Origin of the sequence: Streptomyces sp. NBC_01244, from assembly GCF_035987325.1 — a bacterium.
In the GTDB taxonomy this organism is placed as follows: Bacteria; Actinomycetota; Actinomycetes; order Streptomycetales; family Streptomycetaceae; genus Streptomyces.
In genome coordinates this window covers 1,604,402-1,660,792 of the sequence record NZ_CP108488.1, presented here as the reverse complement: position 1 = coordinate 1,660,792, position 56,391 = coordinate 1,604,402, and the positions used below count along the sequence as shown (strand labels likewise).

Sequence of the window (56,391 nt, the reverse complement as noted above, 5' to 3'; positions counted from 1 at the left end):
TTCAGCGCTCCGACGACCTCGTCCCGCAGGCGCATCGGCAGGGCTTGGACCGCTGAGTAACCGCTGTGGCGGGCCTGCGCGGTGAAGCGCGGCCAGCGGGCGGCTTCCGTGCTCAGGTCCGGGATGGTGACGGGTACTCCGGTGTGGAAGCACTCCAGGCACGGGCCTTCGTCGTTCTGGAGCTGGAACAGTTCGAGCAAGCGCACCCGCTCGTCGGAGGCGGCCATCACGCGGAGTTCACCGTTGCGGTCCGCGAGGAGTACACCGGCCGCGTTCACATCGAGCATGCCGACGCATCTGTCGGTCAGCATGCGCAGGAAGTCGATCAGGTCGAAGTCCGCGACCAGGTTGTCCGCCAGTTCGACGAATGCCTTGGCAAGGAGCTGCTCATTCATCGTGTACACCTTCTGTTGTCAGGCATCGTCGGGGGCGCTCCGGTCCTCGTCCTTGTCCTCGTCTACGTCCTCGTGCTCGTCCGGCCCGAACCGCAGCCGGCGGGCCACCAGGTCGGCCGCCACCTCGGCGAGCCGCCGCTCGTGGGCGTAGGCGTAGGCGCGCAGGCGGACGAACGCTTCCTCGATGCGCACGCCGAGCTGGACGGCGAGCATGCCGGTGGCCTGGTCGATCTCGGCCCGGTAGCCGCCGAGGTTCTCGAGCGATCCGTCGGCCCGGTCGATCCGGGCTCCGAGGAGCACGAGCGTGGCGGTGTCGGCGAACACCTTGGCATCGGCCAGTTCCGCGGGGTCCAGCTCCACCGGCACGTCGGAGTAGAGGTCCAGGACTCCGGGACTGATCGCACCGATCCGCAAGGGGAACGCGAACACCGCCACCGCACCGGCGGTGACGGCTTCCACGGCGAACACGGGCCATCGCAGCCGTTCCCCGGCGGCCCGCAGATCGGGCGCCAGGACGGCCGACCCGAGGGTGAAGGCATCCACACAGGGGCCCTCGCCCAGCGTGATCTGGAGTTCCTCGACCCGCTCGCTCAACGGGCCGGTGGAGTACAGCGGATGGCCGGCCGCGGCCTTGTACATGGCCGAAACTCCCGCGCCGTCTATCGGGAGCGCGGCCACCGCGGCCGTGCACACGTCCGCCACCGCGATCCGTGCGCCGCGCCGGGCCGCCTGCTCGGCCACCAGTACCCGGATCCTGGCCGCCCGGCCACCCGTCACAACTCCGGCCGCCGGTTGCCGGCGGGGAGCCCCGGGCCGGACGCGGCGGCTGACGTCCTCCCGAGGGGCAGCACCAGCGCCCGGAGCAGCGCCGTGCCAGGCGGCCGGTGGACTTCGCCGACCTCCTGCCAGCCCCAGGACCGGAAGGCCGCCAGGCTCCTGACGTCCGACCGGGGCACCAGGGTGGCGCCGAGCGAGGCGCGCTGGTCGTCCAGCAGCCGCTCCTGCAGCCGCCGGCCGAGCCCAAGGCCCTGTTCGTGTGGGGCGACCACGACTTCGGTGACGGCGAAAACGTGCCCGGAGGCGGTGAGTTGTTCGATGTCACGGGGAAGGGGCCCGAGCAGCCCTCGCCACCAGGAGCCGTCCCGCCGCAGCGGGAAGCCGAAGACGCACCCGAACAGGGTGGTCCGCTCCGCGACCAGCATGGCGAATCCGGGCCGCCGGACATCGCCCGTGAGGCGGTGCAGGAAGGCTTCCCGGCTGCTGTGGGCCGTACCCGCCGGCGGGTGGGAGGACTCCACGTACAGGTCCGCCACGTCTTCCTTCAGCCCCTCGGCCTGCCACCGGTTCAGCCGGCGCAGCCGGATCGCGGTCATGTCCTCCGGGCCGAACGACCCCCCGCGGCGGCCGCTCTGCGCGCGCCCCAGTGGCGAGGTGTCCGTCACAGCACACCGCCCAGGGCGGCGGGGAGGGTGGGAGCGGGACGGTCACGGAGCAGGAAACCGGAACGGGTGATGTCGATCATCCGGACCAGTACGGGCGGCGGATGGTGCAGGTGCAGGGTTCCTCCGGCCGCCGTGATGCGCCACCACGAGGCCAGGAGGACGCCCAGGCACCGGCCGTCGCAGAAGGTGACGGCGGACAGGTCGACGTCGACGGTACGGACGCCGTCGTGCAGGCATTGTGCCAGGGCGGTGCGCAGCGAGTGGACGGTGGCCACGTCGATCTCTCCGGTCGGAGAGATCAGCACCCGGCCGCTCTCGTGGTGCAGGTGGGCGTTCGGATCGGGGACACGCATGATGGGGTGCCTCGGTTCGGACCAGCCGGGCAGCACCCTTCGGCGCCGAATTCCCGGCCCCTCCGGGCACGTCCCGGTGCGGACGTACGCGCGCGGTGGGCGGGGCCGGTCCGGCAGCCTGCGTTCCAGGATGGGGGAGGGGCCACGTCCTCGGACGCGCCGGGGCGGACGGACCGCGGTCCGTGCCGCGACGCGGAAATCTGTGGCAGACAACGCGCCGTCGGGGTCTGGAACGGGGACGCTCTGTCCGCAGCATAGCCCGGCACCCATGCCCGAGCAGAGGTAGAAGCAGGCCCCTTCTGGCTGGTTGCCGACCGGCGTGTGGGTCGCACCGACGTGCGCCCCACTGCGAGGCGCAGGCGCAGAAACGATCGCACCTGCTGGCTTTGACGTATCCGTGGAGTGCCGACTATCGTCCTGCGCCTGAGATCCGTCGGTACCTCGACAGCCCAGAGGAAGCGGAACCAGCGCAGCATGTCCATCCCGCAGGAACGGGCCGTAGCCACCCAACGGCCGGCTCCCTGCAGGTCCCGTAGGAAGGCGCGAGTTCCCTCGACCGGTTCTCTGACCGGGCGATGAGCCGGTAAGGCTCCCACGGACCATCCATGGCCACCAGTTCCCCGACCAGGGGACGCACAGGGTCGCCAGGTCGCGAGATGCCTCCATGGCCGACTCGACGACGCCCAGGCTGATCTGCGTCGCGGAGGACTTCACGCGCTACGACGTCCTTGCCGTGCGCGAGATCCGGCGCAGCATCGACCTGGTCCGCTACGGCTGCTTCGGCAGCGATCTGATGGCTCTTGACGGTGGCGTCCGTCGTCGCTGGCGGAGCGGTGCGAAGCGACCGCCGGCAGGGGGGCGGCGTCGGTGGACAGCGCGCCGCCAGCCCGTCGAGTGCCTGGTGCCGGAGCCGGCAGTGGTGGATCTCGGAGGTGCGCGATGAGTGGTTCGGAGCCTCATCTCGAAGCACCTCCCGCTGCCATGCAGTTGATGGCGAGCGGCATCAACAAGGAGCATGGCGAGCTGAAGGACCTCGGCATGATCGGCGCGGCATCCACCGGCGCGGATTCTCGGATCTGTCGCTGACGGGGGTGCAGCTGGGCCACGAGGGGTTGGCGGCGGGGTTCAAGGCGTTCTGCGCGGACCTGCGCGGCGGGTCATGTCGGGTGGTGTAGCGACCAGGGTCTGCTGGTAGCCGGGTAGTCCGGAGGTCGCCCTGGCCCGTGTATGGCCCGGATCTTGTCTCTGAACTAGGTCATGGGAGAGAAGCGACTCTGGAATCGACCGGGTTCGATTGCTTCCCCGAGGCCAGAGGACGGTGCCCGGCCGTGCCGTTTGTACAGGTCAGGCGCCGTCCTTGACTTCTTAGAAGAAGCCGAGCTTCTTGGGGGAGTAACTTACCAACAAGTTCTTCGTCTGCTGGTAGTGCTCCAGCATCATCTTGTGGGTCTCGCGGCCGATGCCCGACTGCTTGTAGCCGCCGAAGGCGGCGTGGGCCGGGTAGGCGTGGTAGCAGTTCGTCCAGACCCGGCCCGCCTGGATCGCGCGGCCCGCGCGGTACGCCGTGTTGATGTCGCGGGTCCAGACGCCGGCGCCCAGGCCGTACGCCGTGTCGTTCGCGATGCGCACGGCGTCGTCGAAGTCCTGGAACGAGGTCACCGACACCACCGGGCCGAAGATCTCCTCCTGGAAGATCCGCATGCGGTTGTCGCCCTCGAAGATGGTCGGCTGGACGTAGAACCCGCCGGCCAGTTCCCCGCCGTGCTCCACGCGCTGCCCGCCGGTCAGGATCTTCGCGCCCTCCTGCTGGCCGATCTCCACGTACGACAGCACCTTCTTCAGCTGCTCCGCCGAGGCCTGCGCACCGATCATGGTGTCCGTGTCCAACGGGTGCCCCGGCACGATCAGTTCGGTGCGGGCCACGGCCGCGTCGAGGAAGTCGCCGTAGCGGCCGCGCTCGATCAGGGCGCGGGAGGGGCTGGTGCACACCTCGCCCTGGTTGAGGGCGAACATCGTGAAGCCTTCGAGGGCCTTGTCCCGCAGGTCGTCGTCGGCGGTCCAGATGTCGTCGAAGAAGAGGTTGGGGCTCTTGCCGCCCAACTCCAGTGTGACCGGCTTGAGATGCTCCGCCGCGTACTGCATGATCAGCCGCCCGGTGGAGGTCTCCCCGGTGAAGGCCACTTTCGCCACGCGCGGGCTGGACGCGAGCGGCTTGCCCGCCTCCTCGCCGAAGCCGTTGACGATGTTCACCACGCCCGGCGGCAGCAGGTCGCCGATCAGGCTCATCAGGTAGTGCACCGACACCGGGGTCTGCTCGGCCGGTTTCAGCACCACCGTGTTGCCCGCGGCCAGGGCCGGCGCCAGTTTCCACACGGCCATCAGGATGGGGAAGTTCCACGGGATGATCTGGGCGACCACGCCCAGCGGCTCGTGGAAGTGATAGGCCACCGTGTCTTCGTCGATCTGGCTGAGAGCCCCCTCCTGGGCGCGCAACGCGCCCGCGAAGTAGCGGAACTGGTCGACGGCCAGCGGCATGTCGGCGGCCAGGGTCTCGCGGATCGGCTTGCCGTTCTCCCAGGTCTCCGCGACCGCGAGCGCCTCCAGGTGCTGTTCCATCCGGTCCGCGATGCGCAGCAGGATCGTGGAACGCTCGGTGATCGAGGTGCGTCCCCACGCGGGCGCGGCGGCGTGCGCCGCGTCCAGGGCGCGCTCGATGTCCTCGGCCGTGCCGCGCGCGACCTCGGAGAAGGTCTCGCCGGTCACGGGGGAGGGGTTGGCGAAGTACCGTCCGAGGGCGGGCTCGACGTACTCGCCCCCGATGAAGTGGTCGTAGCGCGACGCGTACGACATGAGCGCGCCTTCGGTACCGGGCGCAGCGTAGCGGGCCATGGACGGTCCTCCCCTTGCCGGGCGCCGGCCGCCGTTGGCCGGTGCTCGCCGTGAGGCTAGGGGCGGGCAGGTTGCCGGTACGTTGCACGGCCGCGCGGTGAAGGGGCCGCGGGAGGTGGCGTGGTGCTCCTCTCCGGGGTGCTCCTCTCCGGGGTGCTCCTCTCCGAAGTGCTCCTCTCCGAAGTGGTGCGATCCCGCCGGTCGCCCGGGGCGTCCCGCGGCTGAACGCCGAGTTCCGCGTCGAGGGCCCGTACGCGGGCCAGCGCGGCCGTCCGGGCGGCAGCCGGGAGTACGGCGGCCAGGGCCCGCCAGACTTCGGCGTCCTCCGCGCCCCACGGGCTGCACACCCAGTCGGTCAGCAGCCCCGGGTCGGCCCGTGCGATCACGGCCGCCCGGGCCTGCTCCTCGATGCGGCGCCGGAGCCGGACGATGCCGGGTGCCGTGGAAGCGGGCAGCAGCGGGCCCGGGTACCGGGCCAGCGCCGCCGAGACGGCGCCCGAGGCCAGGTGGCGGGTGACGGCGGTGAAATCGGCCTCCAGGGGCGCGGCCGTGCGGTAGGGGCGGGAGAGCGGGGCCCGGGGACCCAACAGGCCGCGCAGCCGTGACATTTCGGCGCGCAGGGTCACCGGTGACACCGACTCGTCCTCGTACAGGGCGATCGCCAGTTCCTCTCCCGCCAGTCCCTCCGGGTGGTGCGCGAGCAGCGCCATGATCTCGCTGTGCCGCCGCCCGAGCCGGACCTCACGGCCACCACCGGTCAGCAGGGCCTCGTCGCGGCCGAGCGCGGTGAGGCAGTCCCCGGGAGCCCGCGGCGCCGGATCCAGCAACGCGAGCCGGGCCTCCGCCGCGTACGCCACCGCCCGTACGAAGGCCAGGGAGTGCGGATGGGCCAGCCAGTCGCCCCCGGTGACGTCGACGGCGCCGAGCAGCCTTCCGGTGTGCGGATCGCGGACCGGAGCCGCCGCGCAGGTCCACGGGTGCACCCGGCGGCTGAAGTGCTCGGCGCCGAAGACCTGGACCGGCTCCCCGACCGCCACCGCCGTGCCGGGGGCGTTGGTGCCCATCGCCGTCTCCGCCCAGCGGGCACCCGGCACGAAACCGAGGCCCTCCGCGCGCCGCATCGTGGCGGGTTCGCCCTCCACCCAGAGCAGGTTGCCCCGCGCGTCGCACACCGCCAGCAGATGGGCCCCGTCCGAGGCGAAGGCCCCCACGAGGTCCCGGAACAGCGGGAGCACCCGGGCCAGCGGGTGCTGCTCTCTGTACGACCGCAGTTCCGCCCCGGCCAGCTCCATCCGGGGCGTGCACTCCGGGCTGACCCGGGCCCGGGCGCAGCGGCGCCAGGACCTCGCGATGACCGCCCGCACCGGGGCCTCGACCCGCCCGTCCCGGGTGAACGCGGCGTGGGCCCGCCGTAGTTCCCGCGTCCGCTCGGCGGGGTCGGCCCCGCCCGGCAGAGCCACCGAAGGATCGTCCATGTCGCCCTCTCGCGGTGCCTTGGTACCCGGAGCGCCCCATCGTCGTACCGGCCCGCCGCCCCGACAAGCGGTACGTCGGCCAGTGCGGGCCACGGGGCGGCCGGTCCGCGCCGGTACGCCCCGGTCCGGCGGCCTAGTAGTGCTTGGTCAGGTTGGTGTGAGGGTGGGTATGTCGCGGTGACAGGTGGGGCAGGCGCCGGCCCAGGTGGCGAGGAGGGTCTGCAGTTCGCGGACGATTCGGTAGAGGCTCAGGCCGGCGCCGTTTCTTTTGGGGCTCTGGCCAGTCGCTGGAGGGTGCAGAAGGCGTGGGCTGCGGAGACGAGGGTGACGTGGTGGTGCCAGCCGTTCCAGGTGCGGCCCTCGAAGTGGGCAAGTCCCAGGGCCTGTTTCATCTCGCGGTAGTCGTGCTCGATGCGCCAGCGGAGCTTCGCCAGCCGCACGAGTGTGGTTAGCGGTGTCTCCGCGGGCAGGTTCGAGAACCAGAACTGGACCGGCTCTGCCTGATCGGCAGGCCATTCGGCCAGCAGCCAGCACGCGGGCAGTTCCGGCCCGTCGATGGCTTTGCGGACCTCGCGGCCGGCGGGCCGGACCCGAAGGGCAACGAATCGCGAGTACATCCGCTTGAAGCCGCTGCGGCCCGTGCCGGGACGAGATCCCTCGCGCCATTGCACTGGTCTGGCCGCCTGTTTCCCGGCCTCGATGACGAGGTTCTTCACGCTCCGGGCCGGTTCGGGATACCTTGCCACCGGCTTGCGTCCGGTGCCGCGGTAGGGCGGAGTGCAGGGCAGCGCGTCGCCGGGCTGGGCGGTCACGGTGGTGGAGATGCCCACCACGTAGTGCAGCCCGCGTTCCTCCAGGCCGAGACGGAAAGCGGCGGTGTCCCCGTATCCGCCGTCGGCGATCGCGAGGGGGACGTCCAGGCCCCACGACCGTGTCTCGTCGACCATGTCCAGGGCCAGCTGCCACTTCTCGACGTGGCCCAGGCCTTCGGGGATGCCGCACTTCGCCCGGCGGGCCGCCTTGACGGGATCGGCCTTCGGCGAGGCGGGGTCCCAGGTCTCCGGGAGGAACAGCCGCCAGTCGACCGCCGCCGAGGCATGGTCGCCGGCCAGGTGGAGCGAGACCCCTGCCTGGCAGTTGGTGACCTTGCCCGCGGTGCCGGTGTATTGCCGCGTCACACAAGCCGAGGCATCGCCGTCTTTGAGGAACCCGGTGTCGTCGATGATCAGTGCGGTCGGTTTGATCGCCGTCTGCATCATCCACGCGAGTCGGGCCCGCACGTGGGCCGGGTTCCATGGGCTGGAGGTGATGAAGTGTGCCAGGGCCTGCCGGTTCCCGTCCTCCCCGAGCCGGGCGGCCATGGGCTCGACGGACTTGCGTCCGCCATCTGTCAGCAGCCCGCGCAGGTAGACCGACCCCCACCGACGCTGATCCGCCCTCGCGAACGGTTCGAACACCTCCGCCGCGAAATCCTCCAGATCACACCGGACCGCAGCCAACTCCTCGGGCATCACACCCGATCAACGGAACAACCGATCATCCGGACACGCCACCAACGACTGAACCTGACCAAGCCCTACTAGTGCTGTGACCGGAAAGGTTCACCGGGTCGCGACGCCCGGCACGGCACCTCGCCGCGTTGTCGGACCACGCCGGTACGTCCAGGACGAGGCGCGGTCCTCCGCCTTGCGATGCACCGCACCGAACGCCGCGACCCGGCAAACCTTTCCGGCCACAGCGCTAGCCCGCCGCATCCTCCGGCTCCTCCGGGTCCAGCGCGGCCAGCGCCGCCGCCGGGTCCGTGGACGAGGGGCCCGCCGGGAGCCAGTGGTCCGCCGCCCGGCGGTACGGCCACCAGCGGCCCTCGCGGCCCAGGCGGAGCTGGCGGTCGCCGCCCGGCTCCGTCCAGCGGGCGCGGATCCGGCGCAGCACCGGGGCCGGGGTGCCGGTGTCGCTCTCGGTGCCGGCGTCCGCCCCGTCGGGCCAGGCCGCCGCCAGCGCGGCCCGGGCCCGGGCGAGCGACGCCCGGTCGGGGGCCCAGTCCTCCTCCAGTACCGCGACGGCCTGCGCCCCGCCGAAGCCCCAGGCGAGTACGGCCCGGTCCATGGCCGCCCGGTCCCTGTCGGAAGCCGCCGACAGGCGGGAGCGGACCCGAAGGTCATGAGCCTGCGCCGTGAGCCGTACGGCGTCCTGCGCCATCGTGGGCCCGGGCTGCGGGGCGCGCTCCGCGTGGCCCGCGGCGAGCGCTTCCGCCAGCAGCCGGTACGCCTGCGTCGCGGCCGCCTGCGCCAGGAACTCCACCCCGTCCACGTCCAGGCCCGGCGGCTCCGTCGCCGTCTCCGTGTCCAGGGTCGGAGGCTGGCCCGGCGCGTCCGGCAGCCGCGCGGGCGGGGGCAGCGGGGGCAGGTCGGCAGCCGCCGCGTAAACCTCCGACGCGTAGACCTCGGACGCGGGGACGACCGCGTCGGCGGCGGATTGCGGAGCCTCCGCTTCCGCCGTGCTGCGCTCCTCCAGCTCGGCCACCAGACCGGCCTCCGCACGCCCGCGCAGCAGCAGCAGCACGAAGGGGTCCTGGTCCAGCAGCCGCGCCACCTGGTAGCAGAGCGCCGCCGTGTGCGGGCAGTGGTCCCACTCGTCGCAGTCGCAGCGCGGGTCGAGGTCGCCGATCCCCGGCAGCAGCTCCACCCCGGCCGCCGCCGCGTCCTCCACGAGCTCCGGCGGCACCTCCCGGTCGAGCAGCGCCGCGATGTGACCCGACTCGGCGGCCGCCAGCCCGAGCAGCCGGTCCCACTGCGCTTCCGTGAACTCCTGCACCAGCACGTCGGTCCGGTGCGCCGTCCCGTCCGGGTCGCGCACCACGGCCGTCAGCCCGCCCGGCCGCACGGACACGGCCCCGACCGCGCCCGAACGCGCGTACCGGCGGCCCTGCTTGACCTGCTGCCCGTCCAGCGCACTGTCCTCCAGGGCGCGCAGCCAGGCATGGCCCCACCAGGTGCGGGCGAAGCCGCGGCCGGGGGCGGGCGGGAACGGCGGGAAGGTCTTCTCGTACGGGTCCTTGGCGTACGGGTCCTTCGCGTACGGGTCCTTCGCGTACGGGTCCTTGGCGTTCATCCGTGTCACTCCCCGGAGGCGGTCGGGCGGAGCGCGACGAGTTCGGCCAGCTCCGCGTCGCTCAATTCGGTCAGTGCGGCCTCGCCGCCCGCGAGCACGGCATCGGCCAGGGCCCTTTTGCGTTGCAGGAGTTCGGCGATCCGGTCCTCGACGGTGCCCTCCGCGATGATGCGGTGCACCTGGACGGGCTGGGTCTGGCCGATCCGGTAGGCGCGGTCGGTGGCCTGTTCCTCGACGGCCGGGTTCCACCAGCGGTCGTAGTGGATGACGTGCCCGGCCCGGGTGAGGTTGAGGCCGGTGCCGGCCGCCTTGAGGGAGAGCAGGAACACGGGCGCCTCTCCCGCCTGGAACCGGTCCACGAGCTCTTCCCGGCGCGGAACGGGCGTGCCCCCGTGCAGGAGTTGGGACGCGATGCCGCGCGCCGTCAGGTGGCGCTCGAGGAGCCGGGCCATCGTCACGTACTGCGTGAAGACCAGCACCGAGCCGCCCTCGGCCAGGATCGTGTCGAGCAGCTCGTCGAGGAGCTCCAGCTTGCCGGAGGCCGCCCCGGCGGCTTCCTTCGAGCCGGGCTGCTCCTTCGTGTACTGCGCGGGGTGGTTGCAGATCTGCTTCAGCGAGGTCAACAGCTTCACGACGAGCCCGCGGCGCTCCATTCCGTCCGCCCCGGCGATCGCGGCGAGGGTCTCGCGCACGACCGCCTCGTACAGCCCGGCCTGTTCGCGGGTCAGGGACACGGCGTGGTCGGTCTCGGTCTTGGGCGGCAGTTCGGGTGCGATTCCGGGGTCGGACTTCTTGCGGCGGAGCAGGAACGGCCTGACGAGCGCCCCCAGTCGGGCCGCCGCCCGCGGGTCGCGGCCGCTTTCGACCGGCTCGGCGTAGCGCGTGCGGAAGGTGCCGAGGCGGCCGAGGAGGCCGGGAGTGGTCCAGTCGAGGATGGCCCAGAGCTCGGACAGGTTGTTCTCGACCGGGGTGCCGGTGAGGGCCACGCGGGCGGCCGAGGGGATGGTGCGCAGGGCCTTGGCGGTCGAGGAACGCGGGTTCTTGACGTGCTGGGCCTCGTCCGCCACGACCATGCCCCAGCGCACGGCGGCGAGCCGGGGCGCGTCCAGGCGCATCGTGCCGTAGGTGGTGAGGACGAACCCGCCGGCCGCCCCTTCCAGGCCGCGGCCCGAGCCGTGGAAGCGGCGCACCGGCGTTCCGGGGGCGAACTTCTCGATCTCCCGCTGCCAGTTGCCCAGCAGCGAGGCCGGGCAGACCACCAGGGTCGGCCCTTCGTGCCCGTGCTCCTGGCGGTGCAGGTGGAGCGCGATCAGTGTGACGGTCTTGCCCAGACCCATGTCGTCGGCGAGGCAGGCTCCGAAGCCGAGCCCGGTCAGGCGGGCGAGCCAGCGCAGGCCGCGGAGCTGGTAGTCGCGCAGGGTGGCGCGGAGGGCGGCCGGGACCTGCACGTCGGCCCGCGCGTCGGCCGGCGCGGCGGCGTGCTCCGGGGCGGCGCGCTCCGGGGCGGCGTGCCCGGGATCCGGGTGCCCGGGGCCAGGGTGCCCGGGATCTGCCGGCTCCGGGTCCGCACCCTCGGGGTCGGTGGTGAGGAGCGTGCGGAGCCGTTCCAGCGCGCCGGTGGCCTCTACGTCGTACCGCGTGCCGTCGAGCTCCGCCGAGCCGGTCAGTACGGCGGCCAGCGCGTCGGCGGCCGTCACCTCGCGGTCCTGGCGGGCGAGGGCCCGGGCCCGCCGGGCCGCGGCCGGATCGATCAGGACCCACTGGTCGCGCAGCCGGACCAGGGGCCGCTTCGCCTCGGCGAGCCGGTCCAGCTCGTCGGCGGTCAGATCGCCCTGGCCGCCCAGTGCGTAAAGCCAGCCGACGGGGTGTGCCGCGGTGGCGGAGAGCAGGCCGGGCAGGTCGGAGCCGGATGAGGCCCGGCCCACGACGGCCCGCGCGGTGAGCGTCGTACGGGCGAGCCCGCGCGGCCAGTGCACCTGCACTCCGTCGGCCGCCAGGGCGCCGGAGGCCTCCCCGAGCAGCTCCGCGACCTCCTCGTCGGCGAGGTCCACCGCGTCGGGGACGGCCGCGCCGAGCAACGGCGCGAGGGGCGGCCACAAGCGGGCGGCACGGCGCAGGGCGCGCAGCGCGTCCAGACGGGCGCGGGGCGGGAAGGCGGCCGCGGCGGGCCCGGAGCCGGCCCAGACGTCGGCGGCGTCCGCGACGAGGGTGGCGTCCGCGAGGCCGTGCATCTGCAGGACGGCGCGGAAGGCGGGGGGTTCGGCGTCCGGGTCCACCTCGATGCGGAGCGAGACCCGCACCCCGGCGTCGTGCCCGGCCGCCACCTCCGCGGCCCAGTCGCGCAGCTCGGGGTGGAGCCGGGCCGGGCGCGCGGCGAAGGCGGGGCCGCCGGCGGCGGCGGGTGCGGCGGGGGAGCGGGGCAGGGTGTCGGCGACGGCGTCGAGGAAGGCGCGCAGCAGCGGCTCCGGGGCGGGCAGCCGGGGCGGGGCGCCGGGGTCGCCGTCCCCGCGGGGGCCGGCCGGTACGCAGTGCGCTTCGGGCGGCATGGCCGCCGCCAGCTCCCGGACCTCCTCCAGGTCGGCGGCGTCCAGCGGCCCGAGCCGCCAGGCGTCGTACCCGGCGGGGCTCAGGCCGGGCAGCAGCAGCCCGCGGGCGGCGAAGCGCAGGGCCAGCAGGGCGGCGGCGCCCCAGAAGGGCGCGGCGCCGGCCGAGGCGACGGCCCGGACCCGGGTGAGCAGGGGCAGGGCTTCGGCGAGGGGCAGGACGAGGGCCGTCACCGTGGTGCGCCGCAGATCGGGCGTGACGATGGTGAGCTGCTCGGAGGCGCCCCGGCCGTCCAGGTGCAGGTCCTGCGCCGGGTCCGTACGCCAGAAGGCGATCCGGCCTTCGCGGGCCGGTTCGGCGGGGAGGAAGGCGGCGGAGCAGGGGATGAGGCCGGAAATCGTCGGGAGCACGCATTCCTCAAACTTGACTACCGAGTACAGGGTGGCCGAGAGTAACCCACCCGCGGCCGCCCCGGCCCGTGGCGACACCGTGACCCGGGTCACTTCCCCGGCCGTTCGCGCGAGCGGGAACGGCCGGGCGCGAACGCGCGTTGTGTGGGGTAGTGGCCGACGGAGAAAGAGGGTGCCGCAGATGTCCACGAGCGGAAAGATCGCGGTTGCCGGTGTGGTGGCAGCCATCGTGCTGTTCTGGGCGGTCGGGTTCTGGGCCGGACTGCTGGTCCTGATCGGAGTTCCTGCGGCCGCCTACCTGCTGTTGGACTCCTCCCAGCGCCGTAGGCTGCGGGGCATATCCAGGAAGCAGATCGGCCGCTGACGGCGGCAGGGGGGTCAACCATATGAGCACGGCGCAGGTCGCGGCGGTCAGCAGCAACGGGGTCTACTCGTTCACCAAGCCCACGCGCGCGAGCATCACGCTCCTCGAAGGGCTCGGCGTCGAGGGGGACGTCCACGCGGGGGTCACGGTCAAGCACCGTTCCCGTGTGGCCCAGGACCCCACGCAGCCGAACCTCCGGCAGGTGCACCTGATTCACCGGGAGCTCTTCGAGGAGGTGGCCGAGGCCGGCCACGAGGTCGAGCCGGGCCAGCTCGGGGAGAACGTCACCACCGAAGGCATAGACCTGCTCGCCCTGCCGACCGGCACGTTGCTGCGTCTCGGTGCGGATGCGGTGGTGGAGGTGACCGGGCTGCGCAACCCGTGCCTGCAGATCGACACCTTCCAGCACGGTCTGCTCAAGCGGGTGGTGAGCCGGGACGAGGAGGGCAACCTGCTCCGCAAGGCCGGAATCATGGGCGTGGTCCACCGGGGCGGCACCATCCACCCCGGCGACACCATCGAGGTCACTCTGCCCCCGACCCCGCACGTCCCCCTCGACCGCGTCTGAGCCACATCCCCCGCGCCCCGCACTGCAGGCGCGGGGGAGCCCCGGCTCGAACACCGGGTGCCGATCAGTGCGCTGACCGGCTGGCGCCGACAGACCCGGCGCCGACCGACCCGGCGCTGACCGATGGGCGCTGACCGACCGGTGCCCGTTCTCTCAGCCGGTCCCTCAGCTGATCCACGCGCGAAGGCGTTCGCTGAGCACCACGTCATGGGGCAGTAGCTCCAGCTCGTGTGCGGGCACGTCCACCCCGTGCCGCCCGAGGACCCCGGCCAGGTGGCCCCAGTGCCCGGCCGCCATCTGCTCCTGCGTCATGCCGTCGAAGGGCTCGTCCGGCCCGACCACCGTCCGGGCCGTCTCCTCGATGTCCTCGGTGGAGGTCAGCGCGGGGATGCCCGCCGGGCCCGAGGTGCTCCAGCCGCGATCGTCGAGCAACACCACACTGCGCCCGTCCGCGAGTACGGCCTCCAGCCGTGCCGACACCGACAACTGCTGAGCGCTCGTGGTGCCGACGTCCAGATCGGTGTAAGTGACCAAACGGGTCACCGCAGTCATGCCGCACTCCTGTCGGCTCGCCCAACGCCCGGCCCTGTTCCCCGAGCTCCCCGGTGCGGCCCGTCGCCCGGGCGCTCACGGAATCCCGGAGCCTACACTCGGCGACGCCCCGCCCCGCCCCACCCGGCCCGGCCCCACCCCACCCCACCCCACCCGTCCGCCCCCGCGCGACTCAGTAGTAGTCGTGCATCAGCTCCGTCGCCCACTCCGGCTGGCGGTGCTCGCCGCGCGGGCCGAATTCCGTCATGTACGGCTTGAGGTCGAGCACGGGAGTCCCACCCACCGCGTCCAGCCCCTCCACGTGCAACTCCGGGCCGTCCGCCGCCAGGACGTCCACCTTCACGACGCGACAGCGCGAGAGGCCCAGCCGGTTGGGGCGGTTCTTGCCGCGCTGGGCGAAGATGCCGACGAGCGGCCAGTCCGGATTCCCCCGGGGGCGCCGCGCCCCCGTCTCGATCTTGGCCTCCGGCACCCGGTCGAAGTGGAAGACCACCTCGACGTGCGAGAAGTCCTCCATTCCGTACAGGGCTTGCGGACCGAACCGCTCCGGGTCCAGGCGGATCACCGCCGTCTCCCGCCCCCAGTCGTCGTCGACGACCGCCGAGCGGCCGCCCACCACCACACCCACCGGGACCACTTCCACCGGATCCATCAGCGCATCCTCCCCCTCACACCCGCCTCGGACACCACGCGTGCCTCGCCCGCGCACTCATGCCACCCGGTCCCACCCCGTCCCACCCCGTCCCCGCTCAGGCCGGCCGCACGGCGACCCGGTCCAGTGCCGTGAGCAGCTCCGACAGCTCCGGAAGCTTCCCGTGCGCCTCGTGCGGTACGGCCAGCACCTCGCTCGGCTCCTCGTCCAGCAGGACGAAGGCGGCCCCGCCGGTGCGGGCCACCAGCGACCACCCCGGCCCGTCGACGCGCAGCGTCCGCGCCTCGTCGCCCGCGAAGGACGACCGCACCCTGCCGGGCGGCGGCGGGCTCTGGGTGTACCCCAGGGCCTCCTCCAGGGCCCGGGCCAGCCCCGGGTGCGCGGCAGCGGCGGCCCCGCCGTCCGTGGCCACGCGCTCGCTCCAGGCGGCCCACTCCCGGGCTATCTGGTCGGCGCCCATCCGCCGCTGCACCGGACCCCAGGCCTCGGCCGACGGCGGGGCCAGCGGGACCCGCCCGGTGCCGTCGGCGCCCTGCTCGGGGTCGTGCGGATCGGGGATTCCCGCCGTGGCCACCGCGAGGTCCAGCGGCCAGCCCGCCAGGGATACCACGATGGACCGTTCGTCGGGGGACAGGTCGTATTCCATCCCGCAGTCCCACGAGGCGATGGCCATGGCCACGAGCGAGACGTCGTCGACCACGACCGTCCAGCGCGCGCCCTCCTCGTCCTGTCCCAGCACCAGGCCGTACCCGGCGGCCGCCGGCGGCACGCCCAGCAGCGAGCAGGCCTCGGGGTAGTCGTCACCCAGGATGCTCGGGAACTGCGCGGGGGTCAGCAGCACGGCGGTCAGCACGTACAGCGACCCGCCGTCCTCCTCTTCGGACACGTGGCCTCCCGGTCGTTCTCTCGTCGGCGCACCCTAACCAGCGAGTAACCACCGCGTCGAGAGCTGGCGGGAGTCGATTTCCAAGCCCGCCACCTGCACGGAGGCCCGGACACCCGCCACGGAAGCCCGCCGCAGGCGTCGGCGCGCCCAGGGCGACCGCGGCGCGCGTCGGCACGGACCGCGCACCCCGCCGCCGTCGGCGGGCCGACCGTCCTGTGCCGGCCGGCCGCGGGCCGCGGCGGGCCGTGCCGCACCGGTCCGGCACCGGGCACGTGGCCGACGTAGAGCATTCGTCGGTCAGGGGGTGCGGACCGCCAGTGCGAGGAAGCGGGTGTCCTCGTCCGCGTACGAGGTCAGCCGCCAGCCCGAACCGGCCAGGAGCGGGCCGAGGTTGTGCTCGGCGCGCATGTCGTCCGGGGTCAGCTCGCGGCCGTGGCGCGCGGCGAGGGCCGCCCTGCCGATCGGGTGGAACAGCGCGAGCCGGCCGCCCGGGCGGACCACGCGGGCGAGCTCGCGCAAGTTGGCCCCCGGGTCGGGCAGATGGGCGATGAGACCGGCGGCGAACACGGCGTCCAGCACCCCGTCGCGCAGCGGCAGCAGGGCCACGTCCGCCAGGAGCAGGGTGCCCTCGGCGTCCCGGCCGGCCGCGTGCGCGGCGATCAGCATCTGCGGAGTGACATCGGCGCCGAGCACCGTTCCCGACGGGCCGACGGCCGCGCGGAGCGCGGTCAGTGCCCGCCCGGTGCCGCAGCCCGCGTCGAGCACCCGGTCCCCGGGACGCAGTCCGAACTCGCCCACGGCGGTGGCGAAGGCGGGCTCGTCCCCGGGGAACTTGCGGTCCCAGCCGGCCGCGCGCGCCCCGAAGAACTCCTGGACGTGGCCGCGGTCCCGCGTCTGGTCCCGGGGCCGGTCCCGGGCCGGGTCCTGCGACCGGTCCCGGGTGTGGTCCTGTGTGCGGTCTTCGCTCATGTGCCCATGATCCCCCACCGGGGCTCCGGCACATGCCTGCGGAACGTGTGCAAGGTGGTACGCGGTGTGATCGAAGATGAACGTATCTCTGTCATATTCCAGCAGTTCCAGTGGCTTTCGAAATGCTGCCCGTGTTCGCTCCCTCACCCGGACTAGCTTCCGTGGCCATGGGACACCTGGACCACGCCGCCTATGGCTGGCTTACCCCCGCGCTGTCATACGTGATGGCTTCACTCGGCGCCGCCCTCGGCCTGCGCTGCACCGTCCGCGCGCTCGCCGCGACGACCCGAGCCTCCCGCCGCAACTGGCTCCTCACCGCGGCCTCGGCCATCGGCACCGGGATCTGGACGATGCACTTCGTCGCCATGCTCGGTTTCCACGTCACCGGGTCCGAGATCCGCTACAACGTGCCGCTGACCATCCTCAGCCTCCTCGTCGCGATGCTCGTCGTCGGCGCCGGAGTCTTCGCCGTCGGCTACGGGAAGGACCGCGGCCGGGCCCTCGTCCTCGGCGGCCTCACCACCGGCCTCGGCGTCGCCAGCATGCACTACCTCGGCATGGCGGCCCTGCGCCTGCACGGCTCGGTCTCCTACGAGCCGCTCACGGTCGGGCTCTCCGTCGCCATCGCGGTCGTCGCGGCCACCGCCGCCCTGTGGGCCGCCCTCAACATCAAGTCCCCGGTGGCCGTCGCCGTCGCCTCGCTCGTCATGGGCGCCGCCGTCAGCAGCATGCACTACACCGGCATGCTCGCGGTCGCCGTCGAGGTCACCCCCTCGGACGCGGCCCTGCCGGGCGCCACCGCCATGCAGTTCATCTTCCCGCTCGCCGTCGGCCTCGGCTCCTACCTGTTCATCACCTCCGCGTTCGTCGCCCTCTCGCCGACCGCCGACGAGCGGGAGGCCTCCGCGATGGCCTCCGCCGACCTGCGCCTGGGAGAGCGGGCCGCCACCGCCCCCGCGGGCTGAGGCGCCGCCGCCGGCGCCCCCACCGACACCACGCCACCGCCCCGCGACCGTCACGTACGTACGCACCGCCCGGAACGAGGAGCCCATGCGCAGACCCCGCAGAACACCGGAAGCAGCGGCGTCGCGGCCGCCCGCGCCCGCGCCGGCGGGTGGCCGCGGCAAGGGGCCGGGCCGCCGGGCACACGCCGGACCGCCCGCCCGGGAGCCGGCGGAGCACGAGGGCTCCGGCGCGCTCGCGGCGATACCCGGCGCGGCCGGGGCCGGCGGCCGCGGTCCGCGCCTGCGGCTGCGCCCCGCCACCGTCCGAGCGAAGATCGTCTCGCTGCTGATGGTGCCGGTGGTCTCCCTGCTCGCCCTCTGGGCCTTCGCGACCGTCGACGCGGCCCAGGACGTCGCCCGCCTCGGCCGCGCCCAGCACGTCGACCGGGAACTGCGGGCACCGCTCGACACCACCGTCACCGCGTTGCAGGCCGAACGGCGCACGGCCGTACGGCTGCTGGCCGACCCCACCGGCGGCCAGGCGGCCGCCGCCCAGGCTCCCGGCCGGGCCGCCGCCTTGGACGAACAGGCACGCCGTACCGACGGAGCCGTACGGACACTGCGGCTCGGCGACCGCAACACCGTGGCCGACTCCGGCGACTACCGCACCGACATCGTCATCCGACTGCGCGCCTTCATCGCCGCCGCCGAAGGGCTCGGTCCGGCGCGCAAGGACGTCGCCGAGCACCGGGCGACCCCGGAGGCGGCCTACGAGACGTACACCCGGGTGATCGACGCGGCGCTGGAAGTCGCAGGCGCCCTCTCCGGAGGCGGCCAGGACGCCGAACTGGGCGTCGACGCCCGGGTCCTGCTGGAGTTCGCGCGGGCCGGGGAGCAGCTGTCCCGGGAGGACGCCCTGCTGACGGCGCCGGGGCCGCGCACCGCCGAAACGCTTCGCCGGCTGACCGGCGCGGTCGAGACCCGGCGGGCCCTGACGGCCTCCGCCGCCCGGGACCTGCCCGCCGCCCAGCAGGACGCCTGGCAGTCCGTGGCCAAGAGCGCCGCCTACGCCGACCTCACCGGAGCCGAGGACCGGGCGCTGGCCGCCGCGGCCGGTGCCGGGGCGGCCGGCCCGCCCTCCGGCTGGGAGGCGGCCCACACCTCGGTCGCCGGCTCGATGCGGGAGATCGCGGACGCCGCCCACGCGGCGTCCGCGGACCGCACCGACCCGTTCGGAGCGGGCGCGCTGAGTCCCGCCGGAGCCGCCGTCGTCTTGGGCCTGGCCGCCGTGGCCGCCTCGCTCGTCATCTCGGTCCGCATCGGCCGGGCCCTCGTCGTCGAACTGGTCTCGCTGCGCAACACGGCGCTGGAGATCGCGCACCGCAAACTCCCGCAGGCCATGGACCGGTTGCGGGCCGGCCAGGACATCGACGTGTCCGCCGAAACCCCGCGGGGACCGGCCGCCGACGACGAGATCGCCCAGGTCGGCGAAGCCCTGGCCACGGTCCACCGGGCCGCGCTCAGCGCCGCCGTCGAACGCGCCGAACTGGCCAGCGGTGTGAGCGGGGTCTTCGTCAACCTCGCCCGGCGCAGCCAGGTCCTGGTCCACAAGCAGCTCACCCTGCTCGACTCGATGGAGCGGCGCGCCGACGACCCGAACGAGCTCGGCGACCTGTTCCGCCTCGACCACCTCACCACCCGGATGCGGCGGCACGCGGAAAGCCTGATCATCCTCTCGGGCGCCGCCCCCGGGCGCGCCTGGCGGATGCCGATCCCGCTGACGAACGTCGTACGGGCCGCCGTCTCGGAGATCGAGGACTACCCGCGCGTCGAGGTCCGCCAGCTCGCCGAGGCCGCCGTCGTCGGCGGAGCCGTCGCCGACCTCACCCACCTGCTCGCGGAACTCATCGAGAACGCCACCCAGTTCTCCCCGCCCCACACCAAGGTCCGGGTCAGCGGAGAACCCGTCGGCGCCGGCTACGTCCTCGAGGTCGAGGACCGGGGGCTCGGCATGGGCCGCGAATCCCTCCAGGAGGCCAACCGGCGCATCGAGCAGTCCGAGGCGCTCGACCTCTTCGACAGCGACCGGCTCGGGCTCTTCGTGGTCAGCCGCCTCTCGGCCCGCCACGGTGTGAAGGTGCACCTGCGCATGTCACCGTACGGCGGCACCACCGCGGTGGTGCTGCTCCCGAACTCCCTGCTCCAGGGCGCCCTCACGGCCGGAGCCCCGCAGCCCGAGGAGCAGGCGCCCGCCGCCCCGGCTCCGGAGCCGGTCACCGAACCGGTGCGGGAGCGGTTCAGGGAGCCGTCCCAGGCCATCAGCGTCGTACGGGACGACGCGCGCGGGGTCCCGGTCCCGGACCGGAGCCCCGTACGGGAGGAGCCCCGGCCCTCCCCGGTGGCCCCGCTGCGGCCGCGCGGCTCCGCGGGCGCGGTTCCCCGTACGCCCGCCCCGGCGGTCACGGCGGTCACGGCGGTCACGGCGGCCCCCTCGGGTCCATCGGCCCCCTCGGGCCCGGCCGCCTCGGTCACCGAACTGCCGCGCCGGGTCCGCCAGGCAAGCCTCGTCCCACAGCTGCGCGAAGCCCCCGTCCCCAAGGCCCCGGCCGGTGTCAGGGGGGCGGAGGAACCGCGCGGCCGCAGCCCCGAGCAGGCCCGCGAGCGGATGGCGGCGTACCGGGCGGGCTGGGTGCGGGGCACACAGGCGAGCAGCGAAGCCGGCGCGGAGGGTGCGGACGGTGCGGGCGGTTCCGGCAGGGCGGGCGGTCCGGGCAGTGCGGGTGGCACGGGCCGTGCGGGTGGCACGGGCGGGACAGGCAGTACTGGCGAAGGCGAAGGAGCACGATGATGATCGAACATCAGAGGATCGACCTCGACGGCGTCCGCAGGTCGGGCGAACTCGACTGGCTCCTGGACGACCTCGTGGTCCGGGTGCCCGAGGTCCGGCACGTCGTGGTCCTGTCCAACGACGGCCTGGCGGTGGGCGCTTCCAGCGCGCTCAGCCGGGAGGACGCCGAGCACCTGGCGGCCGTGGCCTCCGGCTTCCACAGCCTGGCCAAGGGTGCGGGCCGGCACTTCCACGCCGGGGGCGTGCGCCAGACCATGGTGGAGATGGACGAGGGCTTCCTCTTCGTGGCGGCCGCGGGGGACGGCTCCTGCTTGGCGGTGCTCAGCGGGGCCGGCGCCGACATGGGGCTGATCGCCTATGAGATGGCCCGGCTGGTCAAGCGGGTCGGCGAGCACCTGTACACCCCGGCCCGGTTCGCGGCGCGGCCGCCGGCCGCCGGTTGAGGGCGGCGGTCTTGAGCACGAACGGCCAGTGGTACGACGCCGAAGCGGGCCCGCTCGTGCGTCCGTACGCCATGACGGGCGGACGCACGAAGCCGGGACCGCACGGGGTCCGGTTCGACCTGATCGCGCTGGTCGCCGTGGACCCGGCGGGAACGGACGAGACGGCGGAGTCGCTGCTGGGACCCGAGCACCGTGCGCTGCTCGGCCTGTGCCGGGACGAGACCCAGTCGGTGGCCGAGCTCGCGGCGGACGCGGACCTGCCCGTGGGCGTGGTGCGCGTACTGCTCGGGGACCTGCTGGAGGCCGGACACGTCAAGGTCAGCAGGCCGGTTCCCCCCGCACAGCTGCCGGACGAGCGGATTCTGCGTGAAGTCATCGAGGGATTGCGAGCGCTGTGATGGGACTGAACGACAACGGGCCGGCGCCGGCCGCCGAGGGCGGAGAGGAGCTGGCGGCACTCGCGCTGAAGATACTCGTGGCGGGAGGCTTCGGCGTCGGGAAGACGACCCTGGTCGGCTCGGTCAGCGAGATCCGGCCGCTGCGTACGGAGGAACTGCTCAGCGAGGCCGGGGAACTGGTCGACGACACGGGCGGAGTCGACCAGAAGACGACGACCACCGTGGCCATGGACTTCGGGCGGATCACGATCAGGTCGGGGCTGTCGCTCTACCTGTTCGGGACCCCGGGACAGGACCGGTTCTGGTTCCTGTGGGACGAGCTGTCTCAGGGCGCGCTGGGCGCGGTGGTGCTCGCCGACACGCGGCGGCTGGAGGACTGTTTCCCGGCGGTGGACTACTTCGAGCACCGCAAGATTCCGTTCGTGGTGGCCGTCAACTGCTTCGCGAACGCCCGGCGGTACGCCTCGAACGAGGTCGCGCGGGCACTGGACCTGGATCAGGGGACGCCGGTGGTGCTCTGCGACGCGCGGGACAAGGACTCGGGGAAGGAAGTGCTGATCCGGCTGGTGGAATACGCGGGACGGGTGCACACGGCGCGGTTGCTGGAGTCGGTGGAACCGCGGGCCGATTCGGTGTGAACCGGCCCACGGCGAAGGACCGGCGCGGGATGGCGCGGGTGGGAGCGGCGGGTGCGGGGATGCGGGCAGTGCGGGCGGTGCCGGCGGTGCGGTCAGTCGGCCACGCCGGCTGCCGAGATCACCTTGTCGATGGTGACCCGCACGAGGAGTTCGCCGGGGACGGCGTTGCGGCGGCCGAAGGCCTCGCCGTGCTCCTCTCCCATGTAGCGGGCGCCGATCCTGGTCGACCAGGGGAGCATCGCGTCCAGGTCCTCGCTGATCTGTGCCCGGCCCTGGAGGACGACGTAGGAGAAGGGCGGCCGGTCGTCGTCCACGCAGAGCGCGACGCGGCCGTCGCGGGCCAGATTGCGCCCCTTGACGGTGTTCTTCCCGGTGTTGAACACGAAGGAATCGCCGTCGAGAACGAACCAGATGGGAGCGATGTGAGGGCTTCCGTCCTCGCGGACGGTGGACAGTTTCCCGGTGCGGGTGGAGCGGGAGACGAACTCCCGCCATTCCTCTTCAGTCATCTTCTTCACCATGGGTCCATCCTCCTTGCCGGAAAGCCGCTGGTGGGGAAGGCTGGCGGCACGAGTACGCGGGGTGGGGCGCGGCCGGTCCGGCCGCGTCGACGGGGAGGGACTGAATATGGCGCTGGACAAGCAGCTTGACTGGCTGCTGGACGACTTGACGCGGCGGGTGCAGCAGGTGCGGCACGCGGTGGTGCTCTCCAACGACGGCCTGGTGACGGGCGCGAGCGCGGGGCTGGCACGGGAGGACGCGGAGCACCTGGCGGCCGTCGCGGCGGGGCTGCAGAGCCTGGCGAAGGGCTCGGGGCGGCACTTCAGGGCGGGTGAGGTCCGTCAGACGATGGTCGAGTACGACGACGGGGTCCTCTTCGTCATGGCGGCGGGTGCGGGCAGCTGCCTGTGCGTGCTGAGCGCCTCCGAGGCCGATATCGGGCACGTGGCGTACGAGATGACGCTGCTGGTCAACCGGGTGGGGGAACACCTGGGTGTCGCGGAGCGGCGGATCACCGGCGGCTGATACCGGCGGGCGGCGCGGTTCGCCCGTTCCGGGTTGTCCACAGGCCCGGCGAGGCGTCGTTGCTCTGCGTTACGTTCTTCACACACAGTAATCACTCTGGTGGGGAGAGCGTGATGACACAGACGGTTCAGGCGCCGCAGACAGGGCAGGCGCCGCAGGTACTGCAGGCAGTACGGACACCGCAAGCGCCGCGGGCGACGGGCGCGGCGGACGCGACGGATACGACGCACATGGCGCAGGCCGCCGGGCTGATGGGCGGCGGGCGGGCCGCGGGGGAACTGGGGCTGAGCCGCAGCGAGTTCGCCCGCGCCGTTCAGCTGGGCATCGTACGGTCCGGACTCCAGGGGGCCGCCGGGACCGCCGGGGCGGCGCGGTACACCCGGACCGAGCTCGACCGGGTCCGGTCGGCCGAGGGATTCCCCGACACGCTGCGCGAGCGCGTGGAGACGGTCGCGGGAGCGGAGGCCGCGGCCGCCGTCCTGGGGGTCGGCCCGAGCCGGTTCACCCGGCTCGCACGCTGTGGGCACCTCACGCCGGTGGGATACCGGATCAACCGCTACCGAGTGGTGGTGTGGCTCTATCTGACCGCGGAGCTACGGGACTTCGCGGCCCGCGAGCCGGGGATGCTCCGCGGGAGCGCGCCGCCGGGGGACCGGGAGCTGATCGAGGCCAGGGCCGACCTGCGACCCGGGAAGTGGCGCGAGCGGCACGTCGGGCTGTTGCTGAGACGGACCGCCGACCCCTGGGAGCGGGCTGCCGTACTGGCCTCCGTGCTCCCCGAAGACGACCTGCGCGCGACCGTGCCCGACGCTGCGGAGCGGATCCTGCTCGGAGCACTCGCCCCGCCCCCGCCCTACGGGCACCCGCAGGTCCCGGCGGCCGCCGAGGTGGCGGCCCGGCTGCTGCGGGCCGGGTCACCGGACGAGGTCGGCTGGTACCGCACCAGCCTCGACTTCGCCCTGACCGGAGCGAGGGGTCAGTCGAAGTCCACGGGGGAGAGGGGGCCGACGTAGACCCAGGCCCCGTTCTCCCGGGCGAAGGAACTGTGCTCGTGCAGCGAGCCGGTGTGCCGGCCCTCGCGGTAGTGCGCCCGGAACTCCACTGAGCCCTCCGTCTCGAACATCCCGCCGCGCTCGGTGGCCAGGATCTCCAGCCGTTCCCAGCGCTGCCCGGGATCCAGGTCGAGCACGCCCGGCCGGGTCGTCGGGTGCCAGGAGCGCAGGAGGTAGGCGGTGTCGCCGACGGCGAAGGCGCTGAAGCGGGAGCGCATCAGCAGCTCGGCGGTGGGCGCCTGCCGCTCGCCGGAGTGGAAGCGGCCGCAGCACTCCGGATAGGCGGCGGGCAGCCCGCACGGGCAGGGCAGGGCTGGAGTGGCCGGGGTGGGCATGGGAACTCGCTCAGTTCTTCGAGGACGGGAGGGACTACTGGGGCGACACGGCCGGCTTGGAGGCCTTGGCGCCGTAGGGACGGAAGAGTCCCTCCTGGACGACCGACACCAGCAGCCTGCCTTCGAGGTCGTAGATGCGGCCGCGGGCCAGGCCCCGGCCGCCGTGCGCGATGGGCGATTCCTGGTCGTACAGGAACCACTCGTCCGCCCGGAACGGCCGGTGGAACCACATGGCGTGGTCGAGGGAGGCCATGTCGAAACCGCGCATGCCCCACAGGGGCTCCACGGGGATGCGCACGGCGTCGAGGAGGGTCATGTCACTGGCGTAGGTGAGGGCGCAGGTGTGCACGAGCGGGTCGTCGCCCAGCGGGCCGACGGCGCGCATCCACACCGCGCTGCGCGGATCGGCGTCCTTGAGCTCCTCCGGGGTCCAGCGGAGCCGGTCCACGTAACGGATGTCGAAGGGCTGGCGGCGGGCCATCCGCTCCAGCGCCTCCGGCAGCGTGCCCAGGTGCTCCCGGATCTCGTCCACGACCTTCGGGAGCGTGTCCGGGTGCGGGAAGTCGAGGCGGGGCGGCAGCTGGTGCTCGATGCTGCCCTCCTCCGGGTGATGGAAGGAGGCGGTCAGATTGAAGATGGTCTTGCCCTGCTGGACCGCGGTGACCCGGCGGGTGGTGAAGGAGCGCCCGTCGCGCACCCGCTCCACCTGGTACACGATCGGCACTCCGGGGATGCCGGGGCGCAGGAAGTACGAGTGGAGGGAATGGACGGGCCGGTCGCCCTCCGTGGTGCGGCCGGCCGCCACCAGCGCCTGGCCGGCGACCTGGCCGCCGAAGACGCGCTGCAGGGACTCCTGGGGGCTGGCGCCCCGGAAGATGTTGACCTCGATCTGCTCCAGGTCGAGCAGATCGACCAGCCTCTCGGCGGGGTTCGTCATCAGAGGATCTCCACTGTCGGGCCCGGCAGCCGGGACGGCGCCGGTCGGGTGCGGGTCGGGGGCCGGTTGCGGATCGCGTGGCCGCCCGGGCGGATCCGGGAGGCGGTCAGAGCTGGCCGAGTTCGCCGACCGAGGTGACGCGCAGGACCGCACGGCCCTCCTCGTCGGAGGCGGCGAGGTCCACCTCGGCGCTGATGCCCCAGCCATGGTCCCCGTTGGGGTCGGCGAAGGTCTGCCGGACGCGCCACAGGCCGTGTGCCGGGTCCTCCTCGATCTGGAGCAGCTTGGGGCCGCGCGCGTCGGGGCCCGTACCCAGGTCGTCGTACTCGTCCCAGTAGCCGTCCATGGCCTCGCCCCAGGCGTCGGCGTCCCAGCCGGAGTCGCCGTCCAGCTCGCCCAGCACGTTGACGTGGTCCAGGGCCGCCAGTTCCACCCGGCGGAACATGGCGTTGCGGACCAGGACGCGGAAGGCGCGGGCGTTCGCGGTGACCGGCTTGACCTGGTCGGCCTTCTCCTGGGCCTGCTCCGCCGTCTCCACCTCCGGGTTCGCCAGCTGCTCCCACTCGTCGAGCAGGCTGGAGTCGACCTGGCGGACCAGCTCGCCGAGCCACTCGATCAGGTCCTGGAGGTCCTCGGACTTGAGGTCGTCGGGGATGGTGTGGTCGAGAGCCTTGAAGGCGCCGGCCAGGTAGCGCAGCACGATGCCCTCGGTCCGCGCCAGTTCGTAGTACGAGGTGAACTCGGTGAAGGTCATCGCGCGTTCGTACATGTCGCGGATGATCGACTTCGGGGAGACGGGGTGGTCGCGGACCCACGGGTGGCTCTTGCTGTACACGTCGTAGGCGTGCAGGAGCAGCTCTTCGAGGGGCTTGGGATAGGTGATCTCCTGGAGCCGCTCCATCCGCTCCTCGTACTCGACCCCGTCGGCCTTCATCGCGCCCACGGCCATGCCGCGTTCCTTGTTCTGCTGGGCGGCGAGGATCTGGCGGGGGTCGTCCAGCGTGGACTCCACCACGGAGACCATGTCCAGCGCGTAGGACGGGGACTCCGGGTCCAGCAGGTCGAAGGAGGCCAGGGCGAAGGTGGACAGCGGCTGGTTCAGCGCGAAGTCCTGCTGGAGGTCGACGGTCAGCCGGATCGTGCGGCCCTCGGCGTCCGGGGTGTCGAGCTTCTCGACGACGCCGCCGTCCAGCAGGGAGCGGTAGATGGCGATGGCCCGCCGGATGTGGCGCAGCTGGGCCTTGCGCGGCTCGTGGTTGTCCTCGAGCAGGTGGCGCATCGCCTTGAAGGCGTCGCCGGGCCGGGCGATGACCGACAGGAGCATGATGTTGGTGACCTTGAAGCGCGAGGTCAGCGCCTCCGGGTCGGCGCCGATGAGCTTCTCGAAGGTGGTGTCCGACCAGGCCACGAAGCCCTCGGGGGCCTTCTTGCGGACCACCTTGCGGCGCTTCTTCGGGTCGTCGCCCGCCTTGGCGAGGGCCTTCTCGTTCTCGATGACGTGCTCGGGCGCCTGGGCCACCACATAACCGGCGGTGTCGAAGCCGGCCCGGCCGGCGCGGCCGGCGATCTGGTGGAACTCGCGGGCGCGCAGCGTGCGGACCCGGGTGCCGTCGTACTTCGTCAGCGCCGTGAACAGCACCGTGCGGATCGGGACGTTGACGCCGACGCCGAGGGTGTCGGTGCCGCAGATGACCTTGAGCAGCCCGGCCTGGGCCAGCTTCTCCACCAGGCGGCGGTACTTGGGCAGCATGCCCGCGTGGTGCACGCCGATGCCATGGCGGACGTAGCGCGAGAGGTTCTGGCCGAACTTGGTGGTGAAGCGGAAGTTGCCGATCAGCTCGGCGATCTTGTCCTTCTCCTCGCGGGTGCACATGTTGATGCTCATCAGCGACTGCGCCCGCTCGACCGCCTGGGCCTGGGTGAAGTGCACGATGTAGACCGGCGCCTGCCGGGTCTCCAGCAGCTCGGTGATGGTGTCGGTGATCGGCGTCGTGACGTACTCGTAGGACAGCGGAACGGGCCGGTTCGCGGAGCGGACCACCGAGGTGGGCCGGCCGGTGCGCCGGGTCAGGTCCTCCTCGAACCGCTTCATGTCGCCGAGCGTCGCCGACATCAGGATGAACTGCGCCTGCGGCAGCTCCAGGATCGGGATCTGCCAGGCCCAGCCGCGGTCCGGTTCCGCGTAGAAGTGGAACTCGTCCATCACGACCTGGCCGATGTCGGCGTACTTGCCGTCGCGCAGGGCGATCGAGGCCAGGACCTCGGCGGTGCAGCAGATCACCGGCGCGTCCGAGTTCACCGAGGCGTCGCCGGTCAGCATGCCGACGTTCTCGGTGCCGAAGAGCTTGCACAGGTCGAAGAACTTCTCCGAGACCAGCGCCTTGATCGGCGCGGTGTAGAAGGTGACCTTGTCCTGGGCCAGGGCCGTGAAGTGCGCACCCGCCGCCACCAGGCTCTTGCCGGAGCCGGTCGGGGTGGACAGGATCACGTTCGCGCCCGAGACGACCTCGATCAGCGCTTCCTCCTGGGCCGGGTACAGGGTGATGCCCTGGTCCTCCGCCCACGAGGAGAAAGCCTCGAAGAGGGCGTCGGGGTCGGCGTTCGGCGGGAGCTGATCAATGAGGGTCACACCCCCCATCTTGCCTGGCTTCCCACCGGATCAGGGAACCGGCGGACAGAAGGAAGATCATCGGCGGTACGCTGTGCCGTCGATGCGGCCCGAACGACACCGTCAACAGGGCCCGACCAGCACACCACCGGGGCGGGGAACGACCATGATGGGTCCGGCGCACTCACTGTCCGGGGCAGCGGCCTGGCTGGGGGTGGGTGCCGCGGCGGCAGCCTCCGGGCACCCGATGCCCTGGCCCGTCCTCGTCGTCGGCGCCCTCATCTGCGCCGGAGCCGCCCTCGCCCCCGACCTGGACCACAAGTCGGCGACGATCTCCCGCGCCTTCGGTCCGCTCTCCCGGGGCCTGTGCGAGGTGGTCGACAAGATCTCCTACGGGGTCTACAAAGCCACCCGGGCCCCGCGCGACGCCCGCCGCACCGGCGGCCACCGCACCCTGACCCACACCTGGGTCTGGGCCGTCCTGATCGGCGCCGGCGCCTCCGCCATCGCCGTCACCGCGGACCGGTGGGGCGTCCTCGCCCTCCTCTTCATCCACCTGGTCCTCGCCGTCGAAGGCCTGCTGTGGCGGGCCGCCCGCATGTCCAGCGACGTCCTGGTCTGGCTGCTCGGCGCGACCAGCGCCTGGATACTCGCCGGCGTGCTCGACCAGCCCGGCAACGGCTCCGACTGGCTCTTCACCGCCCCCGGCCAGGAGTACCTCTGGCTCGGCCTGCCGATCGTGCTCGGCGCCCTGGTCCACGACATCGGCGACGCCCTGACCGTCTCCGGCTGCCCGATCCTGTGGCCCCTGCCCATCGCGGGCAAGCGCTGGTACCCGATCGGCCCGCCGAAGATGATGCGCTTCCGCGCGGGCAGCTGGGTGGAGCTCAAGGTCCTCATGCCCGTGTTCATGCTCCTCGGCGGAGCCGGCGGAGCTTCGGCCCTCGGCTTCTTCTAGGTTCCTCCAGGTTCCTCGTGGCGATGGCCCGGTCCCGTCCGCGGCTGCGGACGGGACCGGGCCATCTCCATATCGCCATGAGGAGGCGCGGCGGGCGTCAGCCGTGCCAGGAGCGCCACAGGGCGGCGTACGCGCCGTCGGCCTCGACCAGGGCGTCGTGCGAGCCGAGCTCGGTGATGCGGCCGGCCTCGACCACCGCGATCACGTCCGCGTCGTGCGCGGTGTGCAGCCGGTGCGCGATCGCGATCACCGTGCGGCCGTCCAGCACCCGGGCCAGCGAACGCTCCAAGTGCCGGGCCGCGCGCGGGTCCAGCAGCGAGGTGGCCTCGTCCAGTACGAGCGTGTGCGGATCGGCCAGCACCAGTCGGGCCAGCGCGATCTGCTGCGCCTGTGCCGGGGTCAGCGCCGAGGCTCCCGAGCCGACCTCGGTGTCCAGACCGGCGTCCAGCGCCCGCGCCCAGTCCTCCGCGTCGACCGCGCCGAGCGCCGCCCACAGCTCGGCGTCACCGGCCTCCGTGCGCGCGAGCCGCAGGTTGTCCCGCAGGGAGCCCACGAACACGTGGTGCTCCTGGTTGACCAGGGCCACGTGCTCGCGCACCCGCTCCGCCGGCATCTGCGACAGCCGCGCCCCACCGAGGGTGATCTCACCGGTCCGCGGTGCGTAGATGCCCGCCAGGAGCCGGCCCAGCGTGGACTTGCCGGCGCCCGAGGGCCCGACCAGGGCCATCCGGGTGCCCGGCGGCACCGACATCGACACCTGGTGCAGTACGTCGACGCCCTCGCGGTACCCGAAGTGCACCTGGTCGGCCCTGACGTCCCGGCCGTCGGGGGAGACACCCGCGTCGCCCGCGTCCGGCTCGATCTCCCGCACGCCCACCAGCCGGGCCAGCGAGACCTGCGCGACCTGCAGTTCGTCGTACCAGCGCAGGATCAGGCCGATCGGATCGACCATCATCTGCGCGAGCAGGGCGCCCGTGGTCAGCTGCCCCACCGACATCCAGCCCTGGATCACGCAGTACCCGCCGATCATCAGCACCGAGCCGAGGATCGTCACGTAGGTGACGTTGACGACGGGGAAGAGGACCGTCCGCAGGAACAGCGTGTACCGCTCCCACGCCACCCACTCCTTGATCCGCCGCTCCGACAGCTCGATCCGCTGCCCGCCCAGGCGGTGCGCCTCGACGGTGCGGCCCGCGTCCACCGTCTCGGTGAGCACGGCGGCGACCGCCGCGTACCCGGCCGCCTCGGAGCGGTAGGCCCGGGGCGCCCGCTTGAAGTACCAGCGGCAGCCGATCACCAGGACCGGCAGCGCCACCAGCGCGGCCAGCGCCGGCGGCGGCGCGGTCACGGCGAGCGCCCCGTAGAGCAGCCCCGCCCAGACCACGCCGATGGCCAGCTGCGGCACGGCCTCGCGCATCGCGTTGGCCAGCCGGTCGATGTCGGTGGTGATCCGCGACAGCAGGTCACCGGTCCCCGCGCGCTCCAGCACGCCCGGCGGCAGGCCCACCGACCGCACGAGGAAGTCCTCGCGCAGATCGGCCAGCATCTCCTCGCCGAGCATCGCCCCGCGCAGCCGGACCAGTCGCACGAACACGGTCTGGACGCCGAGCGCCAGGGCGAACAGCAGGCCCACCCGGCCCAGATGGAGTTCGCGGGCCCCTTCCGAGAGCCGGTCCACGACCTGGCCCAGCAGGTACGGGCCGACCATGGAGGCGATGACCGCGACCGTGTTGACCCCCACCAGGACCAGGAAGGCCCGCCGGTGGCGGCGGAAGAGGCCGCGCACGTAGCCCCGTACCGTCGCGGCGCTGCCCACGGGCAGGGTCGCGGCCGTTTCCGGGGCGGCCGGATCGTATGGTGGCGGTGCCACGCCGATCATGCTGATTCCTCGATCTCAGTCAGTACGGATTCCAGCCGCGGGAGCTGCTGTTCTTCCACGGTCCGCTGCTCTTCCTCGGTCTCGCGGGTGACGACCGCCCGGTAGCGCGGGTCGCCGTGCAGCAGCTCGCGGTGCGTGCCGCTCGCCACCGCCTTGCCCTCGTCGATCAGCACGACCCGGTCGGCGCGGTCCAGCAGCAGGGGCGAGGAGGCCAGCACCACCGTCGTGCGACCGGCGCGCAGGGCCGCGATCCCGTCCGCGATCCGGGCCTCGGTGTGCGAGTCGACCGCCGAGGTCGGCTCGTCCAGCACCAGCACCTCGGGATCGGTCACCAGGGACCGCGCCAGGGCCAGCCGCTGGCGCTGCCCGCCGGACAGCGAGCGGCCGCGCTCGGTGATCCTGGCGTCCATCGGGTCGTCCACCCCGCCCGGGGCGGACTGCAGCAGGGCGTCCAGCACGTCCGCGCACTGGGCCGCCGCGAGCGCCGCCGGAGCTTCGACCGCCCCGGACGCCGGTACGTCGAACAGTGCGCGCAGCGTCCCGGACAGCAGGACCGGATCCTTGTCCTGTACGAGGACCAGCGTGCGCGCGGTGTCCAGCGCGAGCTCGTCCAGCGCGACGCCGCCCAGCAGGACGGAGGGTCCGGCCGCGGCGTCCATCGGGTGCCCGCCCAGGCGCTCCGCGAGGCGGCCCGCCAGGTCGGGATCCCCGCACACCACGGCGGTCAACCGGCCCGCCGGGACCAGCAGCCCGGTCTCCGGGTCGTACAGGTCTCCGCCGGGGGCCGGGGTATGGGCGACCTCGGCGGCGACGGCCGGTTCCGCGGCGGCCTCCGCCTCCGCGTCGGTCCGGGTCAGCGACAGCACGCGGGCCGCCCGCTTGGCGGAGGGGCGCGAGAAGGAGTACGCCATCGCGATCTCCTCGAAGTGCCGCAGCGGGTAGAGCATGGTCGCCACCGCGCTGAAGGCGGCGACGAGTTCGCCGACGTCCAGGCGGCCGTCCAGTACGAGAGCGGCCCCGTACCAGACCACCGTGACCAGCAGCGCTCCCGGCAGCAGCACCTGGACCGCGGAGATCAGCGCCCACATCCGGGCACTGTGCACGGCTGCTTCGCGGACCTGCTGCGAGGCCTCTCGGTAGCGGCCGAGGAAGAGTTCCTCACCGCCGATGCCGCGCAGGACCCGGAGCCCCGCCACGGTGTCCGAGGCAAGTTCGGTGGCCTTGCCCGCCTTCTCCCGCTGGAGGTCGGCGCGTTGGGTGGCGCGCGGCAGCAGCGGCAGGACGGCCAGGGCGAGCACCGGCATGCCGAGGGCCACGACCACGCCGATCGTGGGCGCGTAGAACAGCAGGACGACACAGCCGATGACCAGGGTCAGGGCTGCGGCCAGGAAGCGGGAGACCGCCTCGACGAACCAGCCGATCTTCTCCACGTCACCCGTGGAGACGGCCACCACCTCGCCCGCCGCGACCCGCCGGGTCAGGGCGGAGCCCAGCTCGGCGGTCTTGCGGGCGAGCAGTTGCTGGACCCGCGCGGCGGCGGTGATCCAGTTGGTGACGGCCGTGCGGTGCAGCATCGCGTCGCCGAGCGAGATCGCGACGCCGAGCAGCGCGATCAGACCGCCGACCCACAGCAGCCGGGCGCCGTCGCCGTCCACGACCGCGTCGATGCCCATGCCCACGGTGTACGGCAGGCCCGCGATGCCGCCGAAGTGGAGCAGCCCCCAGCACAGGCTTTTGGCCTGTCCGCCGAGTTGGCCCCGCCCCAGCCACCAGAGGAACCGGGGGCCGGAGCGAGCATCGGGTACCCCTGGGTCCGGATACGGAAGATCGCTGATCTGCATGACGCCCCATGACTGGTCGAGTGTTCCAAACCGTGCAAGGTTCGCGTTCCGGACCGGTCCAGGGCAATCGATTTTCCGTTGGCCCCAGCTCTTCGCCGCAGGGTCTGCTCACCCGGCGAGCGGGCCGGAACCCGACGCCGTCCTGCTCCGGGCCGGGGACACCGGGCCGCCGGGCGCGTCCAAGCGGCTTCGGTGTCCGCTGTCAAGGCACGAATTCCCGAGACGTGACGCGCGGTCTTTCGATCATGCCTAGTGGAAAGCGACCCTTTACTTCGCATGACGGCTTGGGAGAGACCAATGGCGACGACCCTGATCGAGATCAGGCGCTGGGCGGCCGCTGACCGAATGGCGGAGGAATCGGACGGCATTTCCCTCGCCCGGTCCGTGACGGAACACGTGCGGCGGACAGGAAAGCATTTCCTTTCGGATCGAGTGCTGGTGCGACTGAGTGACATCAGGCGACGGCACGGGGCGAACCGCCCGTTCCTCAGCGCTTTCCTCGACTGCGCGCTCGACAAACACGAGGGACGTTTCCAGAACCGCACCTATCTCGCACTGCCGGTCCTGGAGCTCCTCATGGACGACCGGCACGCCCCGCTGAGCGCGGACCGGATGTCGACCCTGCTGATGGCCGACGTGGTCCGCTTCGAGATCGAGGCGGCGGCCGGTGCGCCCGAGGGGCCCGAGCGGGGCCGGCCGGACGAGTCGACGCTGAGCACGCGGCTGAGGCACGCCCTGCGACTCGTGACGACGGGGCTCGGTCAGGCGGAGACCGACGACCTTCCGTCGCGGCTGGCGCACACTCCCCGGCACCGCCTCGAAGACCTAGTCGACCGCCTGCCCCGGCCGGCGACGACCGATTGCGGCCGGTGGTTCGACGTCACCGTCCAGCCCGTCTCCGTCGTTCATGACGAATACTTCTTCATCCGCGTCCTCCAGACCCACGAAATGCATTTCACCGCGATAGCGGCAGCAGTGAAGAAGGTCATCGAGGCGCTGCGCGCGGGCAATCCGGAAGGGGCCGTGGAGCTGCTGGACCACGCGGTGGTGATGTTCGAGCGGGCCGCGACGCTCTTTCGCGTCGTGGCCACGATGAGGGCGGAGCAGTTCTCCGCTTTCCGGCAGTACACCCAGGGTGCCAGCGCCATTCAGTCCGATCAGTACAAACGGTTCGAGAGCCTGTGCGGTGTTCCGCCCGTACCGCGCCTGCAGTCGTCCGCGTTCACGAGCGTGCCCGCCGTACGGGCCGAGGTGGAAGATCCCGGCCACGACACCGTCACCCGGGCCTACCTCGACCTCCGCAACGAGGGGCGTTTCGACCGGGCGCGGTGGAACCGCCTCGACACGGCGATCAGCCGTCTGGAGAGCGGGCACCAGCGGTGGAAGTCGGCACATCGCGGGCTCGCCGCACGCATGCTCGGCGACGCCCATGGTTCGGGCTACACCGACGGCGTTCCCTACCTGACGGAATGCCTGGGGAACCGACTGTTCTGGCAACTGGACACGGTCGACCGGACATCAGCCCCCGCTGCGTGAACCCTCCTTCATCGCGGCCTACGGGCGGGTGGCTCGCTCCAGTTCCAGCAGCGCCGAGTAGTAGCTGCGGCCCGTGGCCCGGTCCATGCCCACCTCGCACATCCGGTTCGCCGACAGGTGCGCGTCGAACTGCCGCGCTGTGACCTCGGCGGCCTCGCGGGCCGTCGCCGACTCCGTCAGCTCCGGGTGCAGCATGCCGCGGTCGCCCGCGAAGGCGCAGCACCCGGTGTCATACGGGACCACCACCTCGTCGGCGCAGGCCTCGGCGACCGCCCGAAGCTGTGCCTCGTCGTCCAGGTGCCGCATCGAACAGGTGGGGTGGAGCACCGCCGAGCCCACCGTGCGCCGGACCTCCAGGTGCGGCAGCAGTTCCTCGGCGGCCCAGACGACGGAGTCGACGATTCGCAACTCCGCGTGGAGCGAGCGGTTGTCGTCGGTGAGGTACGGGACCACCTCGTGCGCGATGCCCAGGGTGCAGGAGGACGCGTCGACCACGAGCGGCAGCCGCCCGCCGGCCGTCCAGCCCCAGGCGGCCTCCACGATCCGGTTGGCCATCACGCGGTTGCCGGCGTCGTACCCCTTGGAGTGCCAGATCGTCGCGCAGCAGGTGCCCCGGACGTCTCCGGGGATCCACACCGGCCTGCCGGCCCGCTCCGACACCGCCACCACGGCCTCGGGCAGGGAGGGCCCGGACGTGCCGTCGGGGCCGCCGAAGATCCGGTTGACGCAGGCCGGGTAGTACACCGCGGCGGCGCCCCCGCGCCGGGTGGCGGGCAGTTTGCGGGCCGCGGCGCCGGGGACCTGCGGCAGCCACTCCGGAACCAGGTCGGGCCGTACGGCCCTGCGCGCGGCCCCCGTCACGGCCTGGAGGATCCGGTCCCCGACGGCGTCGGTGATCTTGTCGGCGGCGGCCACGGCCAGCCGGGCGGCCACCTCGACCGCGCCGAACCGCAGGGCGGCGAGCTCGGCCGCACGCTCCTCGCGCGGGCTGTGCCGGCGGTGGCGGAAGTCCTTCATCAGGGCGCCGGTGTCGATGCCGACGGGACAGGCGAGCTTGCAGGTGGAGTCGCCGGCGCAGGTGTCCACGGCGTCGTACCCGTACGCGTCGAGCAGACCGTCGAGCACGGGGGAGCCGGGCTGCTGGCGCATCATCTCCCGGCGCAGCACGATCCGCTGGCGCGGGGTGGTCGTCAGGTCCTCGCTGGGGCAGGTCGGTTCGCAGAACCCGCACTCGATGCAGGGGTCGGCGACGGCCTCCACCTGCGGGATCGTCTTGAGGCCGCGCAGGTGCGCCTTCGGGTCGCGGTCCAGGAGGATCCGCGGGGCCAGCACCAGGTCGGGGTCGATGACCCGCTTGGTGCGCCACATCATCTCGGTGGCCCGGGGCCCCCACTCCAGTTCCAGGAAGGGGGCCATGTTGCGGCCGGTGGAGTGCTCGGCCTTCAGGGACCCGTCGAAGCGCTCGACGGTGAGCCGGCAGAAGGCCTCCATGAAGGCGGCGTACCGCTCCACGTCGGCCGGCCGGGCGGCGTCGAAGGCGAGCAGGAAGTGCAGGTTGCCGTGGGCGGCGTGACCGGCGACGGCGGCGTCGAAGCCGTGCTCCGCCTGGAGTTCGAGGAGGGCCTCGCAGGCCTCGGCCAGCCGGGACGGTGGGACCGCGAAGTCCTCGGTGATCAGGGTGGTGCCGGAGGCGCGGGCGCCGCCGACGGCGGTGACGAAGGCCTTGCGGGCCTTCCAGTAGCCGGAGATGGTCCTGGCGTCGCGGGTGAAGGCGTTGGTCACCGAGGCCACCGGGGCCACCAGGTCCAGGCCGGCCAGCACCGCGGCGGCGCGCCGCTCGTACTCCGCGCGGCCGGCCTCGTCGGGGGCCCGGAACTCCACCAGCAGCGCGGTGGTGTCCTTGGGCAGAGCGGCCCAGTCGGCGGGGACGCCCGCGACGCTCACCGAGGCGCGCAGGGTGTTGCCGTCCATCAGCTCGACGGCCAGCGCCCCCGCCTCGTTGAAGAGCGGTACGGCGGCGGCCGCGGCGGGCAGCGAGGGGAAGAAGAGCAGGGCGCTGGTGAGCTCGCGGTCCAGCGGCAGGGTGTCGAAGACGACCTCGGCGATGAAGCCGAGGGTGCCTTCGGAGCCGACCATCAGACCGCGCAGGATCTCCACCGGGGTGGCGCCGTCGAGATAGGCGTCGAGGCGGTACCCGGTGGTGTTCTTGATCTCGTACTTGGCCCGGATGCGGGCGACGAGCCCCGGATCGGCCTCGATCTCCTTCTTGATCTCCATCAGGCCGTGGCACAGGGCGGGCTCGGCGTGCGCCAGCTCCTCGTCGGCGCGCGGGTCGGCGGTGTCCACGACGGTGCCGCTCGGCAGGACGAAGGTGAGGGAGGACAGGGTGCGGTACGAGTTCCTCGTGGTGCCCGCCGTCATGCCGGAGGCGTTGTTCGCGACGACGCCGCCGAGGGTGCAGGCGATGGCGCTGGCCGGGTCCGGGCCCAGGACGCGGCCGTGCCGGGCGAGCGCGGCGTTGGCGCGCACGACGGTGGTGCCGGGCTGGATCCGGGCCCGCAGGCCTTCCTCCAGCACCTCGACCCCGGCCCAGTGACGGCGGACGTCGACGAGGATGTCCTCGCCCTGGGCCTGGCCGTTGAGCGAGGTCCCGGCGGCCCGGAAGACCACCTCGCGCTGCTTGCCGTGGGCGTAGGACAGGACGGCGGAGACGTCGTCGATGTCCTCGGCGATCACGACGACCTGCGGCAGGAACCGGTACGGGGAGGCGTCGGAGGCGTAGCGGACCAGGTCGGAGACGCCCGAGAGCACCTTGCCGGCGCCCAGCAGCTCGGCCAGCTCGCTCCGCAGCGGCTCGGGGGTGCCCGTCGACCTGTGGTCGGGCACCCGGTCGGGGGCGGGGCCGCTGATGGTGCGCGGGCGCAGGGCCCCCGGCTTCGGTTCCAGCAGTGGCATCTGCAGCCCCTCAACTCGCGCCGTGTCGGTCGTTCTCACTCGTTCGGCGCAGCCACCGGCCCTGTCCCGGCCGGACCGTCGCCCGTCAGCAGCCGTGCTCCGCCGGAGCGTCCGCCAGAGCGTTCAGCAGCCCGCCGAGCACCTCGCGCTGATCGGCGGTCAATGGAGCCAGGATCTCCTCTGCGGCGCCGGTTCGCGCGTTGCGCAGACGGCGCAGCGTGGCGCGGCCGGTGTCGGTGAGCTCGATCCTTATGACACGGCGGTTCTCCGGGTCCGGCACGCGGCGGACGCAGTCGGCGCTCTCCAGGCCGTCGACCAGCGTGGTCACGGCACGGGGCACCACCTCCAGGCGGGCGGCGAGGTCCGCCATCCGGGGCGGGCGCGCCGTGGAGAGGTGGGCGACGGTGCGCAGCAGCCGGGACTGGGCCGGGGTGATGCCGAGCGGCTCCAGATGGCGCTTCTGGATGCGGTGGAGCCGCCGGGTCAGGCGGAGCAGCTGCTCGGCGAGCACGCCGTCGGTGGTGTCGGTGGTGCCGGTCGTGTCGGCGCCGCCGGTGCCGTCGGTGCTCTCGGCCGTCCGGGCGCTGTCGGTCTCGGAAGCGGTGCTCATGCTGCGGTCCTCATAATGGGAACGATATCAGGACCAGATTCATTGTGAGTATAGGTAACAATGAGCTATGCTCATTCGAGTCTCGTCACCTGTCATGAAGGAGGCCCATGCGCCCCAAAGAACCCGAGTGGGAACCCTCGAAAGAATCCCTCGACCCCAGTGGCCCCGCCCCGGACGAGCGGCCGCGTGAGCTGCGCCGCATCGTCGGCCTCTTCCGGCCCTACCGGGGCCGCCTCGCCGTCGTCGGCGTGCTGGTCGCCGCTTCCTCGCTGGTCGGAGTCGCCACCCCCTTCCTGCTCAAGGAGATCCTGGACGTAGCGATCCCGCAGGGCCGCACCGGGCTGCTCAGCCTGCTCGCCCTCGGCATGATCGCGACCGCGGTCGTCACCAGCATCTTCGGCGTGCTCCAGACCCTGATATCCACCACCGTCGGCCAGCGCGTCATGCACGATCTGCGCACCGCCGTCTACGCGCAGCTCCAGCGGATGCCGCTGGCCTTCTTCACCCGTACGCGCACCGGCGAAGTGCAGTCCCGCATCGCCAATGACATCGGCGGCATGCAGGCCACGGTCACCTCCACGGCGACCTCCCTCGTCTCGAACGCGACGGCCGTCATCGCCTCCGTCGTCGCCATGCTCGCGCTCGACTGGCGGCTCACGCTCGTCTCGCTCGCCCTGCTGCCCGTCTTCGTGTGGATCAGCCGCCGCGTCGGCGGCGAGCGCAAGAAGATCACGGCTCAGCGGCAGAAACAGATGGCCGCCATGGCCGCGACGGTCACCGAGTCCCTGTCGGTCAGCGGCATCCTGCTCGGCCGCACGATGGGCCGCGCCGATTCCCTCACCACCTCCTTCGCGGAGGAGTCCGAGAAGCTCGTCGACCTCGAAGTGCGCTCCAGCATGGCCGGGCGCTGGCGGATGTCCACCATCGGCATCGTCATGGCCGCCATGCCCGCGCTCATCTACTGGGCGGCCGGCATAGCCCTGCAGACCGGAGCGCCCTCGCTCTCGGTCGGTACCCTCGTCGCCTTCGTCACCCTCCAGCAGGGCCTGTTCCGGCCCGCCGTGAGCCTGTTGTCGACCGGCGTCCAGATCCAGACCTCGCTGGCGCTGTTCGCCCGCATCTTCGAGTACCTCGACCTGCCGGTGGACATCACCGAGCGCGAGGACCCCGTCCGCCTCGACCGCGCCAAGGGTGAGGTCCGCCTGGAGGACGTCCACTTCGCCTACGACACCAAGGGCGGCCCCACCCTGACGGGCATCGACATCACGGTCCCGGCCGGTGGTTCGCTCGCGGTGGTCGGCCCGACCGGATCCGGCAAGAGCACGCTGAGCTACCTCGTGCCCCGGCTCTACGACGTCACCGGCGGCCGGGTCGCCCTCGACGGCGTGGACGTGCGCGACCTCGACTTCGACTCCCTGGCCCGCTCCATCGGCGTGGTCTCCCAGGAGACCTACCTCTTCCACGCCTCCGTCGCCGACAACCTGCGCTTCGCCAAGCCCGACGCCACCGACGAGGAGATAGCGGAGGCGGCCCGCGCGGCGCAGATCCACGATCACATCGAGTCCCTGCCCGACGGGTACGACACCCTGGTCGGTGAGCGCGGCTACCGGTTCTCCGGCGGAGAGAAGCAGCGCTTGGCCATCGCGCGCACCATCCTGCGCGACCCGCCGGTGCTCATCCTCGACGAGGCCACCAGCGCACTGGACACCCGCACGGAGCACGCCGTGCAGCGCGCCATCGACAACCTCTCCCAGGGCCGCACCACCATCACCATTGCCCACCGGCTCTCCACCGTCCGTGACGCCGACCAGATCGTGGTGCTCGACGGAGGCCGGATCGAGGAGCGCGGCACCCACGAGGAACTGCTGAAGGCCGACGGCCGGTACGCCGACCTCGTCCGGCGCGACCGGGAGAGTGCGCTCAAGCCGGAGACCCCGGCGTCCGGAGACCTCCTGTCCGGGGCGCTCGGTTCCGAGATCCGCAAGGCGGATCTGCTCAAGCCCGGGACCTTCAAGCCCGACACCCTGCGCGGCACCGAGCCGACCCCGGTGAACGTGTGATCGTATGACCGGCACACGGGTCGGATGTCGGGAATCCGGTGGTTCGCGGGTTAGCGTGCCCGCATGCGTCATGAGAACCGGCCGTCGTCACCGCGCCGTTCCCGGCTCACCCGCCGGGGCAGGCTGGCGCTCTTCCTCGGAACCGTCCTGGGACTCGGGGCAGCCCTCCTGATCCCCCTGTTTCCCGGCGAGGAACCGCCCGAGAAGCCGCGTCAGTTGCTGATCCCCGAGGGCTGGCGGGCCCCGCAGGTCTACGCCGCCATCGACCGCGAACTGAAGCTCCCGGCCGGCTCCGCCAAGGCCGCGGCCGCTACGGCCGCCCTGCCCCTGCCCGCCGAGGCGAAGGGCAATCCGGAGGGGTACCTCTTCCCGGCCACCTATCCGGTGACCTCACAGTCCACTCCGGTCTCACTGCTCACGTACATGGTCGAGACGGCCGGCAGGAGCCTCGCCACCAAGGCCGTCGCGGACGGCGGCAAGGCCCACGGAATGACCCCGTACCAGACGGCCACCCTCGCGAGCATCATCGAGGCGGAGGCCGAGACCCGCGGGGACATGGGCAAGGTCGCCCGGGTGGTCCACAACCGGCTGGCGAAATCGATGCCGCTCCAGATGGACTCCACCATCAACTACGCGCTGAACCGGTCCACGGTGGACACCAAGCTGAGCGAGACGAAGATCGACAGCCCCTTCAACACGTACGAGCGCCAGGGACTGCCGCCCACCCCGATCGACAGCCCCGGCCTGCAGGCCATGGCGGCCGCGGTGGCACCGACGCCCGGAGACTGGCTCTTCTTCGTCACCGTGAAGCAGGGAGACACCCGCTTCTCGGCGACGTACGAGGAACACAAGCGGCACGTGGCCGAGTTCAACCGGATCCGGGCGGCCTCGCGCACCACCTGATCCGAACGCGACGCCTCAGCGGATGCCGGACCGGGTGCGGGTGAGCAGGCGGCCGATCTCGCGGACCGCGGCGCCGCCGGCGCGGTTGGCGCCGATGGTCGATGCCGAAGGGCCGTAGCCGACCAAGTGGATCCGCTCGTCGCGGACCGCGCGGGTGCCGTCGAGCCGGATGCCGCCGCCCGGCTCGCGCAGGCGCAGCGGAGCCAGGTGGTCGATGACCGGGCGGAAGCCGGTGGCCCACAGGATCACGTCCGCTTCGACCCGGGTGCCGTCCGACCAGGCGGCCCCCGTCCTCGTGAGGTGGCCGAACATCGGCCGGCGGTCCAGGACGCCCGACTCCAGCCCGCCCCGGACGGCCTCGTTCAGCGGCAGTCCGGTGACGCTGACCACGCTCCGGGGCGCCAGGCCCTGGCGTACCCGGTCCTCGACCAGGGCCACCGCCGCACGGCCCTGCGCCTCGCCGAAGCTCCCGTCGCGGAACACCGGGGGCCGGCGGGTGACCCAAGTGGTCTCCGCCGCCACCTCGGCGATCTCCAGCAGGTGCTGCACCGCCGAGGTGCCGCCGCCCACCACGATGACCCGGGCTCCGGCGAACTCCGCGGGTCCCGGGTAGTTCGCCGTGTGCAGCTGGCGGCCCCGGAAGAGTTCCTGCCCCGGGTAGCGCGGCCAGAACGGCCGGTCCCAGGTCCCGGTGGCGTTGATCAGCGCCCGAGCCGACCAGGTCCCGGCCGGGGATTCCACCAGCAGCCGGCGGTCCGCCCCGTCGCGTACGGCGGTGACGTCCACGGGGCGGTGTACGCGCAGGTCGAAGCGGTCTTCGTAGGCGGCGAAGTACTCCGCGATCACCTCGGAGGACGGACGCAGCGGATCGGCGCCGGTCAGTTCCATCCCGGGCAGCGCGTGCATGCCGTGGACCTTGCCGTAGGTGAGCGAGGGCCAGCGGAACTGCCAGGCGCCGCCCGGGCGCGGCGCGTGGTCCAGGACCACGTGGCCGATGCCCGCCCGCGCCAGGTGGTAGGCGCCGGACAGACCGGCCTGCCCCGCGCCCACGACCACCACGTCCACGTCCTGCACCGCGAATTCGTTCACGGTTCTACCAACTGGGAGCGGCGCCGAGATCTTCCCGGAGCCGGAGCCGGAGCCGGAGCCGGAGCCGGAGCCGGAACCCGAACCCGAATCCGGGCCCCGGCTCAGCGCGCGAGCAGGCCGCGCGCCGCGAGCTCCGGGGTCACCCCCTCGCCGAACCAGTACGCCTCCTCCAGGTGCGGATAGCCGGACAGCACGAAGTTCTCGATCCCGAGCGCGTGGTACTCCTCGATCCGGTCCGCCACGTCCCCGTGGCTGCCGACCAGGGCGGTGCCGGCGCCGCCGCGCACCAGCCCGACCCCGGCCCACAGGTTCGGGGAGATCTCCAGTTTGTCGCGCGAGCCGCCGTGCAGGGCCAGCATCCGCTGCTGGCCGACCGACTCGCTCGCGCCCAGTGCCGCCTGCGCCGTGGCGATGGACGCGTCGTCCAGGTCGCCGAGCAGCCGGTCCGCCGCCGACCAGGCCTCCTTCGCCGAATCCCGGGAGATGGTGTGCAGCCGGATGCCGAACTTCACCGTCCGGCCCCGCTCCTCGGCCAGCGCGCGGATCCAGTCGATCTTCTCCTTGACCTCCTGCGGCCGCTCGCCCCACGTCAGGTACACGTCCGCGTGCTCGGCGGCCACCGGACCCGCCGCGGCCGAGGACCCGCCGAAGAAGATCTCCGGCAGCGGGTCGGGCGGCACCGCCGTCAGCCCGCCGTCGACCCGGTAGTGCTCGCCGTGGAAGTCGAAGGGCTGCCCGCCCCAGACGCCCCGTACGACCGAGAGGAACTCGGCCGTGCGCGCGTAGCGCAGATCATGGCCGAGGTGGTCGCCGAAGCGCCGCTGCTCCGCCGAATCGCCGCCCGTCACCACATTGAGCAGCAGCCGCCCGCGCGTGATCCGCTGGTATGTAGCCGCCATCTGCGCGGCCAGGGTCGGCGAAATCACCCCCGGCCGGAAGGCCACCAGGAACTTCAGCCGCTCGGTGTGCTGCGCGAGCGCCACCGTCGTCAGCCAGGCGTCCTCGCACCAGGTGCCGGTCGGGGTCAGCACGGCCTCGAAGCCGAGCCGCTCGGCCGCCTTCGCGATCTGCGCGAGGTACTCGATGTCGGGTTCGCGCACCCCGGCGGCGGCGTGGTTGTTGGCGTAGGCGTGCCTGTCGACCAGGGTGCGGCCGTCGCCGCCGGTCGGCAGGAACCAGTGCAGTCGTACCGTCATCAGGAGTCCTTCCCGTACGTGCGCGCGGGGGTGGTGGAGGGCGGCAGGTCCCGGTTGAAGCGGGTGTCGACGAAGTCCTTGAAGACGACCTTGCCCGGGATCAGCTTGAGCTCGGTGAAGGTGTCGGCGATCTTCTGCTCGGAGGCCACGGCCGCGTCGTCCACGGCCACCGGAACCCGGGTGCCGTTGCTCCGCTTCACCGCGTCGAAGGCCACCTCGTACGGCAGCCCGGTCTCCTTCGACCAGACCTTCGCCCACTCCTCCGGGTGCTTGAACACCCATTCCTGGGCGCGCTGGAGGCGCTCCAGGTAGTCCCCGATGGCCTTGCTCTTGGCCTCGTCGGCCAGCGCGCCGGGCGCCGCGACCTGGAAGCCGAGCCCGTTGACGATCCCCTCGCCACTGGTCAGGATGCGGGCGCCGGAGCGCAGCACCTGGGAGGTGTACGGGTCCCAGACCGCCCAGGCGTCGACCTTGCCGCTGTTGAAGGCGGCCAGTGCGTCGGCCGGCTGGAGCAGGCTGATCTGCACGTCGGCCGGGGTCAGGCCGGCCTGCCGGAGGCTCGCGATGAGCTGGAAATGAGCCGAACTGCCCTGCGCCACAGCGATCTTCTTGCCGCGCAGCTCGGCGGGGGACTGGAGGGCGGATCCCTTGGGCACGAGGATCGCCTCGCCGGTGGAGGAGCCGTGCGTGGCCGCCACCACCGTGATCTTCGACTTGGCCGCGGCGGCGAAGACGGGCGGGGTGTTGCCGACGCCGCCGATGTCGACGGCCTTGGCGTTGACGGCCTCCAGCAGTGGCGGCCCGGAGGTGAAGGTGGACCACTTGATCTCGTAGTCGAGCTTGTCCAGTTCACCGGCGGCCCGCAGCAGCGACTCGTAACCGCCCTTCTGGTCACCCACGTTGAGGGTGACCTTGGTACCGCTCTTCGCGCCGTCCTTCGCGCCGGAACCGGTGTCGGCTGCCGAGCTGCCGCCGCAGGCGGTCAGGGCCAGCGACAGCGGAATCAGCGTGGCGAGCAGGGGCAGGGTGTGACGTCTCATGTCGCTTCTCTTCGATCTCTCGTACGGGAATCAGGGCAGGGGAAGCAGAGGGGCCGGCCGGAGCTCAGCCGACGCCGAGCTCAGCCGACGCCGAGCTCGGCCAGCAGCCGGGCGCGCAACGCGGCGAAGCCGGGGTCGCCGACCGAGCGCGACCGCTCCAGCGACACCTCGGTGTCGTGGGCGATGCGGCCCTCGTCCATCACGAGCACCCGGTCGGCCAGCAGCACCGCCTCGTCGACGTCGTGCGTGACCAGCAGCACCGCGCAGCCGCGCCGCTGCCACAACTCGGCGACCAGACGCTGGGCGTTGATACGGGTGAGCGCGTCGAGCGCGCCGAACGGCTCGTCCAGCAGCAGCAGATCGGGCTCACGGACCAGGGCGCGGGCCAAGGAGGCCCGCTGCGCCTCGCCGCCGGACAGGGTCTTGGGCCAGGCGTCGCTGCGGTGCTCGAGCCCGACCTCGGCCAACGCCCGCTCCGCGCGCTCGCGTTCGGGTCGCCCGGGCAGGCCGAGCAGGACATTGCGCCAGACCCGCTTCCACGGCATCAGCCGGGGAGCCTGGAAGGCCACCGCACGGCGTTCGGGCACCAGGACCTCGCCCTCGATCTCCCGGTCCAGGCCGGCGAGCACCCGCAGCAGCGTGGACTTCCCGCAGCCGCTGCGGCCGAGGAGCACGGTGAACTGCCCGGCCCGCAGGGTCAGATCGAGCCCGTCGATGACGGCCCGGCCGTCGAAGGCCCGGGTCAGCCCCCGGACCCGTACGGCGGTATCGGCCGGGTCCGCCGCCGCGGTGGCGGCAGCGGTCACTGGCCGGTGAAGGTCGGTCGCCATTGCAGCAGCAGCCTTTCGAGAGCGCGGACGATGAGGTCGGCGGTGAGGCCGAGGAAGGCGTAGACCACGAGGCAGACGACGATGACGTCGGTGCGGAAGAACTCGCGGGCTTGGTTCATCAGGAACCCGATCCCGGCGTCGGCGTTGATGGACTCCCCGAACACCAGGGCCAGCCAGCCGGTGGCCAGCGAGTACCGCAGCCCGGTCATGAACCCGGGCAGCGCGCCCGGCAGCACCACGTGCCGTACCAGGCCCCAGCGGCCCAGCCCCAAGGCCCCGCCCGCTTCGATGAGTTGCTCGTCGACCCCGCGGATCCCGGCGTACACGTTCAGGTACAGGTGGAAGGCCGTACCGAGGGCGATGAGGGCCACCTTCGGCGCCTCGCCGATGCCCATCCAGATGATGAACAGCGGGATGAGACCCACCCAGGGCACCGTGCGCAGCATCTGCACGCTCGCGTCGATCAGGTCCTCGCCCAGCCGGGAGAGCCCTGACAGCAGCGCCAGCACCGTCCCGACCGTCCCGCCCAGGACGAGACCGATCGCCACGCGCTGGAGCGACACCCCCATCGCGGCGGGCAGGGTGCCGTCCCCGATCAGTCCGGCCGCGGCGCTCGCGATGGTCGAGGGCGGGGCGAGGGTGTCGGCGGGCAACCAGCCGAAGCTGCTGGCAAGTTGCCATGCGGCGAGCAGCAGGAGCGGTCCGATGGTGCGCCGCGCCCAGCGGGGCGGGGAGCGCCGTTTCGCCGAGGCGGGTACGACCGGGACGAGCGCGGGGCCGGCGCCGGCCGAGTGCGCGGATGCTGTTTTGGAGGATATATCCGGCCGCGCATGGCTGGTGAGGGTCATGGGTGCTCCACGGAAGGGGAGGGCGAGGGCGGGGTGAGGGTGACGGGTGAGGGGCGAGGCAGGGAGAAGCGCACGCCCGTAGGCCCCCACGCCGGTACGGAGGCGGAGTTCGGGGGGCCGTGGAGCTCGGAGATCCGGAGCCGCGGAGATCCGGGGCAGCGCAGGACCGGAGCCGCGGAGGTCCGGGCTCAGGGGGATCGGCTGCTCAGGAGATCAGCGGCTCAGGGCGTGCGAAAGGGGAGCGCGGAGCGCTCGTGCCGCAGGTGAAAGGGCGTCAGCAGCCGCGGCGACACGCGGCGGAGGCCACCCGCAGCAGGTCGATGTGACCGCGCGTGGTGAGCATGACTGAACGCAACATGCGGCGAAACTTAGCCATTCGCCCGCCACCGGTCAATGGCGTCTCGCCCCCTGGGATCCCGGTCTCCCCCATCGGGACGGGACCGTCAGGAGCGGTGCGCGCGGAGCGTGGCCAGGACCGGGTCCCTGGGCTGGAGGGTGAGCCCGGGGAGGACCCTCGCGCGGGTCGGACCGCTGTCCACGTGGAAGCGCTGGGCCACGACGGCCAGCACGAGGGCGGCCTCGACCAAGGCGAAGCGGGCCCCCAGGCAGGCGCGCGGGCCGCCACCGAAGGGGAACCAGGCGTGTTCCGGGATCCGGTGAGCGGCGTCCGCATCCCACCGCTCGGGGCGGAAGGCCTCCGGCTCCGGGAACCAGCGCTCGTCCCGGTGCATCGACCAGGGGCTGGTCCACACCGACAGGCCGGCCGGGACCGGACGCCCGCCGAGGGTGGCGCCCTCCCTCGCCACCGCGGAGATCAGCCAGATCGGCGGGTAGATCCGCAGCGCTTCCTTGACCACCTGCTGCGTCCAGGGCAGCCGCGCGTAGTCTTCGTACGCGGGCAGCCGGCCGCCGAGCACCCGGTCCAGCTCCTCCGTCAGCCGTCTCCGCGCCTCCGGCGCCCCCGAGAGCAGCTGCCAGGCCCAGGTCAGGGTGGTCGAGGTGGTCTCGTGGCCGCCGATGTACAGGGTGATCGACTCGTCCCGCAGCTCCGTGCGCGACAGCGGCCCGCCGTGCTCGTCGCGGGCGGAGAGGAGCCTGCCGAGCAGGTCGTCCCGCTCCTCGCCGGCCTCCGCGGCCGTCTCGTGCTCCTGGATGACGTGCTCGATCTCGCGGTCGAGGACGTCCACGGCAGCCCGCATCCGGCGCCGTCCCGGAGTCTGCACCCACGGCGGCAGGAACATGGTCACGCCCCGGAACTCGGCGCCGAGTTCGCGCTGCGCGGTGGCCATGGCGGCGCTGATGGGCGCCTCCCGGCCGGCGGCGTCGCTCCCGAACAGGGTGCGCACCGCGATCCGTTGGGTGAGCCCGGCCATTTCCCGGTGCACGTCGATCCGCTCGCCGTCGCTCCAGCCGGAGATCAGCGCGTCGGCGCATTCGACCATCGTGCCCGCGTACGCGCGCACTTGGCGCGGGCGCACCGAGGGCTGGACCAGTGCGCGCTTGCGCCGCCAGTCCTCGCCGGTGGCCACGACCACCCCGTTGCCGAGCAACTGGCGGAAGGCCCAGCCCAGTTCGGTCGGGCTGAAGGTGGACTCCACGGCGCCGAGCAGCTCTCCCGCGTGCTCCGGACGCGAGACCAGGACGTTGCGCTGCGGTCCGAGTGCCCAGGGCACCCAGTCCCCGTACTCGTCGCGCAGCGACTCGAAGAAGGCCAGCGGATCGCGGGCGAAGGCGGGAAGGTTCCCCAGCAGGGGCCAGCGGCGCGGTCCGCGCTCGGAGCCCGGGGGCATCAGGGTGGCGGTCACCCCGGCATGGTGACAGCGCCGCCCGCAGGACACCAGAGCACGCCGGAACCCCGGGTCGCCGGGGTGGTGCGGCGAGCCCGGGGCGTCCCGACGACTCAGGCGGCCTGGGCCGCGGTGAGCCAGGTGTAGGCGCTCTCCGCGCTGAACTCCGTCTGCCCGGAGGGGAAGAGGAGACCGGCCGCCGCGAAGGCGGGGTCGTCGGCGGTGGCCGCCACGTACGGGACCGCCACGCAGCGCATGCCGGCGGCCCGCGCGGCCAGGGCGCCCGGCGCGGCGTCCTCGACGACCACGCAGTCGGCGGGGTCCGCGCCCAGCCGCCGCGCCGCCTCCAGGAACACGTCCGGGGCGGGCTTGCCCTGCGCCACCTCCTCGGCGGAGACCACCGTGGTCAGCAGCTCGTCCAGCCCGGTGCCCGCCAGGACCGCGTCGATCGCCTCGCGCGAGGAGCCGGAGGCCACCGCCATCGGCACGCCCTCGGAGTGCAGCCGCCGCACGAACGCGCGCATCTCGGGGTAGGCCTCGGTGCGGGTCCGGGCGAGCTCGAGGTAGGCGGCGTTCTGCTCGGCGAGCAGTTGCTCCACCGGGGCCGGGATCCCGTACTCGTCCCGGAGGATCTCCAGGGTTTCCAGGGTGCCGATGCCGATGTACCGGGAGTGCTGCTCCCAGGTGAAATCGGGGACCCCGTGGCGCTCCAGCGTGCGTCGCCCGGACTCGTAGTAGTTCGGCTCGCTGTCCACGAGGGTGCCGTCGAGATCGAATATGACGGAGATCATCCGTAGTGCCCGTCCTGCCGGTGCCTGTCTTATGCCTGTCACGACCATCTTGTCAGGGTTTGCGTGCCGCCCGTCCCACGGACTCGACCAGGGGGAGGAGCCGGTGCGGCACCCGCTCGCGCAGCGCGACCTCGGTCCGGGTGCGCACCACGCCGGGCAGCCGGATCAGCCCCTGGATGACGTCCTCGAGGTGCGCGTTGTCCCGCGCGGCCACCCGGGTCAGCAAGTCCCCGCCGCCGGTGATCGAGAAGGCCTCGATGATCTCCGGTACGGAGGCCAGCGCGTCGCCGACCTCGTCCAGGTTCCCCTGGGTGACCTCGATGTGCACGAAGGCCAGAACGGGATGCCCGAGCGCGGCGGGGGAGAGCGCGGGCCCCGTCCCGGTGATCACCCCGGTGCGCTCCAGCCGGTCGAGCCGGGCCTGGAGGGTGCCGCGCGCGACGCCGAGGATCCGGGCGTACTCCCGGACGCTGGTGCGCGGCTGCTCGATCAGCAGGCGCAGGATCCGTGTGTCGAGCTCGTCCACCGCCATGCCGCGACTGTACCAACGCGACCCAGATATCAGGACGTACCCGATCAAACCACCGGTGGCCTGTGGCGGGGCGGGCCGGGACGCCGGGGCGGCCGCGGCAGGAAGCCACTGGTGCGGGCCTGGTACGCGGCGTAGCCGGGACGGTCCGCCATGTGCCGCTCCAGCAGCCGCTTCCCGCTGCCGCCGATCAGCAGGTACGACATTACGAGCGGGGAGACCACCGACACCGCCACCGCTCCGCCCGAGGTCCAGGCGGTCAGCGACAGCCCCCACCACACGCAGAAGTCGCCGAAGTAGTTCGGGTGACGGGTCCAGGACCACAGGCCCCGCTCCATGATCCGTCCCCGGTTCGCGGGATCCGCCTTGAACCGGGCCAGCTGATGGTCGCCGACCGCCTCGAAGAGCAGCCCGCACAGCCACAGCGCCGCGCCCGCCACCTCCAGGGCCCCGGGACGCCCGGTCGCGTACGCCGCCGCCTGCACGGGTAGCGAGACCAGCCAGACAAGGGCCGCCTGGAGCAGGTAGACCATGCGCAGCGCGTACGCGTTCGGGTTGCCCGGAGCCTTGGCGAGCATCCGCTCGTAGCGCGGGTCCTCGCCGTGCCCCCGGCCGCGCCGCGCGATGTGCGCGGCCAGCCGCAGGCCCCACAGCACCGCCAGGACCGCCGGCAGGGGGTGCCGGCCGCCCGACAGGGCGTACGTGGCCACCGAGACGGCGACGAAGCCCAAGCCCCAGGCCACGTCCACCAGGCGGTGCATGTGTAGCCGGACACCGATGGCGAAGGCGGCCAGCATGACGGCGAGGGCCGCCCCCGCCGAGACGGCCAGGTTGAGTCCGAGGCCGCCCCAGTTCACCGGGGACCACCGCCCGCCGCGAGCCCCTCCGGGGCCGTGCGTGTCAGCAGGAACTGGTGCACGTCCAGGTAGCCCGAGGCGAAACCGGCCTCGCAGTACGCCAGGTAGAAGGTCCACATCCGCCGGAACGTCGCGTCGAAGCCCAACTCCGCCACCCGGTCGGCCCGCTCGGCGAAGCGCTCCCGCCACAACCGCAGCGTCTGCGCGTAGTGGGCCCCGTAGGCCTCGGAGCGGGTCACGCGCAGCCCGGTGTGCGAGCGCGCCATCTCCTCCACCACCCGCACGGACGGCAGCATCCCGCCGGGGAAGATGTACTTGTGGATCCAGGTGTACGTGTCCCTGGTGGCGAGCATCCGCTCGTGCGGCATGGTGATCGCCTGGAGCGCGACGCGCCCGCCGGGCGCCAACAGGCGGTCCAGCGTGGCGAAGTACACCGGCCAGTACTCGGCGCCGACCGCCTCGATCATCTCGACGCTCACGATGGCGTCGTACCTCCCCTCGGCCTCCCGGTAGTCGCAGAGCCGCACCTCGACGCGGTCGGACAGCCCCGCGGCCGCGATCCGGCGCAGGGCCAGCTCCCGCTGCTCCCGCGACAGGGTCAGGGTGACCACGTGCGCACCGCGCCGGGCGGCCCGGACGGCCAGCTCGCCCCAGCCCGTGCCGATCTCCAGCAGCCGGGTGCCCGGACCGGTCTCCGCGAGGTCCAGCAGCATGTCGATCTTGCGGTGCTGGGCCTCGGCGAGCTGCTCCCGGCCCGCGGGCAGGGCGCGGAACACCGCTGAGGAGTAGGTCATCGTCGGGTCGAGGAACTCGGCGAAGAGCTCGTTCGACAGGTCGTAGTGGCGCCGGACGTTCGTCCGCGAGCCGTCCGGGGTGTTGCGCTCCGCGGCCGGGTGCCGGGATGCCCACAGGCCGCGCAGCCGCTGGAGCGGAGCCGGGACCAGCCCCGTCACGTGCCCGGCCAGCACGGTCAGGACGGCGACCGGGTCGCGCGCGTCCCACTCCCCGGCCAGGTACGACTCGCCGAAGCCGATCAGCCCCTCGGCCGCGATCCGGCGCTCGAAGGCGTCCGGGTCGTACACCGCCATCGCGGGGCCGCCCCGCCCCAGGGTCCCGTCGGGGCCCATCCGGACCTGGAGCGGCAACCGGTCCAGGGCCCGGCGGATCAGCAGCCGCCCGACGGCGGCCCTGGCCCGGGAGCAGGGCGGCACGGCCGGGGCGGCGGTGGTGGTGGTCGACGTGCTCACTTCAGACCCTCCTGGGGTACGTGTCGGGGACGCGGCCGGACCGGCAGGCCGCGCAGCCGCAGCCGGACGCCGTGGAAGCGGATGCCGACGCTGACGGCGGCGGTGGACCAGGGCCGGCGCAGCGCCGCGCACAGCAGTCCGCGGGCGCCGGCGGGGCGGCGTTCGCCGCGGACGGTCGCGGTCAGCCGGGCACCGTCCGCACCGCCGGCCAGCCGGACGGTCAGCGCGAGGTGATCGCCCGGCTCGGGCAGCCGCATGCGGTAGGCGCCTTCCACGGCGAGGAAGGGGGAGACGTAGAACTCCTTGGGGACGGGGACGGGGACGGGGACGACGTCGAGGTCGCCCCGGTCGCCCCGGGCCGTCTCCGGAGGGAGCAGGTAGCAGTGCCGTTCGCCGTACGTGTTGTGCACTTCGGCGACCACGTGGCGCAGTGAGCCGTCCGGGCCGTGACACCAGTACACGGTCAGCGGGTTGAAGACGTGGCCGAACACCCGGGCATGCGCCAGCATCAACACCCTTGATCCCGCCGGTAGTCCGGCGCCGCGCGCCGCGAGGAACGCGTCCAGCCCGGCCCGGATCGAGGGGGCGCCGCCGCCGAAGTGGTCACCCGCCTCGAACCGGGCGAGCGGCCGCAACGGCCGGGGGAGGCGGGGGAGTCGGTCGAGGTCCACCAGCCACAGGTAGGTGCGGTGCCGCAGCCGGTAGCGGCTCCCGCCCGACCGGACGTGCCGGATGTCGGCCAGGTAGAGGCGGGGCTCGATCGGGCCGCGGTTCACCACGTCACCCCCAGCGCGGCGGCCGCCGCCACGCCCGAGCGGCAGCCGTCCTCGTGGAACCCCCACCCGTGGTAGGCGCCGGCGAAGGCCGTCACCGGGCCCGACAGCGCGGGCAGGAGCCGCTGGGCGGACACCGACTCCGTGGTGTAGACGGGGTGTTCGTACTCCATCTCGGCCAGGACCAGCTCCGGCCGCACCTCCTCGCCCGCGTTCAGCGTGACCACGTACGGCTCCGGCCCGTCCAGCCCCTGGAGCCGGTTCATGTCGTAGCTGACCCGTACGTGGGCGTCGGCCGGCCGGCACCCCGACAGCCGGTAGTTCCAGCAGCCCCGGGCGCCGGGCGTGCGCGGCAGCACCGAGGCGTCGGTGTGCAGCACGGTCCGGTTGCGGGAGTAGCGGAAGGCGCCCAGCGCGGTGCGTTCCGCGTCCGTCGGATCGGCCAGCAGGCGCAGTGCCCGATCGGCGTGGACGGCGACGACCACCGCGTCGTAGAGGCCGGTGGCCCCGCCGGCGGTGGTGACCGACACGCCCTCCCGGGTGCGCGCGAGGGCCCGTACCGGAGTGGCGAGGTACACGGCGTCGAGCCGTTCGCGGACCCGCTCCACATAGCGCGCCGAACCGCCCTCCACCGTGCGCCAGTTCGGCGAGCCGCCCACCGACAGCATGCCGTGGTGCTCCAGGAACCGGAACAGGTACCGGGCCGGGTAGCCGAGCGCCGTGTCCGGCGGGCAGGACCACACCGAAGCCACCAGCGGGATCGCGAAGTGCGCGGTGAAGTAGGCCCCGAAGCGGCCCCGTTCGAGGAACTCGGCCAGGGTGATCTCGGACGCGTCCGAGCCGGTGTGGGCGTCGGCGGCCAGCAGCCTCCTGGCCCGCCGGTGGAACGCCGGGATCCGTGCCAGCATCCACAGGTACTCCGGGTTCACGGCGGACCGGCGGCGGGCGAAGAGACCGCGCGGCCCGCGCGCACCCGCGTACTCCAGCCCGCACCCCTCGCAGCGCACCGACAGGCTCATCGTCGTCGGCCGGGTGGCCACCCCCAACTCGCCGAAGAGCCGCAGCAGGTGCGGGTAGGTGCGGTCGTTGTGGACGATGAACCCCGAATCCACCGCCCGCACCACCCCGTCCGGACCCTTCACCTCGTGGGTGTGCGCGTGCCCGCCCAGCCGGTCGTCCGCCTCGTAGAGGGTCACCTCGTGCGAGCGCGCCAGGACGTACGCCGCCGTCAGCCCCGACACGCCCCCACCGATCACGGCCGTCCGCGGGCGCTGCGCCCCTCGCTCCGTCATCGTGTTCCTCCCTCGTCACCCCGTCACCCGGCGCACCTCGACACCCCTTCTTCGGAGCCGAGGGGGGGCTTGGATGTGCCGTACGGGGGAATCCCGCATCCGATCCGGTGCGCAACGGAGAATCGGAGGGAGAGGGCGGAGGTACCGAAGAACAGGGCTCGAGGAGCGGAGACAGCCATGACGGGCAAGAACTGCCTGGTCACCGGGGCCACCGGATACATCGGCGGACGCCTCGTACCCGAACTCCTGGACGCCGGGCACCGGGTCCGCTGCCTGGCCCGTGCCCCGGAGAAACTGCGCGACCATCCCTGGGCCGGGAAAGCCGAGATCGTCCGGGGAGACGTCACCGACCCCTCGACCCTCGCCGGGGCCATGACCGGCATCGACGTCGCCTACTACCTCGTGCACTCCCTCGGCACCGGATCCGGCTTCGAGGAACGCGACCGGGACGCCGCCCGGGCCTTCGCGGACGAGGCCCGCGCCGCCGGGGTCCGCCGCATCGTCTACCTCGGCGGTCTCATCCCGGCGGACGTCCCCGTCCGCTCCCTCTCACCGCACCTGCGCTCCCGCGCCGAAGTCGGGGAGATCTTCCTCGCCGGAGCCGTCCCGGCGACCGTGCTGCGCGCCGCCGTCGTCATCGGCTCCGGATCCGCCTCCTTCGAGATGCTGCGCTACCTGACCGAACGGCTGCCCGTCATGGTCACCCCCAGCTGGGTCGGCACCCGCTGCCAGCCCATCGCGGTCCGCGACGTGCTGCGCTACCTCGTCGGCAGCGCCGGCATGCCGCCCGAGGTGAACCGGGCCTTCGACATCGGCGGACCCGACGTGCTCACGTACGAGGAGATGATGCGCCGCTACGCCGCCGTCGCGCGGCTCCCCGCCCGCCTGATCCTGCGGGTCCCGATGCTCACCCCGAGGCTGTCCAGCCACTGGATCGGCCTGGTCACCCCCGTGCCGAGGGCGCTGGCCCGACCGCTCGCCGAATCCCTGCGGCACGAGGTGGTGTGCGCCGAGCACGACATCGCCGTCCACGTCCCGGACCCGCCGGGCGCGCCCATCGGCTTCGACGAGGCCCTCGCGCTGGCCCTCCGGCGGATCCGGGAGGCCCGGGTGGCCACCCGCTGGTCCTCCGCCGCCGTGCCCGGCGCGCCGAGCGACCCGCTGCCCACCGACCCCGGCTGGGCGGGCGGCAGCCTCTACACCGACCGGCGGGAGCTGACCGTCGAGGCCCCGACGGCCGCGCTGTGGCGGGTGGTGGAGGGCATCGGCGGGGAGAACGGCTGGTACTCCTTCCCGCTGGCCTGGGCCGTACGGGGCTGGCTGGACCGGATCGTCGGCGGGGTCGGCATCCGGCGCGGCCGCCGGGACGCGGCGCGGCTGAGGGTGGGGGACTCCCTGGACTTCTGGCGGGTCGAGGAGATCGAACCGGGCCGGTTGCTGCGGCTGCGCGCCGAAATGAGGCTGCCGGGGCTGGCCTGGCTGGAACTGCACGCCGATCCGCCGTCCCCGGGGGAGGCCGGCTCCCGCTACCGCCAGCGGGCCCTGTTCCATCCGCACGGCCTGCTGGGCCACCTGTACTGGTGGAGCGTGTCACCGTTCCATGCCGTCGTCTTCGGCGGCATGGCACGCAACATCGCCCGCGCGGCGGAGCGCGCGGACGCCTCCGGCGGAGGTGCGGGGTAGTCGCGCGGGCGGCGGCCCGCTGCTGCCCGCTGCCGTCCCCGCAGCCCGATGCTGCCCGACGGCGTGCGGAGGGCTCCTCGGGCGCGGGATCAATGGCCCCGAATGCGCGGGGATCCCGTCCGACGGCGCACGGATGGCTCCGTGAGGAGGCCTGCCGCGCGCGGCTCCGGGCGGGGTGCGGCAGGGCGGGAGCCCGGCGACCGCCAGCCTGCCCTCGCCGGTGACGGCGGGGTCGGCCCGACGGGGGGCTTCCCGGACCACCACGCACTCCTCCGAGCGCGCAGACACCCTTCGGCGAGGCCACCTGGCCGCACCGCGCGGCAGCGCCCCCGCCGGCGCGGGCGCTTCCCTGGCCACCGTGCACGGCTCCGAGCGCGCCGACACCCTCCCGGCGGGGGCGAGGGCGGCCGGGCAGGGCCACCCGGAGCCCCCCCCGGCACTGTGCGGCAGTGCCCCCGGTACCGCGCGGCAGCGTGCCCCCCGCACCGCGCGGCAGTGCCACCCGCACCGCGCGGCAGTGCCACCCGCACCGCGCGGCAGTGCCCCCCGCACCGCGCGGCAGTGCCCCCCGCACCGCGCGGCAGCGCCCCCGCATCCGGGAGCGGGCCCCGCGGCGAAGTACCTCACGACACCCCGTCCCCACGTCCCCCCAAGCGGAGCGAACCCCATGAACGTCGCGGTGGTCCTCTACACCTCCGACCTCCGGCTGCACGACCATCCGCCGCTGCGGGCCGCCCTGTCCTCTTCCGAGCAGGTGGTGCCGCTCTTCGTGCGCGACCCGGCGGTCGCCGCCCCGCCCAACCGGCTCGCCTTCCTCGCCGACTGCCTCGCCGGCCTCGACGCCGGGCTGCGCGCCCGCGGCGGCCGCCTCGTCGTGCGGTCCGGCGACCCCGTCGCCGCGACCATGGCCCTCGTACGGGAGGCCGACGCCGACGAGGTGCACATGGCGGCCGGGGTCAGCGCCTACGCCCACGCCCGCGAGGAGCGGCTGCGGGCCGCACTCGAAGCCGAGGGCCGGCGGTTCCACGTCCACGACGCGGTGATCACCGCGGTGGCCCCGGGGGCCGTCACCCCCACCGGGTCCACCGGGGCCGACCACTTCGCCGTCTTCACCCCGTACCACCGCCGCTGGTCCGAGCACCCCCTGCGGGCCGCCGCCCCCGCGCCCCGCGCCGTTCCGGTGCCCGACGCCATCCGCTCCGAGCCCCTGCCCGAGCGCGCCGCCGTCACCGGCACCTCCCCCGGCCTCGCCCCCGGCGGCGAACCCGAGGCGCGCCGGCTGCTCGCCCGCTGGCTGCGCTCCGGCATCGACCGCTACGACGAGACCCATGACGACCTGGCCGGCGACGCCACCTCCCGGCTCTCCCCGCACCTGCACTTCGGCACGCTCTCGCCCACCGAGGCCGTCCACCGGGCCCGCGCCGCCGGTGGCCCCGGCGCGGAGGCCTTCGTACGGCAGTTGTGCTGGCGAGACTTCCACCACCAAGTGCTCGCGGCCAGGCCCGGGGTCGCTGCCGCGGACTACCGGGACCGCGGCGACCACTGGCGCACCGGCCCCGCCGCCGAGGAGGAGACGCTGGCCTGGAAGGAGGGCCGCACCGGCTACCCGGTCGTCGACGCGGCCATGCGCCAACTGGCCCACGAGGGCTGGACGCACAACCGCGGCCGGCTGCTGGTCGCGAGCTTCCTCACCAAGACCCTCTACGTCGACTGGCGCGTCGGAGCACGCCACTTCATGGAACTCCTCGTCGACGGGGACCTCGCCAACAACCAGCTCAACTGGCAGTGGGCGGCGGGCACGGGCACCGACACCCGCCCCAACCGGGTCCTCAACCCGGTGCGCCAGGG

General features: G+C 73.0%; 50 protein-coding genes (2 of these 50 only partly in view). 16 read left to right on the top strand and 34 right to left on the bottom strand.

The window, feature by feature from the left end:
- From OG247_RS07120 to OG247_RS07105, 4 genes are all read right to left on the bottom strand, one after another.
- Positions 1–395 carry the 5' portion of a GAF and ANTAR domain-containing protein gene (locus tag OG247_RS07120; RefSeq protein ID WP_327251430.1) on the bottom strand. It extends 322 nt beyond the left edge of the window, so only the first 395 of its 717 coding nucleotides appear in the window; the start codon lies at positions 393–395; the stop codon falls past the left edge of the window.
- 18 nt (positions 396–413) lie between these two features.
- Positions 414–1,136 carry a GAF and ANTAR domain-containing protein gene (locus tag OG247_RS07115; RefSeq protein WP_327251429.1) on the bottom strand — a complete coding sequence of 241 codons (723 nt, stop codon included), beginning with the start codon at positions 1,134–1,136 and terminating at the stop codon, positions 414–416.
- Positions 1,137–1,168: 32 nt separating this feature from the next.
- The gene (locus tag OG247_RS07110; protein WP_327251428.1) at positions 1,169–1,768 is read right to left on the bottom strand and encodes a hypothetical protein; all 600 of its coding nucleotides are present in this window, start codon (positions 1,766–1,768) and stop codon (positions 1,169–1,171) included.
- Positions 1,769–1,833: 65 nt separating this feature from the next.
- Positions 1,834–2,190, bottom strand: a complete 357-nt coding sequence (locus OG247_RS07105; RefSeq protein ID WP_327251427.1) for an STAS domain-containing protein — start codon at positions 2,188–2,190, stop codon at positions 1,834–1,836.
- Positions 2,191–2,854: 664 nt separating this feature from the next.
- Between OG247_RS07105 and OG247_RS44780 the strand changes: the two genes are divergently transcribed.
- Entirely contained in the window at positions 2,855–3,133 is a 279-nt protein-coding gene (locus OG247_RS44780) for a hypothetical protein (protein WP_442813233.1), read from the top strand.
- A 422-nt stretch (positions 3,134–3,555) separates the two neighbouring features.
- Here OG247_RS44780 and exaC read toward each other — a convergent pair whose 3' ends face one another.
- The 5 genes from exaC to OG247_RS07075 all read right to left on the bottom strand — a co-directional run bounded on the left by exaC (position 3,556) and on the right by OG247_RS07075 (position 12,619).
- Positions 3,556–5,079, bottom strand: coding sequence for an acetaldehyde dehydrogenase ExaC (gene exaC, locus OG247_RS07095; RefSeq protein ID WP_327251426.1), 1,524 nt, complete (start codon positions 5,077–5,079; stop codon positions 3,556–3,558).
- A gap of 56 nt (positions 5,080–5,135) precedes the next feature.
- Positions 5,136–6,554 (bottom strand): GAF domain-containing protein, encoded by a 1,419-nt coding sequence (locus OG247_RS07090; protein WP_327251425.1) that lies wholly within the window; start codon positions 6,552–6,554, stop codon positions 5,136–5,138.
- A gap of 248 nt (positions 6,555–6,802) precedes the next feature.
- Positions 6,803–8,068, bottom strand: a complete 1,266-nt coding sequence (locus OG247_RS07085; RefSeq protein ID WP_442813232.1) for an IS701 family transposase — start codon at positions 8,066–8,068, stop codon at positions 6,803–6,805.
- A gap of 226 nt (positions 8,069–8,294) precedes the next feature.
- A complete protein-coding gene (locus OG247_RS07080; RefSeq protein WP_327251423.1) occupies positions 8,295–9,665 on the bottom strand; it encodes an SWF or SNF family helicase in 1,371 nt (456 codons plus the stop codon).
- Between the two features lie 5 nt (positions 9,666–9,670).
- Positions 9,671–12,619, bottom strand: coding sequence for a DEAD/DEAH box helicase (locus tag OG247_RS07075; protein WP_327251422.1), 2,949 nt, complete (start codon positions 12,617–12,619; stop codon positions 9,671–9,673).
- A gap of 181 nt (positions 12,620–12,800) precedes the next feature.
- Between OG247_RS07075 and OG247_RS07070 the strand changes: the two genes are divergently transcribed.
- Positions 12,801–12,983, top strand: a complete 183-nt coding sequence (locus OG247_RS07070) for a hypothetical protein (protein WP_327251421.1) — start codon at positions 12,801–12,803, stop codon at positions 12,981–12,983.
- A gap of 22 nt (positions 12,984–13,005) precedes the next feature.
- Complete coding sequence (locus tag OG247_RS07065; protein WP_327251420.1) at positions 13,006–13,551, top strand: MOSC domain-containing protein; 546 nt, start codon at positions 13,006–13,008, stop codon at positions 13,549–13,551.
- Between the two features lie 165 nt (positions 13,552–13,716).
- Here OG247_RS07065 and OG247_RS07060 read toward each other — a convergent pair whose 3' ends face one another.
- The 4 genes from OG247_RS07060 to OG247_RS07045 form a co-directional block, all read right to left on the bottom strand.
- Positions 13,717–14,103 carry a hypothetical protein gene (locus OG247_RS07060; protein ID WP_327251419.1) on the bottom strand — a complete coding sequence of 129 codons (387 nt, stop codon included), beginning with the start codon at positions 14,101–14,103 and terminating at the stop codon, positions 13,717–13,719.
- A 172-nt stretch (positions 14,104–14,275) separates the two neighbouring features.
- Positions 14,276–14,755, bottom strand: coding sequence for an SAM-dependent methyltransferase (locus OG247_RS07055; RefSeq protein WP_327251418.1), 480 nt, complete (start codon positions 14,753–14,755; stop codon positions 14,276–14,278).
- Between the two features lie 97 nt (positions 14,756–14,852).
- Complete coding sequence (locus OG247_RS07050; RefSeq protein ID WP_327251417.1) at positions 14,853–15,641, bottom strand: hypothetical protein; 789 nt, start codon at positions 15,639–15,641, stop codon at positions 14,853–14,855.
- 297 nt (positions 15,642–15,938) lie between these two features.
- Positions 15,939–16,610: a class I SAM-dependent methyltransferase gene (locus OG247_RS07045; RefSeq protein WP_327251416.1), complete on the bottom strand. Its 672-nt coding sequence runs from the start codon at positions 16,608–16,610 to the stop codon at positions 15,939–15,941.
- A gap of 167 nt (positions 16,611–16,777) precedes the next feature.
- Here OG247_RS07045 and OG247_RS07040 point away from each other — a divergent pair, with 167 nt between their 5' ends.
- From OG247_RS07040 to OG247_RS07020, 5 genes are all read left to right on the top strand, one after another.
- The gene (locus OG247_RS07040; protein WP_327251415.1) at positions 16,778–17,575 is read left to right on the top strand and encodes an MHYT domain-containing protein; all 798 of its coding nucleotides are present in this window, start codon (positions 16,778–16,780) and stop codon (positions 17,573–17,575) included.
- Positions 17,576–17,660: 85 nt separating this feature from the next.
- Positions 17,661–20,402: a sensor histidine kinase gene (locus OG247_RS07035; RefSeq protein WP_327251414.1), complete on the top strand. Its 2,742-nt coding sequence runs from the start codon at positions 17,661–17,663 to the stop codon at positions 20,400–20,402.
- Positions 20,402–20,845: a roadblock/LC7 domain-containing protein gene (locus OG247_RS07030; RefSeq protein ID WP_327251413.1), complete on the top strand. Its 444-nt coding sequence runs from the start codon at positions 20,402–20,404 to the stop codon at positions 20,843–20,845. Before OG247_RS07035 ends, OG247_RS07030 begins: the two co-directional genes overlap by 1 nt.
- An 11-nt stretch (positions 20,846–20,856) precedes the next feature.
- A complete protein-coding gene (locus OG247_RS07025; RefSeq protein WP_327251412.1) occupies positions 20,857–21,243 on the top strand; it encodes a DUF742 domain-containing protein in 387 nt (128 codons plus the stop codon).
- The gene (locus OG247_RS07020; protein WP_327251411.1) at positions 21,243–21,881 is read left to right on the top strand and encodes a GTP-binding protein; all 639 of its coding nucleotides are present in this window, start codon (positions 21,243–21,245) and stop codon (positions 21,879–21,881) included. Before OG247_RS07025 ends, OG247_RS07020 begins: the two co-directional genes overlap by 1 nt.
- 92 nt (positions 21,882–21,973) lie before the next feature.
- Here the strand turns inward: OG247_RS07020 and OG247_RS07015 are convergent, their stop codons facing one another.
- Positions 21,974–22,402, bottom strand: a complete 429-nt coding sequence (locus OG247_RS07015; RefSeq protein ID WP_327251410.1) for a PPOX class F420-dependent oxidoreductase — start codon at positions 22,400–22,402, stop codon at positions 21,974–21,976.
- 106 nt (positions 22,403–22,508) lie between these two features.
- Between OG247_RS07015 and OG247_RS07010 the strand changes: the two genes are divergently transcribed.
- A complete protein-coding gene (locus tag OG247_RS07010) occupies positions 22,509–22,907 on the top strand; it encodes a roadblock/LC7 domain-containing protein (RefSeq protein ID WP_243340556.1) in 399 nt (132 codons plus the stop codon).
- A gap of 113 nt (positions 22,908–23,020) precedes the next feature.
- Complete coding sequence (locus OG247_RS07005) at positions 23,021–23,920, top strand: DUF6397 family protein (RefSeq protein ID WP_327251409.1); 900 nt, start codon at positions 23,021–23,023, stop codon at positions 23,918–23,920.
- Here OG247_RS07005 and OG247_RS07000 read toward each other — a convergent pair.
- The 3 genes from OG247_RS07000 to OG247_RS06990 form a co-directional block, all read right to left on the bottom strand.
- Positions 23,884–24,294, bottom strand: coding sequence for a YchJ family protein (locus OG247_RS07000; protein ID WP_327251408.1), 411 nt, complete (start codon positions 24,292–24,294; stop codon positions 23,884–23,886). The genes OG247_RS07005 and OG247_RS07000 overlap by 37 nt on opposite strands.
- Before the next feature lie 34 nt (positions 24,295–24,328).
- The gene (locus OG247_RS06995; protein WP_327251407.1) at positions 24,329–25,231 is read right to left on the bottom strand and encodes an acyl-CoA thioesterase; all 903 of its coding nucleotides are present in this window, start codon (positions 25,229–25,231) and stop codon (positions 24,329–24,331) included.
- Between the two features lie 106 nt (positions 25,232–25,337).
- The gene (locus OG247_RS06990; protein WP_327251406.1) at positions 25,338–27,860 is read right to left on the bottom strand and encodes a DEAD/DEAH box helicase; all 2,523 of its coding nucleotides are present in this window, start codon (positions 27,858–27,860) and stop codon (positions 25,338–25,340) included.
- A gap of 145 nt (positions 27,861–28,005) precedes the next feature.
- Here OG247_RS06990 and OG247_RS06985 point away from each other — a divergent pair, with 145 nt between their 5' ends.
- The gene (locus OG247_RS06985) at positions 28,006–28,797 is read left to right on the top strand and encodes a metal-dependent hydrolase (RefSeq protein WP_327251405.1); all 792 of its coding nucleotides are present in this window, start codon (positions 28,006–28,008) and stop codon (positions 28,795–28,797) included.
- 97 nt (positions 28,798–28,894) lie between these two features.
- Here the strand turns inward: OG247_RS06985 and OG247_RS06980 are convergent, their stop codons facing one another.
- Both OG247_RS06980 and OG247_RS06975 read right to left on the bottom strand, forming a co-directional pair.
- A complete protein-coding gene (locus OG247_RS06980; RefSeq protein WP_327251404.1) occupies positions 28,895–30,676 on the bottom strand; it encodes an ABC transporter ATP-binding protein in 1,782 nt (593 codons plus the stop codon).
- On the bottom strand, positions 30,673–32,517 hold the full coding sequence (locus OG247_RS06975) for an ABC transporter ATP-binding protein (protein ID WP_327251403.1): 1,845 nt from the start codon (positions 32,515–32,517) through the stop codon (positions 30,673–30,675). Before OG247_RS06975 ends, OG247_RS06980 begins: the two co-directional genes overlap by 4 nt.
- 252 nt (positions 32,518–32,769) lie before the next feature.
- Between OG247_RS06975 and OG247_RS06970 the strand changes: the two genes are divergently transcribed.
- Positions 32,770–34,053 carry a tryptophan 2,3-dioxygenase family protein gene (locus OG247_RS06970; protein ID WP_327251402.1) on the top strand — a complete coding sequence of 428 codons (1,284 nt, stop codon included), beginning with the start codon at positions 32,770–32,772 and terminating at the stop codon, positions 34,051–34,053.
- Between the two features lie 18 nt (positions 34,054–34,071).
- Here the strand turns inward: OG247_RS06970 and OG247_RS06965 are convergent, their stop codons facing one another.
- The gene (locus tag OG247_RS06965) at positions 34,072–37,008 is read right to left on the bottom strand and encodes an FAD-binding and (Fe-S)-binding domain-containing protein (protein ID WP_327251401.1); all 2,937 of its coding nucleotides are present in this window, start codon (positions 37,006–37,008) and stop codon (positions 34,072–34,074) included.
- Between the two features lie 85 nt (positions 37,009–37,093).
- Positions 37,094–37,618, bottom strand: a complete 525-nt coding sequence (locus OG247_RS06960; RefSeq protein ID WP_327251400.1) for a MarR family winged helix-turn-helix transcriptional regulator — start codon at positions 37,616–37,618, stop codon at positions 37,094–37,096.
- Positions 37,619–37,725: 107 nt separating this feature from the next.
- On the opposite strand from OG247_RS06960, the gene OG247_RS06955 reads away from it, so the two are divergent.
- Both OG247_RS06955 and mltG read left to right on the top strand, forming a co-directional pair.
- Positions 37,726–39,678 (top strand): ABC transporter ATP-binding protein, encoded by a 1,953-nt coding sequence (locus OG247_RS06955; protein ID WP_327251399.1) that lies wholly within the window; start codon positions 37,726–37,728, stop codon positions 39,676–39,678.
- A 63-nt stretch (positions 39,679–39,741) separates the two neighbouring features.
- Entirely contained in the window at positions 39,742–40,581 is an 840-nt protein-coding gene (mltG, locus tag OG247_RS06950) for an endolytic transglycosylase MltG (RefSeq protein ID WP_327251398.1), read from the top strand.
- Between the two features lie 15 nt (positions 40,582–40,596).
- Here the strand turns inward: mltG and OG247_RS06945 are convergent, their stop codons facing one another.
- The 13 genes from OG247_RS06945 to OG247_RS06890 all read right to left on the bottom strand — a co-directional run bounded on the left by OG247_RS06945 (position 40,597) and on the right by OG247_RS06890 (position 52,860).
- Positions 40,597–41,670, bottom strand: a complete 1,074-nt coding sequence (locus tag OG247_RS06945) for an NAD(P)-binding domain-containing protein (protein WP_327251397.1) — start codon at positions 41,668–41,670, stop codon at positions 40,597–40,599.
- Between the two features lie 101 nt (positions 41,671–41,771).
- The gene (locus OG247_RS06940; protein WP_327251396.1) at positions 41,772–42,866 is read right to left on the bottom strand and encodes an LLM class flavin-dependent oxidoreductase; all 1,095 of its coding nucleotides are present in this window, start codon (positions 42,864–42,866) and stop codon (positions 41,772–41,774) included.
- A complete protein-coding gene (locus OG247_RS06935; RefSeq protein ID WP_327251395.1) occupies positions 42,866–43,906 on the bottom strand; it encodes an ABC transporter substrate-binding protein in 1,041 nt (346 codons plus the stop codon). The genes OG247_RS06940 and OG247_RS06935 overlap by 1 nt, the downstream gene beginning before the upstream one ends.
- Positions 43,907–43,986: 80 nt before the next feature.
- Positions 43,987–44,736, bottom strand: a complete 750-nt coding sequence (locus tag OG247_RS06930) for an ABC transporter ATP-binding protein (protein WP_327251394.1) — start codon at positions 44,734–44,736, stop codon at positions 43,987–43,989.
- Positions 44,709–45,584, bottom strand: a complete 876-nt coding sequence (locus OG247_RS06925; protein WP_327251393.1) for an ABC transporter permease — start codon at positions 45,582–45,584, stop codon at positions 44,709–44,711. Before OG247_RS06925 ends, OG247_RS06930 begins: the two co-directional genes overlap by 28 nt.
- 274 nt (positions 45,585–45,858) lie before the next feature.
- Complete coding sequence (locus OG247_RS44775; protein ID WP_353962413.1) at positions 45,859–45,942, bottom strand: putative leader peptide; 84 nt, start codon at positions 45,940–45,942, stop codon at positions 45,859–45,861.
- Positions 45,943–46,027: 85 nt separating this feature from the next.
- A complete protein-coding gene (locus OG247_RS06920) occupies positions 46,028–47,374 on the bottom strand; it encodes a cytochrome P450 (protein ID WP_327257367.1) in 1,347 nt (448 codons plus the stop codon).
- A gap of 110 nt (positions 47,375–47,484) precedes the next feature.
- Positions 47,485–48,162 (bottom strand): HAD family hydrolase, encoded by a 678-nt coding sequence (locus tag OG247_RS06915; protein ID WP_327251392.1) that lies wholly within the window; start codon positions 48,160–48,162, stop codon positions 47,485–47,487.
- Between the two features lie 52 nt (positions 48,163–48,214).
- Positions 48,215–48,694, bottom strand: coding sequence for an Lrp/AsnC family transcriptional regulator (locus OG247_RS06910; protein ID WP_327251391.1), 480 nt, complete (start codon positions 48,692–48,694; stop codon positions 48,215–48,217).
- A 44-nt stretch (positions 48,695–48,738) separates the two neighbouring features.
- Positions 48,739–49,488, bottom strand: a complete 750-nt coding sequence (locus OG247_RS06905; protein ID WP_327257366.1) for a DUF1295 domain-containing protein — start codon at positions 49,486–49,488, stop codon at positions 48,739–48,741.
- Between the two features lie 56 nt (positions 49,489–49,544).
- Positions 49,545–50,795 carry a cyclopropane-fatty-acyl-phospholipid synthase family protein gene (locus OG247_RS06900; protein WP_327251390.1) on the bottom strand — a complete coding sequence of 417 codons (1,251 nt, stop codon included), beginning with the start codon at positions 50,793–50,795 and terminating at the stop codon, positions 49,545–49,547.
- On the bottom strand, positions 50,792–51,571 hold the full coding sequence (locus tag OG247_RS06895) for a DUF1365 domain-containing protein (protein WP_327251389.1): 780 nt from the start codon (positions 51,569–51,571) through the stop codon (positions 50,792–50,794). Before OG247_RS06895 ends, OG247_RS06900 begins: the two co-directional genes overlap by 4 nt.
- Positions 51,568–52,860, bottom strand: coding sequence for an NAD(P)/FAD-dependent oxidoreductase (locus tag OG247_RS06890; RefSeq protein WP_327251388.1), 1,293 nt, complete (start codon positions 52,858–52,860; stop codon positions 51,568–51,570). The genes OG247_RS06895 and OG247_RS06890 overlap by 4 nt, the downstream gene beginning before the upstream one ends.
- A gap of 177 nt (positions 52,861–53,037) precedes the next feature.
- On the opposite strand from OG247_RS06890, the gene OG247_RS06885 reads away from it, so the two are divergent.
- Positions 53,038–54,543, top strand: coding sequence for an SDR family oxidoreductase (locus OG247_RS06885; protein ID WP_327251387.1), 1,506 nt, complete (start codon positions 53,038–53,040; stop codon positions 54,541–54,543).
- A gap of 667 nt (positions 54,544–55,210) precedes the next feature.
- Positions 55,211–56,391, top strand: the 5' portion of a protein-coding gene (locus OG247_RS06880; protein ID WP_327251386.1) for a cryptochrome/photolyase family protein. It continues 244 nt past the right edge of the window; the window shows 1,181 of its 1,425 coding nt (coding positions 1–1,181); the start codon lies at positions 55,211–55,213; its stop codon lies off the right edge, out of view.

Excerpts from the sequence above, each read along its gene's own strand:
- OG247_RS07110 (WP_327251428.1), bottom strand. The coding sequence starts at position 1,768 with ATGACCGCGATCCGGCTGCGCCGGCTGAACCGGTGGCAGGCCGAGGGG.
- OG247_RS07105 (WP_327251427.1), bottom strand. The coding sequence starts at position 2,190 with ATGCGTGTCCCCGATCCGAACGCCCACCTGCACCACGAGAGCGGCCGG.
- OG247_RS44780 (WP_442813233.1), top strand. The coding sequence starts at position 2,855 with ATGGCCGACTCGACGACGCCCAGGCTGATCTGCGTCGCGGAGGACTTC.
- exaC (WP_327251426.1), bottom strand. The coding sequence starts at position 5,079 with ATGGCCCGCTACGCTGCGCCCGGTACCGAAGGCGCGCTCATGTCGTAC.
- OG247_RS07090 (WP_327251425.1), bottom strand. The coding sequence starts at position 6,554 with ATGGACGATCCTTCGGTGGCTCTGCCGGGCGGGGCCGACCCCGCCGAG.
- OG247_RS07080 (WP_327251423.1), bottom strand. The coding sequence starts at position 9,665 with ATGAACGCCAAGGACCCGTACGCGAAGGACCCGTACGCGAAGGACCCG.
- OG247_RS07070 (WP_327251421.1), top strand. The coding sequence starts at position 12,801 with ATGTCCACGAGCGGAAAGATCGCGGTTGCCGGTGTGGTGGCAGCCATC.
- OG247_RS07065 (WP_327251420.1), top strand. The coding sequence starts at position 13,006 with ATGAGCACGGCGCAGGTCGCGGCGGTCAGCAGCAACGGGGTCTACTCG.
- OG247_RS07060 (WP_327251419.1), bottom strand. The coding sequence starts at position 14,103 with ATGACTGCGGTGACCCGTTTGGTCACTTACACCGATCTGGACGTCGGC.
- OG247_RS07055 (WP_327251418.1), bottom strand. The coding sequence starts at position 14,755 with ATGGATCCGGTGGAAGTGGTCCCGGTGGGTGTGGTGGTGGGCGGCCGC.
- OG247_RS07045 (WP_327251416.1), bottom strand. The coding sequence starts at position 16,610 with ATGAGCGAAGACCGCACACAGGACCACACCCGGGACCGGTCGCAGGAC.
- OG247_RS07040 (WP_327251415.1), top strand. The coding sequence starts at position 16,778 with ATGGGACACCTGGACCACGCCGCCTATGGCTGGCTTACCCCCGCGCTG.
- OG247_RS07035 (WP_327251414.1), top strand. The coding sequence starts at position 17,661 with ATGCGCAGACCCCGCAGAACACCGGAAGCAGCGGCGTCGCGGCCGCCC.
- OG247_RS07030 (WP_327251413.1), top strand. The coding sequence starts at position 20,402 with ATGATCGAACATCAGAGGATCGACCTCGACGGCGTCCGCAGGTCGGGC.
- OG247_RS07020 (WP_327251411.1), top strand. The coding sequence starts at position 21,243 with ATGGGACTGAACGACAACGGGCCGGCGCCGGCCGCCGAGGGCGGAGAG.
- OG247_RS07015 (WP_327251410.1), bottom strand. The coding sequence starts at position 22,402 with ATGGTGAAGAAGATGACTGAAGAGGAATGGCGGGAGTTCGTCTCCCGC.
- OG247_RS07010 (WP_243340556.1), top strand. The coding sequence starts at position 22,509 with ATGGCGCTGGACAAGCAGCTTGACTGGCTGCTGGACGACTTGACGCGG.
- OG247_RS07005 (WP_327251409.1), top strand. The coding sequence starts at position 23,021 with ATGACACAGACGGTTCAGGCGCCGCAGACAGGGCAGGCGCCGCAGGTA.
- OG247_RS07000 (WP_327251408.1), bottom strand. The coding sequence starts at position 24,294 with ATGCCCACCCCGGCCACTCCAGCCCTGCCCTGCCCGTGCGGGCTGCCC.
- OG247_RS06995 (WP_327251407.1), bottom strand. The coding sequence starts at position 25,231 with ATGACGAACCCCGCCGAGAGGCTGGTCGATCTGCTCGACCTGGAGCAG.
- OG247_RS06985 (WP_327251405.1), top strand. The coding sequence starts at position 28,006 with ATGATGGGTCCGGCGCACTCACTGTCCGGGGCAGCGGCCTGGCTGGGG.
- OG247_RS06980 (WP_327251404.1), bottom strand. The coding sequence starts at position 30,676 with ATGATCGGCGTGGCACCGCCACCATACGATCCGGCCGCCCCGGAAACG.
- OG247_RS06975 (WP_327251403.1), bottom strand. The coding sequence starts at position 32,517 with ATGCAGATCAGCGATCTTCCGTATCCGGACCCAGGGGTACCCGATGCT.
- OG247_RS06965 (WP_327251401.1), bottom strand. The coding sequence starts at position 37,008 with ATGCCACTGCTGGAACCGAAGCCGGGGGCCCTGCGCCCGCGCACCATC.
- OG247_RS06960 (WP_327251400.1), bottom strand. The coding sequence starts at position 37,618 with ATGAGCACCGCTTCCGAGACCGACAGCGCCCGGACGGCCGAGAGCACC.
- OG247_RS06955 (WP_327251399.1), top strand. The coding sequence starts at position 37,726 with ATGCGCCCCAAAGAACCCGAGTGGGAACCCTCGAAAGAATCCCTCGAC.
- mltG (WP_327251398.1), top strand. The coding sequence starts at position 39,742 with ATGCGTCATGAGAACCGGCCGTCGTCACCGCGCCGTTCCCGGCTCACC.
- OG247_RS06940 (WP_327251396.1), bottom strand. The coding sequence starts at position 42,866 with ATGACGGTACGACTGCACTGGTTCCTGCCGACCGGCGGCGACGGCCGC.
- OG247_RS06935 (WP_327251395.1), bottom strand. The coding sequence starts at position 43,906 with ATGAGACGTCACACCCTGCCCCTGCTCGCCACGCTGATTCCGCTGTCG.
- OG247_RS06930 (WP_327251394.1), bottom strand. The coding sequence starts at position 44,736 with ATGGCGACCGACCTTCACCGGCCAGTGACCGCTGCCGCCACCGCGGCG.
- OG247_RS06925 (WP_327251393.1), bottom strand. The coding sequence starts at position 45,584 with ATGACCCTCACCAGCCATGCGCGGCCGGATATATCCTCCAAAACAGCA.
- OG247_RS44775 (WP_353962413.1), bottom strand. The coding sequence starts at position 45,942 with ATGTTGCGTTCAGTCATGCTCACCACGCGCGGTCACATCGACCTGCTG.
- OG247_RS06920 (WP_327257367.1), bottom strand. The coding sequence starts at position 47,374 with ATGCCCCCGGGCTCCGAGCGCGGACCGCGCCGCTGGCCCCTGCTGGGG.
- OG247_RS06915 (WP_327251392.1), bottom strand. The coding sequence starts at position 48,162 with ATGATCTCCGTCATATTCGATCTCGACGGCACCCTCGTGGACAGCGAG.
- OG247_RS06910 (WP_327251391.1), bottom strand. The coding sequence starts at position 48,694 with ATGGCGGTGGACGAGCTCGACACACGGATCCTGCGCCTGCTGATCGAG.
- OG247_RS06905 (WP_327257366.1), bottom strand. The coding sequence starts at position 49,488 with ATGCTGGCCGCCTTCGCCATCGGTGTCCGGCTACACATGCACCGCCTG.
- OG247_RS06890 (WP_327251388.1), bottom strand. The coding sequence starts at position 52,860 with ATGACGGAGCGAGGGGCGCAGCGCCCGCGGACGGCCGTGATCGGTGGG.
- OG247_RS06885 (WP_327251387.1), top strand. The coding sequence starts at position 53,038 with ATGACGGGCAAGAACTGCCTGGTCACCGGGGCCACCGGATACATCGGC.